This is a genomic window from Glacieibacterium frigidum (assembly GCF_007097155.1).
In the GTDB taxonomy this organism is placed as follows: domain Bacteria; phylum Pseudomonadota; class Alphaproteobacteria; order Sphingomonadales; family Sphingomonadaceae; genus Glacieibacterium; species Glacieibacterium frigidum.
Window position 1 is genome coordinate 557,278 of sequence record NZ_VJWA01000001.1, and the last position, 56,113, is coordinate 613,390.

At 69.2% G+C, this 56,113-nt stretch carries 52 protein-coding genes, 1 pseudogene and 1 riboswitch (2 of these 54 running past the window's edge); of the genes and pseudogenes, 32 read left to right on the plus strand and 21 right to left on the minus strand.

Going from position 1 to position 56,113, the window contains the following annotated elements:
- Nucleotides 1-1,115: the 5' portion of a DUF885 domain-containing protein gene (locus tag FMM06_RS02695; RefSeq protein ID WP_143554672.1), read on the minus strand. Its footprint begins 706 nt before the window's first position; only the first 1,115 of its 1,821 coding nucleotides appear in the window; the start codon lies at nucleotides 1,113-1,115; its stop codon lies off the left edge, out of view.
- 62 nt (nucleotides 1,116-1,177) lie between these two features.
- On the minus strand, nucleotides 1,178-2,449 hold the full coding sequence (locus FMM06_RS02700; protein WP_143554673.1) for a metal-dependent hydrolase family protein: 1,272 nt from the start codon (nucleotides 2,447-2,449) through the stop codon (nucleotides 1,178-1,180).
- A 116-nt stretch (nucleotides 2,450-2,565) separates the two neighbouring features.
- Here FMM06_RS02700 and FMM06_RS02705 point away from each other — a divergent pair, with 116 nt between their 5' ends.
- A complete protein-coding gene (locus FMM06_RS02705; protein ID WP_185965008.1) occupies nucleotides 2,566-3,882 on the plus strand; it encodes an MFS transporter in 1,317 nt (438 codons plus the stop codon).
- Here FMM06_RS02705 and FMM06_RS02710 read toward each other — a convergent pair.
- The 3 genes from FMM06_RS02710 to FMM06_RS02720 are packed head-to-tail and all read right to left on the minus strand — an operon-like array spanning nucleotide 3,879 to nucleotide 6,640.
- Nucleotides 3,879-4,634 (minus strand): hypothetical protein, encoded by a 756-nt coding sequence (locus tag FMM06_RS02710; protein WP_143554675.1) that lies wholly within the window; start codon nucleotides 4,632-4,634, stop codon nucleotides 3,879-3,881. The two genes, FMM06_RS02705 and FMM06_RS02710, sit on opposite strands and share 4 nt — an antisense overlap.
- The gene (locus tag FMM06_RS02715; RefSeq protein WP_143554676.1) at nucleotides 4,631-6,205 is read right to left on the minus strand and encodes a lysine--tRNA ligase; all 1,575 of its coding nucleotides are present in this window, start codon (nucleotides 6,203-6,205) and stop codon (nucleotides 4,631-4,633) included. The genes FMM06_RS02710 and FMM06_RS02715 overlap by 4 nt, the downstream gene beginning before the upstream one ends.
- Nucleotides 6,206-6,253: 48 nt before the next feature.
- Complete coding sequence (locus tag FMM06_RS02720; protein ID WP_235889036.1) at nucleotides 6,254-6,640, minus strand: nuclear transport factor 2 family protein; 387 nt, start codon at nucleotides 6,638-6,640, stop codon at nucleotides 6,254-6,256.
- Nucleotides 6,641-6,667: 27 nt separating this feature from the next.
- Here FMM06_RS02720 and FMM06_RS02725 point away from each other — a divergent pair, with 27 nt between their 5' ends.
- From FMM06_RS02725 to FMM06_RS02740, 4 genes are all read left to right on the plus strand, one after another.
- On the plus strand, nucleotides 6,668-9,406 hold the full coding sequence (locus FMM06_RS02725) for an ATP-dependent DNA helicase (RefSeq protein ID WP_235889038.1): 2,739 nt from the start codon (nucleotides 6,668-6,670) through the stop codon (nucleotides 9,404-9,406).
- Nucleotides 9,403-9,939 carry a SixA phosphatase family protein gene (locus tag FMM06_RS02730; RefSeq protein ID WP_143554678.1) on the plus strand — a complete coding sequence of 179 codons (537 nt, stop codon included), beginning with the start codon at nucleotides 9,403-9,405 and terminating at the stop codon, nucleotides 9,937-9,939. Before FMM06_RS02725 ends, FMM06_RS02730 begins: the two co-directional genes overlap by 4 nt.
- A 76-nt stretch (nucleotides 9,940-10,015) precedes the next feature.
- Nucleotides 10,016-10,336 (plus strand): hypothetical protein, encoded by a 321-nt coding sequence (locus FMM06_RS02735; RefSeq protein ID WP_143554679.1) that lies wholly within the window; start codon nucleotides 10,016-10,018, stop codon nucleotides 10,334-10,336.
- Nucleotides 10,329-10,757, plus strand: a complete 429-nt coding sequence (locus FMM06_RS02740) for a hypothetical protein (RefSeq protein ID WP_143554680.1) — start codon at nucleotides 10,329-10,331, stop codon at nucleotides 10,755-10,757. Before FMM06_RS02735 ends, FMM06_RS02740 begins: the two co-directional genes overlap by 8 nt.
- On the opposite strand, the gene rpoN is transcribed toward FMM06_RS02740, so the two are convergent.
- The 9 genes from rpoN to FMM06_RS02785 form a co-directional block, all read right to left on the minus strand.
- Nucleotides 10,754-12,226: an RNA polymerase factor sigma-54 gene (gene rpoN / locus FMM06_RS02745; RefSeq protein ID WP_143554681.1), complete on the minus strand. Its 1,473-nt coding sequence runs from the start codon at nucleotides 12,224-12,226 to the stop codon at nucleotides 10,754-10,756. The two genes, FMM06_RS02740 and rpoN, sit on opposite strands and share 4 nt — an antisense overlap.
- Before the next feature lie 7 nt (nucleotides 12,227-12,233).
- Nucleotides 12,234-13,046 (minus strand): LPS export ABC transporter ATP-binding protein, encoded by an 813-nt coding sequence (gene lptB, locus FMM06_RS02750; RefSeq protein ID WP_185965009.1) that lies wholly within the window; start codon nucleotides 13,044-13,046, stop codon nucleotides 12,234-12,236.
- Between the two features lie 60 nt (nucleotides 13,047-13,106).
- Nucleotides 13,107-13,634, minus strand: a complete 528-nt coding sequence (locus FMM06_RS02755) for an LptA/OstA family protein (protein ID WP_143554683.1) — start codon at nucleotides 13,632-13,634, stop codon at nucleotides 13,107-13,109.
- Nucleotides 13,631-14,269, minus strand: a complete 639-nt coding sequence (lptC, locus tag FMM06_RS02760) for an LPS export ABC transporter periplasmic protein LptC (RefSeq protein ID WP_185965010.1) — start codon at nucleotides 14,267-14,269, stop codon at nucleotides 13,631-13,633. The genes FMM06_RS02755 and lptC overlap by 4 nt, the downstream gene beginning before the upstream one ends.
- Complete coding sequence (locus FMM06_RS02765) at nucleotides 14,266-14,886, minus strand: ribonuclease D (protein ID WP_143554685.1); 621 nt, start codon at nucleotides 14,884-14,886, stop codon at nucleotides 14,266-14,268. The genes lptC and FMM06_RS02765 overlap by 4 nt, the downstream gene beginning before the upstream one ends.
- Before the next feature lie 32 nt (nucleotides 14,887-14,918).
- Nucleotides 14,919-15,830, minus strand: coding sequence for a retroviral-like aspartic protease family protein (locus FMM06_RS02770; protein WP_143554686.1), 912 nt, complete (start codon nucleotides 15,828-15,830; stop codon nucleotides 14,919-14,921).
- Between the two features lie 72 nt (nucleotides 15,831-15,902).
- Nucleotides 15,903-16,541: a PEPxxWA-CTERM sorting domain-containing protein gene (locus FMM06_RS02775; RefSeq protein ID WP_143554687.1), complete on the minus strand. Its 639-nt coding sequence runs from the start codon at nucleotides 16,539-16,541 to the stop codon at nucleotides 15,903-15,905.
- 148 nt (nucleotides 16,542-16,689) lie between these two features.
- Entirely contained in the window at nucleotides 16,690-17,865 is a 1,176-nt protein-coding gene (locus FMM06_RS02780) for an acetyl-CoA C-acyltransferase (protein ID WP_143554688.1), read from the minus strand.
- On the minus strand, nucleotides 17,862-19,388 hold the full coding sequence (locus tag FMM06_RS02785; RefSeq protein ID WP_143554689.1) for an ABC transporter substrate-binding protein: 1,527 nt from the start codon (nucleotides 19,386-19,388) through the stop codon (nucleotides 17,862-17,864). Before FMM06_RS02785 ends, FMM06_RS02780 begins: the two co-directional genes overlap by 4 nt.
- 90 nt (nucleotides 19,389-19,478) lie before the next feature.
- Here FMM06_RS02785 and FMM06_RS02790 point away from each other — a divergent pair, with 90 nt between their 5' ends.
- The 23 genes from FMM06_RS02790 (at nucleotide 19,479) to FMM06_RS02900 (ending at nucleotide 44,667) form a co-directional block, all read left to right on the plus strand.
- Nucleotides 19,479-20,468, plus strand: coding sequence for a cysteine synthase A (locus FMM06_RS02790; protein ID WP_143554690.1), 990 nt, complete (start codon nucleotides 19,479-19,481; stop codon nucleotides 20,466-20,468).
- A 151-nt stretch (nucleotides 20,469-20,619) separates the two neighbouring features.
- On the plus strand, nucleotides 20,620-20,802 hold the full coding sequence (locus FMM06_RS02795; protein ID WP_185965011.1) for a hypothetical protein: 183 nt from the start codon (nucleotides 20,620-20,622) through the stop codon (nucleotides 20,800-20,802).
- Nucleotides 20,803-21,041: 239 nt separating this feature from the next.
- Nucleotides 21,042-21,512, plus strand: coding sequence for a division/cell wall cluster transcriptional repressor MraZ (locus FMM06_RS02800; protein WP_143554692.1), 471 nt, complete (start codon nucleotides 21,042-21,044; stop codon nucleotides 21,510-21,512).
- Complete coding sequence (gene rsmH / locus FMM06_RS02805; RefSeq protein WP_143554693.1) at nucleotides 21,509-22,432, plus strand: 16S rRNA (cytosine(1402)-N(4))-methyltransferase RsmH; 924 nt, start codon at nucleotides 21,509-21,511, stop codon at nucleotides 22,430-22,432. Before FMM06_RS02800 ends, rsmH begins: the two co-directional genes overlap by 4 nt.
- A complete protein-coding gene (locus FMM06_RS02810; RefSeq protein ID WP_143554694.1) occupies nucleotides 22,429-22,932 on the plus strand; it encodes a hypothetical protein in 504 nt (167 codons plus the stop codon). The genes rsmH and FMM06_RS02810 overlap by 4 nt, the downstream gene beginning before the upstream one ends.
- A complete protein-coding gene (locus FMM06_RS02815) occupies nucleotides 22,929-24,695 on the plus strand; it encodes a peptidoglycan D,D-transpeptidase FtsI family protein (RefSeq protein ID WP_235889040.1) in 1,767 nt (588 codons plus the stop codon). The genes FMM06_RS02810 and FMM06_RS02815 overlap by 4 nt, the downstream gene beginning before the upstream one ends.
- Entirely contained in the window at nucleotides 24,692-26,107 is a 1,416-nt protein-coding gene (locus FMM06_RS02820; protein ID WP_143554695.1) for a UDP-N-acetylmuramoyl-L-alanyl-D-glutamate--2,6-diaminopimelate ligase, read from the plus strand. Before FMM06_RS02815 ends, FMM06_RS02820 begins: the two co-directional genes overlap by 4 nt.
- On the plus strand, nucleotides 26,104-27,465 hold the full coding sequence (locus FMM06_RS02825) for a UDP-N-acetylmuramoyl-tripeptide--D-alanyl-D-alanine ligase (protein WP_143554696.1): 1,362 nt from the start codon (nucleotides 26,104-26,106) through the stop codon (nucleotides 27,463-27,465). The genes FMM06_RS02820 and FMM06_RS02825 overlap by 4 nt, the downstream gene beginning before the upstream one ends.
- The gene (mraY, locus tag FMM06_RS02830) at nucleotides 27,462-28,538 is read left to right on the plus strand and encodes a phospho-N-acetylmuramoyl-pentapeptide-transferase (protein ID WP_143554697.1); all 1,077 of its coding nucleotides are present in this window, start codon (nucleotides 27,462-27,464) and stop codon (nucleotides 28,536-28,538) included. Before FMM06_RS02825 ends, mraY begins: the two co-directional genes overlap by 4 nt.
- Nucleotides 28,535-29,806, plus strand: a complete 1,272-nt coding sequence (murD, locus tag FMM06_RS02835; protein WP_143554698.1) for a UDP-N-acetylmuramoyl-L-alanine--D-glutamate ligase — start codon at nucleotides 28,535-28,537, stop codon at nucleotides 29,804-29,806. Before mraY ends, murD begins: the two co-directional genes overlap by 4 nt.
- Complete coding sequence (locus FMM06_RS02840) at nucleotides 29,803-30,960, plus strand: peptidoglycan glycosyltransferase FtsW (protein ID WP_143554699.1); 1,158 nt, start codon at nucleotides 29,803-29,805, stop codon at nucleotides 30,958-30,960. The genes murD and FMM06_RS02840 overlap by 4 nt, the downstream gene beginning before the upstream one ends.
- Complete coding sequence (locus tag FMM06_RS02845; protein WP_143554700.1) at nucleotides 30,957-32,015, plus strand: UDP-N-acetylglucosamine--N-acetylmuramyl-(pentapeptide) pyrophosphoryl-undecaprenol N-acetylglucosamine transferase; 1,059 nt, start codon at nucleotides 30,957-30,959, stop codon at nucleotides 32,013-32,015. Before FMM06_RS02840 ends, FMM06_RS02845 begins: the two co-directional genes overlap by 4 nt.
- On the plus strand, nucleotides 32,012-33,421 hold the full coding sequence (murC, locus tag FMM06_RS02850; RefSeq protein ID WP_143554701.1) for a UDP-N-acetylmuramate--L-alanine ligase: 1,410 nt from the start codon (nucleotides 32,012-32,014) through the stop codon (nucleotides 33,419-33,421). Before FMM06_RS02845 ends, murC begins: the two co-directional genes overlap by 4 nt.
- 17 nt (nucleotides 33,422-33,438) lie before the next feature.
- Nucleotides 33,439-34,314, plus strand: a complete 876-nt coding sequence (murB, locus tag FMM06_RS02855) for a UDP-N-acetylmuramate dehydrogenase (protein WP_144237045.1) — start codon at nucleotides 33,439-33,441, stop codon at nucleotides 34,312-34,314.
- Nucleotides 34,311-35,222, plus strand: a complete 912-nt coding sequence (locus FMM06_RS02860) for a D-alanine--D-alanine ligase (RefSeq protein WP_143554702.1) — start codon at nucleotides 34,311-34,313, stop codon at nucleotides 35,220-35,222. Before murB ends, FMM06_RS02860 begins: the two co-directional genes overlap by 4 nt.
- Nucleotides 35,219-36,106, plus strand: a complete 888-nt coding sequence (locus FMM06_RS02865; RefSeq protein WP_143554703.1) for a cell division protein FtsQ/DivIB — start codon at nucleotides 35,219-35,221, stop codon at nucleotides 36,104-36,106. The genes FMM06_RS02860 and FMM06_RS02865 overlap by 4 nt, the downstream gene beginning before the upstream one ends.
- A complete protein-coding gene (gene ftsA / locus FMM06_RS02870; protein ID WP_143554704.1) occupies nucleotides 36,103-37,389 on the plus strand; it encodes a cell division protein FtsA in 1,287 nt (428 codons plus the stop codon). Before FMM06_RS02865 ends, ftsA begins: the two co-directional genes overlap by 4 nt.
- A 46-nt stretch (nucleotides 37,390-37,435) precedes the next feature.
- Nucleotides 37,436-38,893, plus strand: coding sequence for a cell division protein FtsZ (gene ftsZ, locus FMM06_RS02875; protein WP_143554705.1), 1,458 nt, complete (start codon nucleotides 37,436-37,438; stop codon nucleotides 38,891-38,893).
- A 46-nt stretch (nucleotides 38,894-38,939) separates the two neighbouring features.
- Nucleotides 38,940-40,358: a DUF1800 domain-containing protein gene (locus FMM06_RS02880; RefSeq protein ID WP_143554706.1), complete on the plus strand. Its 1,419-nt coding sequence runs from the start codon at nucleotides 38,940-38,942 to the stop codon at nucleotides 40,356-40,358.
- Complete coding sequence (locus FMM06_RS02885; RefSeq protein ID WP_143554707.1) at nucleotides 40,355-41,497, plus strand: DUF1501 domain-containing protein; 1,143 nt, start codon at nucleotides 40,355-40,357, stop codon at nucleotides 41,495-41,497. Before FMM06_RS02880 ends, FMM06_RS02885 begins: the two co-directional genes overlap by 4 nt.
- A gap of 49 nt (nucleotides 41,498-41,546) precedes the next feature.
- Nucleotides 41,547-42,671: a CaiB/BaiF CoA transferase family protein gene (locus FMM06_RS02890; RefSeq protein ID WP_143554708.1), complete on the plus strand. Its 1,125-nt coding sequence runs from the start codon at nucleotides 41,547-41,549 to the stop codon at nucleotides 42,669-42,671.
- Nucleotides 42,668-43,513, plus strand: a complete 846-nt coding sequence (locus tag FMM06_RS02895; protein WP_143554709.1) for a retropepsin-like aspartic protease — start codon at nucleotides 42,668-42,670, stop codon at nucleotides 43,511-43,513. The genes FMM06_RS02890 and FMM06_RS02895 overlap by 4 nt, the downstream gene beginning before the upstream one ends.
- On the plus strand, nucleotides 43,510-44,667 hold the full coding sequence (locus FMM06_RS02900) for a deoxyguanosinetriphosphate triphosphohydrolase (RefSeq protein WP_143554710.1): 1,158 nt from the start codon (nucleotides 43,510-43,512) through the stop codon (nucleotides 44,665-44,667). Before FMM06_RS02895 ends, FMM06_RS02900 begins: the two co-directional genes overlap by 4 nt.
- Before the next feature lie 24 nt (nucleotides 44,668-44,691).
- On the opposite strand, the gene FMM06_RS02905 is transcribed toward FMM06_RS02900, so the two are convergent.
- The gene (locus FMM06_RS02905; RefSeq protein WP_143554711.1) at nucleotides 44,692-45,216 is read right to left on the minus strand and encodes a phage tail protein; all 525 of its coding nucleotides are present in this window, start codon (nucleotides 45,214-45,216) and stop codon (nucleotides 44,692-44,694) included.
- Between the two features lie 391 nt (nucleotides 45,217-45,607).
- Here FMM06_RS02905 and FMM06_RS02910 point away from each other — a divergent pair, with 391 nt between their 5' ends.
- Entirely contained in the window at nucleotides 45,608-47,311 is a 1,704-nt protein-coding gene (locus tag FMM06_RS02910) for a DUF262 domain-containing protein (protein WP_143554712.1), read from the plus strand.
- A 47-nt stretch (nucleotides 47,312-47,358) separates the two neighbouring features.
- Here FMM06_RS02910 and FMM06_RS02915 read toward each other — a convergent pair.
- The 4 genes and pseudogenes from FMM06_RS02915 to FMM06_RS02930 all read right to left on the minus strand — a co-directional run.
- Nucleotides 47,359-47,660 (minus strand): annotated as a pseudogene (locus FMM06_RS02915) (phosphomethylpyrimidine synthase ThiC); the annotation flags it as partial.
- Between the two features lie 147 nt (nucleotides 47,661-47,807).
- Nucleotides 47,808-48,485 (minus strand): hypothetical protein, encoded by a 678-nt coding sequence (locus tag FMM06_RS02920; protein ID WP_143554713.1) that lies wholly within the window; start codon nucleotides 48,483-48,485, stop codon nucleotides 47,808-47,810.
- Nucleotides 48,486-48,814: 329 nt separating this feature from the next.
- The gene (thiC, locus tag FMM06_RS02925) at nucleotides 48,815-50,659 is read right to left on the minus strand and encodes a phosphomethylpyrimidine synthase ThiC (RefSeq protein ID WP_143554714.1); all 1,845 of its coding nucleotides are present in this window, start codon (nucleotides 50,657-50,659) and stop codon (nucleotides 48,815-48,817) included.
- Between the two features lie 30 nt (nucleotides 50,660-50,689).
- Nucleotides 50,690-50,793, minus strand: a riboswitch (TPP riboswitch).
- A 20-nt stretch (nucleotides 50,794-50,813) separates the two neighbouring features.
- A complete protein-coding gene (locus tag FMM06_RS02930; protein ID WP_143554715.1) occupies nucleotides 50,814-51,470 on the minus strand; it encodes a TetR/AcrR family transcriptional regulator in 657 nt (218 codons plus the stop codon).
- A gap of 76 nt (nucleotides 51,471-51,546) precedes the next feature.
- On the opposite strand from FMM06_RS02930, the gene FMM06_RS02935 reads away from it, so the two are divergent.
- Nucleotides 51,547-52,479 (plus strand): sterol desaturase family protein, encoded by a 933-nt coding sequence (locus tag FMM06_RS02935; protein WP_143554716.1) that lies wholly within the window; start codon nucleotides 51,547-51,549, stop codon nucleotides 52,477-52,479.
- Here FMM06_RS02935 and FMM06_RS02940 read toward each other — a convergent pair.
- Both FMM06_RS02940 and FMM06_RS02945 read right to left on the minus strand, forming a co-directional pair.
- Entirely contained in the window at nucleotides 52,457-52,888 is a 432-nt protein-coding gene (locus tag FMM06_RS02940; protein WP_143554717.1) for a DUF2141 domain-containing protein, read from the minus strand. The genes FMM06_RS02935 and FMM06_RS02940 overlap by 23 nt on opposite strands.
- The gene (locus tag FMM06_RS02945; RefSeq protein WP_143554718.1) at nucleotides 52,827-53,621 is read right to left on the minus strand and encodes a sterol desaturase family protein; all 795 of its coding nucleotides are present in this window, start codon (nucleotides 53,619-53,621) and stop codon (nucleotides 52,827-52,829) included. Before FMM06_RS02945 ends, FMM06_RS02940 begins: the two co-directional genes overlap by 62 nt.
- A 122-nt stretch (nucleotides 53,622-53,743) precedes the next feature.
- Between FMM06_RS02945 and crtY the strand changes: the two genes are divergently transcribed.
- Nucleotides 53,744-54,904 (plus strand): lycopene beta-cyclase CrtY, encoded by a 1,161-nt coding sequence (gene crtY / locus FMM06_RS02950; protein WP_143554719.1) that lies wholly within the window; start codon nucleotides 53,744-53,746, stop codon nucleotides 54,902-54,904.
- Nucleotides 54,901-56,113, plus strand: the 5' portion of a protein-coding gene (locus tag FMM06_RS02955; protein ID WP_143554720.1) for a phytoene desaturase. The gene runs 278 nt beyond the window's last position; the window shows 1,213 of its 1,491 coding nt (coding positions 1-1,213); the start codon lies at nucleotides 54,901-54,903; the stop codon falls past the right edge of the window. The genes crtY and FMM06_RS02955 overlap by 4 nt, the downstream gene beginning before the upstream one ends.

Sequence of the window (56,113 nt, forward strand, 5' to 3'; positions counted from 1 at the left end):
AACAACTCGCCGATACGCAGGTCGACCGCCTTGCCGACGGCATAGTAGCGATCGGTCAGATCCTGCTTCGATTTCGGCTTGAACTGCGGGTCGGTGCGGATGAATTCGAAGAACTCCTTCAGCGTGCCCTTGAACCCGACCTTGTTCTTGACCGTCTCCATGCCCTTGGTGATGCGCGCCACCTCCGACAGGCCGAGCGCGTGGATCTGCTCGGGCGTCATGTCGGTCGTCGTCGTGTTCTGGACGAGGTAGCGGTACAGGACAGGCCCGCCCTTCATCTGGCCCAGCCCGACGCTGTCGCGCGCAACCGGCAGATACTCGTTCTTCAGGAAGTCACGCAGGCGGGTGAAGGCCGGATTGATCTTGTCGGCGACCGCGGCGCGGTACGCGGCCTTCAGGCGGACCTGTTCGGCCTCCGGGATGCCCGCGGGGAACTTGGTGACGGGCTTGTACATCACCGCACCCTCGACGCCCGCGGCAAGCAGCGTGTCGAGCTGGCCGATGACGTTGTTGACGACCAGCTTGGGCTGGACGACGCCCGACTTCATGCCCTGGCGGAAGCGCACGATCGAGTAGTCGAGCGCCTTGACGAAGCCGTCGATGCGGCTGAGCCCGTTGTCGTAGTCCTTGACCGTCTTGTACGGCGCCGCGCCTTCGCCGCTCGAGAAGTCGGGGAAGAAGGTGTGGAAGCCGAAGAAATGGTCGATCGGGCGGACGATCGTCGCGTCGAGGATCGCCGGGTCATAGCCCTTCAGGTCCTGCTGCGACTGATATTCGAAGACGTCGTAGCTGATCTTGTCGTTGTCGTTGAGGCTCGCGCGCGGGATGGCGCGCAGTGCCGCGAGTTCGCGCGTCGTGATCGCCTTGCCCTCGGCGATGAAGGCGTCGCTGCCATAGTCGCCGAACTGGTCGGCATAGCGCAGGTCGCCGCGGAAGATCGCCGAGATCGGGCTGCGCTTGAGCGCGGTCTCGTCCGAATCCTTGAACAGCTGCGACAGGCGCGCGGCCGGCGTCGTGGCGGTCGCCGCAGCGGCTGGAGCGGAGGTCGGCGCCTGCGCCAGCGCGGGCAGGGCGGTGGTCATCATCAGGCTGGCGAGAAACAGGCGCAGGGACATCGAGTACTCCGAAGATCGAGTGTATCGGTTGCGTAGGACAGTAATATTTGTTGCGCAAGGCGTCACTGCATCGGGACGATGCGCCCCGCCGTCATCACGAAGCGCACGCGCGTCAGGGCCGCGACATCGCTCAACGGATCGCCCTCGACCGCGATCATGTCGGCCGCCTTGCCCGGTGTCAGCGTCCCCGTCTCGGCCGTGATGCCGAGCAGTTCGGCCGCACCCGTGGTGCCCGCGATCAGCACCGCCTTGGGCGTCATCCCGCCGTACTTGACCATCTGGCCGCCCTCCTCGCCGTTGCGGCCGTGCGCGAAGACGCCCGCGTCGGTGCCCCAGGCGACGCGCACCCCGGCGCGGGTCGCCGCCGCCAGCGCCTTGCCGCGCACGGTCAGCGTCTCACGCACCTTCTTCTCGACGACGGGGGTGTAGACGTTCTTGCCGACGCGCTCGTCGATACCCTGCAGCGCCATCAGCGTCGGTACGTACCATGTCTTGTTCGCCACCATCGCGCGCAGCGCGTCGTCGTCGGCAAAGACGCCATGCTCGATCGAATCGACGCCCGCCTTCGCCGCCGCCTCGACGCCGCGCGCGCCGTGCGCATGCGCCGCGACCTTCAGGCCCAGGCCGTGCGCGGTATCGACGATCGACTTCATCTCGGCGTCGGTGAAATGCTGGCCGAGCCCGCGGCCCTGCTGGCTCAGCACGCCGCCGGTCGCGGTGATCTTGATGACGTCCGCCCCGCGCTGCGACGCCTCGCGGACGCGCTTGGCGCACTCTTCCGCGCCGGTGCAGGTGTTGCCCTGACCCAGCACCGCGTTGACGTCAGGGCGGAAGCCCGAGGTGTCGCCGTGGCCGCCGATGATCGACACCGCCGGTCCGCTGGCGATGACGCGCGGGCCGGGCAGCAACCCCTCGGCGATCGCGTCGCGGATCGCGAAGCCCGTCAGCTTGGCCGACCCCAGGTCGCGCACCGTCGTGAAGCCGGCGCGGGCGGTGATCAGCGCGTTGTGCAAGCCCATCGCCACCGAATGCTCGTCGGTCTCGCGCGCTTCGTTGACCAGCGGCGCGCCGGGCGTCGAGGTCAGATGGACGTGCGCGTCGATCAATCCGGGCATCAGCGTGACATTGCCCAGGTCGATGACCCGCGCCCCCGCCGGCACCGCCGCATCCGCCGCCCCGACCGACACGATGCGCCCGTCGGTGACGACGACGCTCGACGGCCCGCGGGGCTTGTCGGCAGCATCGACGATCACCCGCGCGGCGCGGATGACGACGGTGTCGGCGAGCGCAGGCGCAGCGATCAGCAAGGCGAGCGGCAACAGGCGGAGTGACATGCAGGCAGGTCCCTTTTGATTTTGCGCGAACCTTAGCCGTGCCGCCGCACGACGCAACGCTTGCTCCGCGCGCCGCGCGCCGCCATGCTGCGCCGGTCGTTCCTGGGGAGGACCGCTTGAAACTCAGCCGGGCGACGCTCGCCGCCTTCGCCGCGCCGTGCCTGCCGCTGTCGGCGGTCGGCCTGCCCGCAATCGTCTATCTGCCACCCTATTATTCGCGCGACCTGGGGCTCAGCCTGTCGGCGGTCGGGATCATCTTCCTCGTCGTGCGGCTGATCGACATCCCGCTCGATCCGCTGATCGGCCATCTGATCGACCGGACGCGGACGCGCTTCGGGCGTTTCCGTCCGTGGCTGGGGGCTGGTGCGGTGCTGCTCGTGCTCGGCGCGCTGCTGGTGTTCATGGCGAGCCCCGGCATCACGCCGCTGCAGGCGCTCGGCGGGCTGTTCGTCCTCTATGTCGGCTATTCCCTGTTCATGGTCGCGCACACGGCGTGGGGCGGCGTGCTGACCACCGATTATCACGAGCGCAGCCGCATTTTCGGTTGGTGGATGACCTTCACCCAGCTCGGCCTGTTGTCGGTGCTTATCCTGCCGCCGCTGCTCGCGCGGGTGCTGCCCGGCGAGGGCAATGCGCCCGGCATCCATGCGATGGGCTGGCTGTTGATCGCCGGCGCGCCGCTGACCGCCGCCTGGATTTTCTGGAAGGTCAGCGAGCGGCCGCTGCTCGCCGACCATGCGCCGCGACTGCGCGACCTGCTCAGCGTCTTCGCCAACCCGCTGATGCGGCGCATTCTGATCGTCGACCTGCTATCGAGCCTCGCGCCCGGGCTGACGGGCGCGCTCTTCCTGTTCTTCTTCGAAAGCGTCGGCGGCTACCCTCAGGCCGAGGCGTCGCTGCTGCTGCTCTTCTATTTCCTGGCGGGAATGCTGTCGGTGCCGCTGTGGACGCGGCTGGCGCGCGCCACGTCGAAGCATCACGCGATGATCGTCGCGCTGCTCGGGTTCGTCGCGACGCAGGGCGTCATCGTGCTGGTCCCGCCGGGCAATTTCTGGCTTGCGGCGCTGTCGATGACGCTGGCCGGGGCCCCCTATGCCGCGCCCGGTTTCCTGCTGCGCGCCATCCTCGCCGACGTCAGCGATGCCGAGACGTTACGGTCGGGGCAAGAGAAGACCGGGTTGTTCTACTCGGCGCTCGTCGCTGTTTCGAAGCTTGGCTACGCCATCCCCGTGGGGCTCAGCTATCCGATCCTCGCGGCGATCGAATTCGATGCGAAACTGGGCACGGCGAACAGCGTGCAGGCGCTCAACTGGCTGACCTTCCTGTTCATCGTCCCGCCGATCCTGCTCGCGATCTACGCCGCATGGGTGGTCCGGGGCTGGCCGATCGATGCGGCGGCACAGGCGGCAAACGCCGCCGCGCTCAAGAGCTAAAGGTTACCGAACGGCTGCAGCTTGCGGGCGAGCACGCGCGCACCCTTGGCGTCACCGGCGTTGAGCTTGGCGAGGACCTGAACCGCTGCCTTGCGGTTCTCGGCATCGAAGGCATCGCGCACCGGCAGCGTAACCGCGCTCCTCAGCAGCACCGTCGCCTTCGGGCCGTTGTTGGCGTCGATGTCGAGCAGCGTCACGGCATAGGTCACCGGGTGCACGATCGACTTGGGATCGCGCGCCATGGCGTTGTTGAAATACGTGTCCATCGCCTTGCGGTTCGCACCGAGCAAAGTCGAGGCCAGGAACGACCCGAGCGTCGCCACCGCGCCGCCATGCCAGCCGCCGAGCGCGGCATTGGCGAGCGGGTAGTTGGGGTCGCGCGACAGCACCGCCTCCATCTGCGCCTTGGCGTCCTTGCCCTCGCCCGGCGACTTGTCGAGCTTGGCGCGGTAGCCCATCGCGATCGCCTTCTGCGTGCGCGCCTCGAGGTTGTTCGGGGCCTTGGCGATGGCCGCTGCGAAGTCGCGTTCGGCGAGGTCGATGGTGGCTTTCGCCGACGCCTTGTCGGCCGATTGGTAGCCGGCGACCATCAGTGCGGCGCGGCCAGCGTAGACGAGTGCCGACGCAGTACCCTCGGCACGGCCCAGCTTGATCGCTTCGGCAAAGCGACCGTCCTTGAATGCGGTCGCGGCGTCGGCAAATGCCGGGGTGGCCGTCGTCATGGCGACGACGCAGATCAGGGTACGCATCATGACAAAGTCTCCGATATCAGCCTCCGCGTTTCCGCCAGGCCGTATAATTTGATGAACGATCCCATCCGCGGCCCTTGGGCGGTGCCGAGCAGGGTTTCGTAAAGCGCCTTGAACCAGTTACGCAGTGGCTCGAAGCCATGCGCCTTTCCGGTCTCGTAAACTTCGAACTGGAACGCCTCGGCGTCGGCATCGGGTCCAAGCGCCGCCAGGCGACGATCGAGGTCGGCCAGCGCTGCCGCCTCCTGCGCGTCGGGCTTGCGACGCTGCAGGCCGGGCAGCACGAAGTCGCGGGCGTAGGCGATGGCGTAGCGCACCAGCGCATCGACCTCGGGATGCGTCGCGGCACTCGTGCCCGGCACGTAGCGCGACACGAAGCCCCACAGCACGGCGGGATCGTCGGTCCCCGCCACCGTCACGAGGTTGAGCAGCAGCCCGAAGCTGAGCGGCAGGTCCGTCGCCGGCGGCCCACCGTGGTGGATGTGAAACACCGGATTGCCGAGCTGCTGCTCGATCGGCTGGCCCGGGTAGGCGCTGAGGAAGCTGTAATATTCCTCGACCGCCTTGGGAATCACATCGAAGTGCAGCCGCTTCGCCTTGCGCGGGTTCTGGTACATGTACAGCGCCAGGCTGTCGGGCGAGGCGTAGGTCAGCCACTCGTCGATGGTCAGGCCGTTGCCCTTGGACTTGGAGATCTTGGTGCCCTCGGCATCGAGGAACAGCTCGTAGTTGAACCCCTCGGGCGGCCGGCTGCCCAGCACGCGCGTCACCGCGCCCGACAGGGTCACCGAGTCGATCAGATCCTTGCCCGCCATCTCGTAATCGACGCCGAGCGCGACCCAGCGCATCGCCCAGTCGACCTTCCACTGCAGCTTCGCATGCCCGCCGGTGACGGGAACGGTGAAGGACTCGCCCTCGGCGTCGACGAAGCTGATCGTGCCCGCCGCGACGTCACGCCCGGTCAGCGGCACCTGCAGCACCTCGCCGGTCACCGGGTGCAGGGGCAGGAAGGGCGAGTAGGTGGCGCGCCGCTCGGGCCCCAGCGTCGGCAGGATGACACCGGTGACCGCATCGTAGTGCTCGAGCACACGCAACAGCGTCGCGTCGAAGCGGCCGGAGGCGTAGCAGTCGGTCGACGACAGGAATTCGTACTCGAAGCCGAACTGGTCGAGAAAGGTGCGCAGCCGGGCGTTGTTGTGCGCGCCGAAGCTGTCGTGCGTGCCGAACGGGTCGGGCACGCGGGTCAGCGGCTGGCCGAGATGGGCCCGCAGCATCTCCTGCTGCGGCAGGGCAGGCGGCACCTTGCGGAAGCCGTCCATGTCGTCGCTGAACGCGATCAAGCGGGTCTGCACCCCGGGCGCTATGACCTCGAACGCGCGCCGCACCATCGTCGTGCGCGCGACCTCGCCGAAGGTGCCGATATGCGGCAGGCCCGACGGGCCATAGCCGGTCTCGAACACCACGCCCGCCTCGGGGAAGCCCTGCGGGTAGCGCGCCACCAGCTTGCGCGCCTCCTCGAACGGCCAGGCCTTGGAAACGCGCGCGGCGTCGCGGAGTGTGTCGTCTGCGGTCATGATGGGCGCGGTTTGGGCGAAGCGGCGCGGTCGGGCAAGCCCGGGGTGTCAGCCAGCGGCCGCCGCCAGCATCGCGCCCATCTTGCGGTGGACCATCTCGACCGCCTTCAGCGGCCGCACCATGACCTTGAAATGGGTGATCAGCCCGTCTGCATCCCAAGTGATCATGTCGACCCCGTTGACCGTGATGCCGTCGACCACCGACGTGAACTCCAATACCGCGCTGTCCGCCGCCTGCCACTCGCCGCGATAGGCGAAGTCGGGGCCGCCGAGTACCTTGTCGGCGCTGCTGAGATATTTGAACACGATGTCGCGCCCGCGCTGCGGCGTGTGGACGACGGGGCTCTCGAACACCGCGTCGGGGTGCAGCATCGCCCAGAGCGCGGCGTCGTCATGGTCGCGGATATAGGCGTACCAGCGGTCGAGGTTGTTCACACTGTGTTCCCTTGCTAGGCTCGACCGGTGATCGTCAGTCTGCCCTATCCCGCGCTCGTAGCCAATCATGGCGGAGTGTGGATCGATGCCGGCGACGGGCCCGCGATGGTGTCGCCGCGCGATGCGGTGCGCCGCGCTGCCGATACGCCGATGCTGCTGCTCAACGCTGCCGTCACCGCGTCGCGGCTGGGCCTGCCCGAGATCGGCGGGCTCGACCTGCTCGAGCTGTTTGCCTTCGTGCATCCGGCGCGCTTCTGCGTGCCGACCGCTGGCGGACTTGCTGCGGCGCTGGGGCTCGACACGCCAGGGGCTCAGGGGGCGGAGGCCGCATTCCTGCGCGTCGCGGCGGCGCGGCTGCTCGACACCCTCGGCGATCCGGCCTGGCCCGAGCGGCACGGCGCTTGGGCGATCGCGCAGTCGCTGGCGCGGCAGCGCTGGGGCTGGGCGCAGGAGGTGACGCGGCGCCTGAAACAGCCGGCGAAACCCGAGCGCCTGTTGTTCACGACGCTGCCGAAGTGGGAGGACGCCGCCCCGCGGCCTCGCCCGAAGGATATCGCGGTCCCCGACGGACAGGTCGACGCGACGCTCGCGCGCCTGCTCGGCCCGGGATCGGAGCAGCGGCAGGGCCAGCGCGACTATGCCCGCGCCGCGGCGCACGCCTTCCGACCGCGCAGCATGGCGACCGCACCCAATGTCGCGCTGGCGGAGGCCGGGACGGGCATCGGCAAGACGCTCGGCTATCTCGCGCCTGCCGCGCTCTGGGCGGCGGAAGCTGGCGGCACGGTGTGGCTGTCGACCTACACCAAGGCGCTGCAGCGCCAGCTCGATGCCGAATCGACGCGTGCCTACCCCGACGCCGCGACGAAGCGCGCCAAGGTCGTCGTCCGCAAGGGGCGCGAGAATTACCTCTGCCTGCTCAACCTCGAGGACGCGATGCAGGGCGGCTTCGGCGGGCGGGCGGGCATCTTCGCGCAGCTGGCGGCGCGCTGGGCCGAATATTCGCGCGACGGCGACATGGTCGGCGGCGACCTGCCGGGGTGGCTCGCGACGCTGTTCGGGCGCGCCGCGGTGGCGGGCCTGAGCGACCGGCGCGGCGAGTGCATCTACGCCGGTTGCCCGCATTACCGGACGTGCTTCATCGAGCGCAGCACGCGCGCATCGGCACATGCCGACCTCGTGATCGCCAACCACGCGCTGGTGATGATCAACGCGGTGCGCGGCCGCGACGAGGCGGGGCGGATGACGCGCATCGTCTTCGACGAGGGACACCACCTGTTCGACGCCGCAGATTCGACCTTCGCGCTGCATTTGTCGGCGCGCGAGTGTGTCGAACTGCGCAGCTGGATCCTCGGGCCCGAAAAGGCGGCGCGCGGGCGGCGGCGGGACCTCGCGGCGCGCCTGTCCGACGTGATCGCGTATGACGACGCCGGCGCGCTGGCGCTGGAGGCCGCGGGGCAGGCGGCGCGCGCTTTGCCCGCCGACGGCTGGGGCCAGCGCCTGACCAGCGGCGCGCCGTACGGCCCGATCGAGACTTTGCTGTGCGCGGTGCGCACGCAGGTCCATGCGCGGGTTACGGGGCAGGAGACGGGCTACTCACTTGAGAGCGAGGTCGCCGAGGTGCTGCCCGCGGTCATCGAGGCGGCAGTCGGTGCGGCAGCGGCACTCGAAGCGCTCAGTGCGCCGCTGCTCGCGCTTGAGGCGCGGCTGGTCGCGGTACTCGACGAGGCGCCCGACTGGCTCGACGTGCCCTCGCGCGCACGGCTCGACAGCGCGGCGGCGGGGCTGCGCCAGCGCGGGCAGCTGCTCGCGGCGTGGGGCGTGCTGCTGGCGCGCCTCGGCGGCGCGGCGGACCCCGATTTCATCGACTGGTTCGCGGTCGACCGGGTCGAGGGGCGCGAGTACGACGTCGGCATCCACCGCCACTGGCTCGACCCCACGCGGCCGTTCGCGAAGGCCGTTCTGGAGCCCGCGCACGGCGTGCTGGTGACGTCGGCGACGCTGCGCTCGCGCGCACCGGGGCAGGATCATTGGCGCGATACCGAGCTTCGAACGGGCGCCACCCACCTCGCTTTGCCGCCCCAGCGTTTCGCGGTCGACAGTCCCTTCGACTATGCGCGCAACTCGCGCGTGCTGATCGTCACCGACGTCAAGCGCGGCGATATGGCCGGGCTGGCGTCGGCGTATCGCCAGCTGATTGAGGCGGCGGGCGGCGGCACGCTGGGCCTATTCACCGCGATCGCGCGGCTGAAGGCGGTGCACGCGCGCATCGCCGACCCGCTGACCCGCGCCGGCTGGCCGATTTTCGCGCAGCACGTCGACCCGATCGACACCGGCACCTTGGTCGATATCTTCCGCGCCGATCCGCGCGCGTCGCTGCTCGGCACCGATGCCCTGCGCGACGGCGTCGACGTGCCCGGCGCGTCGCTGCGGCTGGTGGTCATGGAGGGCATGCCCTGGCCGCGCCCCACGGTGCTCCACGCGGCGCGGCGCGCGGCGTTCGGCGGCGCGGCGTACGACGATCTGGTGACGATGGGACGGCTCGCGCAGGCCTTCGGGCGGCTGATCCGCCGCGCCGACGATTGCGGCACGTTCGTCCTGCTCGGCCCCGCAGTGCCGTCGCGGCTGCTGTGCGCCTTTCCCGCCGGGACGCCGGTCGAGCGCGTCGGCCTCGACGAAGCGGTGGCGCGCGTCGCGAACCTCCTTGCTTTCGTAGCCGCGCCCGGCAAGGTGAGCGCGGGGGACGATCGTGCGAGAGGCGGGCCGTGAAGACATTGACGCTGTTGCGCCATGCCAAATCCTCGTGGGACGATACCGTCGAGCGTGACTTCGACCGCCCCGTCAACGGCCGCGGCCGGCGCGCCGCGGCGCGCATCGGGCGCTGGATCGGCGACGAGAGACTGAGTTTCGATCACGTCGTCGCGTCGCCCGCGGTGCGCGTCCGCCAGACCATTGAGGGGGTTGAGGACGGGCTTGGGTCGATGCTCCAGCCGCTGTGGGACACGCGCATCTATCTGTCGTCGGCGGCGACACTGATGCTCCTCGCGCAGCAGTTCAGCGACGCGAAGGACGACGCGCTGCTCGTCGGCCACAACCCCGGCTGCGAGGACCTGCTGCTGATGCTCGTGCCGCCGGGGTCGGGGCCCCTGCGCGACGAGGCCGAGATCAAATACCCGACCGCGACGCTGGCGCGCATCGAGCTCGACATCGCGCGCTGGGCCGACCTCGACGACAACAAGGGCCGGCTTTCGCACTTCATCCGCCCGCGCGACCTCGACCCGACACTGGGGCCGGATGACTGACGCGCGGAGATCATCGACGCACGACCGCGTTGATCGGACGCGACGTGCTGAGTGGCTTTCATCTGTCGGATCGTCGATGCCCGGCGTCGCTGTTGCCGTCGCTATCATTGTCACAATCGCTGCATTTGCCGTGCCGATGAACACCGCTCGTCAACTGGATGGCCGCATCATCGCGCTTGCGACCTGGCAGGGGAGCAAGGGCAGCTCTCCCCGGGCGCAGATCGATCTGGGCATGCGCTCGCCGGTTTGGGTCAGCCTGCCACGGTCTTCGGTCTGCCGCATCGGCGAGCGGGTTGCCGTCGTCGAGACGACTGTCTGGGTCGGGTCGCAATACGCGCTTGTGCCAACCGCCTGTCTGCCTGTCCGCGCTCCCGGTCGCGCGGGTTCCCTTGACTGACGGCAGCCGCTGGCTCGTCGCCGGCGGCGTGCTCAGCGCCGTCGCGTCGCTGCTGCACATCGGCTGCATCATCGGCGGCCCCGACTGGTACCGCTTCTTCGGCGCTGGCGAGGGCATGGCGCGCGCCGCCGAGCGCGGTGAACTCCGACCCGCGCTGATCACCTTGTTCATCGCGGGCGTGCTCGCGGCCTGGGCGGCCTATGCGTTCTCGGGCGCCGGTCTGCTGCCGCGCCTGCCGCTGCTGCGCGCTGCGCTGGTCGCGATCACTGCGGTGTACCTGCTGCGTGGACTGGTCATCGTGCCGATGGCGGCGCTGCGGCCGGAACTGCTCAGCCCGTTCGCGCTGTGGAGCTCGGCGATCGTGCTGGTTTACGGGATCGTGCACGCGGTCGGAGTTTGGGCGAGCTGGAACAAGCTTTAAGCCGCAGCCTCCAGCAGCTTCGCCCGCCGCCGCGCGACGCTCGACCCGATGTTCATCGCCTCGCGATACTTGGCCACGGTGCGCCGCGCGATGTCGAACCCCTCGGCGCGGAGCAGGTCGACGAGGCGGTCGTCGCTCAACGTCTCATGCGGCGGTTCGGCGGCGATGAGCCGGGCGATGCGATCCCTGACCGCCGATGCCGACACCGCGTCACCGCCGGCCTCCATCGCCTGGATGGCGCTGGTGAAGAAATAGCGGAATTCGAACAGTCCGCGCTCGCACTGCAGATACTTGTTCGAGGTCACGCGGCTGACGGTCGATTCGTGCATGCCGATCGCTTCGGCGATGGCGCGCAGCGTCAGCGGCTTGAGGTGGTGTACGCCGGCCTCGAAGAACGCCTGCTGCTGCTTGACCAGTTCGGTCGCGACCTTGACGATCGTCGTCGCGCGGCTGTCGAGCGCCTTGACCAGCCAGTTGGCGCTGGTCAGGCAGTCGGTCAGGAAGGCCTTGGTCGCCTTGGTGCCGTTGCGCGCCAGCTCGGCGTGATAGTCGCGGTCGACCAGCACGCGCGGCAGCGTCGCGGAATTCAGCTCGACCCGCCAGCCGCCGCCGCGGCCGCGCGACACGAACACGTCGGCGATCACCGCCTGCGCCGTGCCGCCGCCGTAGCGCAAGCCTGGCTTCGGGTTGTAGCCGCGCAGCTCGCGGATCATGTCGGACATATCCTCCTGATCCACCCCGCACAGGCGGCGCAGGCCCGCCAGGTCGCCGCGCGCCAGCAGGTCGAGATGGTCGAGCAGGCACGCCATCGCGGGGTCGTAGCGGTCCGCCTCGCGCGCCTGGATCGCCAGGCATTCGCCCAGCGTCCGCGCGCCGACGCCCGACGGCTCGAAGGTCTGGATGACGCTCAGCACCTGCTCGACCTCGTCGAGTTCGGCGTCGAGCCGCTCGGCGACGTCGTCGAGGGTGCCGGTCAGGTAGCCGGCGTCGTCGATCAGATCGATCAGGTGGCGCGCGATCAGCAGGCGCGGGCCGTCGAACGCCGCGACCGCCTGTTCGACGAGAAGGTCGGTCAGCGACGCCTCGGCAGCGGCGAAGCTGTCGAAGTCGGGGGCCTCGCCCGACGACGCACCGCTGCCCGCGCCACCGCCGTCAGAGACGCTGTCGTGGTGGAAAGTCTCGGCGCCGTAGTCGACGTCGAGCGGGGCGTCGGCGGTCGCGTCGCCGGCTGCGATCAGCTGGTCGGTGCCGGCATCGTCACCCGCGGGGGGCGGCGCGACCTCGGGCTCGGCGCGCTCGGGCACGTCCTCGGGGGCGGTGTCGAGCAGTGGGTTGCGGTCGAGCTCCTCGCCGATATAGGCCTCGAGCTCGACATTGGTCAGCGCCAGCAGCTTGATCGCCTGCTGCAGCTGGGGGGTCATCACCAGCTGCTGCGACTGCCGCAGGTCGAGGCGGGGCCCGATGCTCATGCGAAACTCAGAGACTGAACCCTTCGCCGAGGTAGACGCGGCGCACCGTCTCGTCGGCGACGAGCGCCTCGGGCGTGCCCTCGAACAGCACGCGGCCGTCGTAGATGATGCACGCGCGGTCGACGATCTCCAGCGTCTCGCGGACGTTGTGGTCTGTGATCAGCACGCCGATGTCGCGGTCGCGCAGCTGGACGACGAGGTTGCGGATGTCGGCGATCGAGATCGGGTCGATGCCCGCGAACGGCTCGTCGAGCAGCATGATCGACGGATGCGCGGCGAGTGCACGCGCGATCTCGCAGCGCCGCCGCTCGCCACCCGACAGCGCCATCGCGGGCGCATCGCGAAGCCGCGTAATGTTGAACTCGTCGAGTAGCTCCTCCAGCCGCGCGGCGCGCACCGTCTTGTCGCTCTCCGACACTTCGAGGACGCTCATGATGTTCTGCGCGACCGTCATGCCGCGGAAGATGCTGGTTTCCTGCGGCAGATAGCCGAGGCCGAGTGCGGCGCGCCGGTACATCGGCAGTGCGGTGATATCGATCCCGTCGAGCAGGATGCGGCCTTGGTCGGGCATGGCGAGGCCCATCACCGAGTAGAAGCAGGTCGTCTTGCCCGCGCCGTTGGGGCCGAGCAAGCCGACGACCTCGCCGCGGTTGACCGTCAGCGACACGTCGCGCAGCACGACGCGCTTGTCGTATTTCTTGCCGATCGCGACGACGGCGAGACCCTGGCCGGTCGCCGCGGCGCTCGCTGCCGCCTCGCGTTCGATGACGTCGATATCGGCCACGCCCACCCCGTTCACAACTTGGCCCGATAAATGCATGGGCGCGTAATCACTGTACCGCGCGCCCGTGTCATTGCAAAGTCACCAGTGCGGCGGCGACTATTTGCTCGGATTGCGGGGCGGTACGACGAAGCGGCCGGAGACGCGTCCGCCGGCCGCGGGCTTGCCCGGCGTGGCGGTGCCCGAGGCGCCGTCGAGGGTCGAGCGGCCGCTGTCGAGGTCGATCGCGAGGCGCTGGCCGCGTAGCTGCGACTGGCCCTGGTTAAGCACGACATCGCCGATCAGCGTGATCTGCTTCTCGGTCACGTCGTACACGCCGTAGCGCCCGGTCGCGCGCTCGGATGGAGAGACCAGCCGGACATTGCCCTGCGCGTCGAGGCGGCGGACCGACGGATCGCCGCGGACGGGGCGGGAATAGAAGATCTTCACCGAATCGGCGTCGAGCGTCATGTTGCCCTGGCGGATCTTGACATCGCCCGACAGCAGCGCCTGGTTCTCCTTGTCGCGAACCTCGATCCGCGCCGCGTCGAAGTCGATCGGCGCATCGGTATCGTGGTTCTTCAGCGACGAAGTCTGCGCCGAGGCGGCACCTGCGACCAGCAGCACGAGGAGGAACGCGGACTTCATCGCGCGGCTTTCGCCGAACGCCGGTTGATGCGCAAGTGGACGCGGCCCTCCAGCACCAGCTGCTTGCCCGAAATATCGGCGCGCAGCCGGTCGGCGCGGAAGCTGCCGAGCGGGATCGTGCCCTTGACCGGCAGGTCGGTACGCACCGTGCGGTCAATCAGGCTGACCGTTACGTCCTGGCTGTCGAGCGAATAGCCCGCCTCGCCGTCGACGCGCACGGGCCCGGCGATGTTCAGCCGGTCGCGGTCCATGTCGTAGCGCCCGGTCGGCGCGGTGACGCGCGCGGGGCCGTCGTCCATCTGCAGGGTGGCCGCCAAATTCGACATCTCGACGATCGGCACCGCGCTCGACCGCTGCACGGCTCCCCCGGCGCGGATGACGAAGGGCTGACCCTTGGCGGTCGCGCCGCGATAGATGGCGTTGTCGAGGCGAAGCCGGTCCTTGGCCATCGCCACCTTGTCCTTCGACAGCAGAAAGCTGAACTCCCGCGCGCTGGTCAGCGGCCAGATCACGATCGTCGCGAGCAGGCCGAGCGCCAGCAGGGGCAGCGCGACCTTCAGCACCGCGACGACGACGTCGTGGCGCCCGCCGGGCAGCGCCGCACGCCGCCGCGTCTCGAGAGCGGCCGCGGTCATACGTGCGCGAAGATGTCCGAGCCCGTCTCGTCCCAGCCCATCAGGTCGAGATGCGCGCGCCATGGCAGGAAATCGAAGCACGCCTGCGCCAGCTCGGTCCGTCCCTCGCGCGCCAGCCGCGCGTCGAGGACCTCGCGCGCACGGTGCAGGAATCGCACGTCGGACGCGGCATAATCCTTCTGCGCCTCGTTCAATTCGTCGGCGCCCCAGTCCGACGACTGCTGCTGCTTCGAGATGTCGACCTGGATCGTGTCCTTCAGGACATCCTTCAGCCCGTGCCGGTCGGTGTAGGTACGGATCAGCTTCGACGCGATCTTGGTGCAATAGGCCGGCGTCGCGCGGACGCCGAGATAATGCTCGATCACCGCGAGGTCGAAGCGCGCGAAGTGAAACAGCTTGAGCCGCGCCGGATCGGCCAGCACGGACTTCAGCACGGGTGCATCGAAGTTGCCGCCGGAGAAGCGGACGAGATGCTCGTCGGGGCCGCCGTCGGACAGCTGGAGCAGGCACAGCCGGTCGCGGTGCGGCTTCAGGCCCAAGGTTTCGGAATCGACGGCGATCGGCCCGGGGGCGAAGACATCGGCGGGCAGGTCGCCCTCATGCAGGTAGACGGTCATCGCGGGCGTTTAGCAGGCGCAGGCGTGCCGGGCTACCTCCGCAGCACGAAGCGGATCTTGCGGTGGCGGAAGTCGAGGCTGACGCGGCGGAACGCCTGCAGCAGATCGGTGCCGAGCAGGATGGCGGGCTTCCGGTCGAGGCCGAACAGCGCGAACGGCGGCGCATCGACGAATGCCACCTGGACATCCTGCAGGATGACCCCGCCCAGCCTGATCTGCGGGAGCGTGACGAGGCTCGCCTCGATCGACGCGCCGGTGACGCTGACCAAGGTGATCGGCGTCGCCACCGGCGCGCTGCGGCCGGCGAAGACCCGCGCGCGCAACGCCATATTGCCCATCGTCAACTCGGCACCGGTATCGACGATTGCTGCGATCGGCACGCTGCCTGCCGAGGCCTGCGTCAGGATCAGCTGGCCCTTGCGGCGGCGCGCGGTGACGATGATCTCGTCGGGGTCGAAGCGCGTGCGGACGCGCGTGTCCTGGACGGTCACCGTCCGCGCATCGAAGTCGAACATCAGCCGCTGGTCGGCGAGTGCGTCGATGCCGACGATACCTTGTGCGCCCAGGTCGGCTTCGGCGAGCGCCGGTGCGACGATGCCGTCGATGCTGCTGCGGCCCAACGTCAGCGTGCCGACGGTGACGGTGTCGACGCGGCTGCTGCCCGCGACGCTTTGCAGCACGGCACTGCCGGCCGGTGCCAGGCCCAGGTCGCGCGCTAATCCCGACCCGACGACCGTGCGATCGGCGCCGCTGTCGACGAGGAAGCGGTACGGACCCTTGCCGTCGATGCCGACCGAAACGAGCATCCGGCTGCGGATCTGCCGCGCGGCGAGGCCCTCGCCGGTCACTTCGAGGCTGTCGTCGAGCGTCGCCGGCGGGATCGGCGCGACGACCGGCGGGGTCGCCAGCAGGGCCGCGGCGGCCGCGACGGCGAGACTGATCATTCCGCCATCAATGCGCCGCGGCGGCGCAGCGGGCAAGTCGCCCGCTACGCCGCCGCTAGCGTAGTCGTCGGATCAGGCGGCGAGGGCAGCCTTGCGGCGGCGCATCGCGACACCGGTCATCGCGAAGCCGGTGATCAGCAGACCCCAGGTCGCGGGCTCGGGCACATAGGCCGCGAAGGTCCCGGCGCCGTAGCGCGTCGTGCCGACATCGGCATTGGTCGCCAGCACGCCGGGCGCGTCGTTATTGCTGTAGCGCGTGCCGACGGCGGTCAGCGCGCCGAACAGGCTGTTGAAGGTGATCGGGCCGCCCGGGCCTTCGTTGTTGAAGTTGAGGTCGGCGCCGAGGTTATAGCCCCATGCCGCCAGCTGATAATTGCCGGCGGCCAGCACGATCGACGAGACGGCCTGCGACACGTACGCGGTGCCGCCAGCGTTGGCGGTGCCGTTGAAGTTGACCGCCGGGGCGACCAGCTGGCCGTTCGCCAGGTTGAAGATGCCGACAAAGATGTTGTTGGTGATGCCGTCCTTGCCACTGTCGAAGGTGCCGAGGCTCGTCACCGTGACCTGCGTGTTGACGGTGAAGTCGAGACCGAGCGTGCCGCCCCAGGCCTGAGTGCCCGGCGTCGTGGGGGCCGTGTCGTAAACCTGGGTCACGGCGGCGACGGGCGCGGCGGCGAGCAGGGCGGCAGCGAGAGCAACAGCACGGAACATGGCAATCTCCACTAAGCAACGTTTCGGAGTCGACGATGCAAGGAGTGTGCCGGAATCTTAACGATTGTGATTATGCGATAAATCTCAGCGGCCGATCTGGAGGTGTAAAATCGGCCGACAGTTTCGACGATATTGCGACGAACTCCCGTCAGTTCAGCCGCTCGATCGCCATCGCAGTGGCCTCGCCGCCGCCGATGCACAGCGACGCGACGCCCAGCCTTTTGTCGGTGCGCTGCAGTGCATGCAGCAGCGTGACGAGGATGCGCGCGCCGCTCGCGCCGATCGGGTGGCCCAGCGCGCACGCGCCGCCGTGGATGTTGACCCGCTCCTCATCGAGGCCGAGGTCGCGGACTGCCGCCATCGCGACGACGGCGAAGGCCTCGTTGATCTCCCACAGGTCGATCTCGGCAACGCTCAGCCCCGTCTTCTCGAGCAGCTTGCGGATCGCGGGGGCGGGGGCGGTGGCGAACGCCGAGGGTGCCTGGGCGTGGACGCTGTGTCCCAGGATGCGCGCCAGCGGGGTCAGTCCGTGCGCGGCGGCGACGCTGGCGCGGGTCAGGATCAGTGCTGCGGCACCGTCGCTGATCGACGAGGCGTTGGCGGCGGTGACCGTGCCGTCCTTGGCGAAGGCGGGCTTCAGCGTCGGGATCTTGTCGAGGCGCGCCTTGCCGGGCTGCTCGTCGACACGCGCCTCGCCGCCCTTGACGGTTACCGGCGTTACTTCGGCGTCGAACGCGCCGCTTGCGATCGCGGACTGTGCGCGCGTCGTCGAACGGATCGCCCATTCATCCTGCGCAGCGCGCGTGAACTGATAGTCGCGCGCCGTATCCTCGGCGAAACTGCCCATCAGGCGGCCGGTCTCGTACGCGTCCTCCAGCCCGTCGAGGAACATCGAATCCTTGATCTCGCCGTGGCCCATGCGGAAACCGCCGCGCGCCTTGGCGAGCAGGTAGGGCGCGTTGGTCATGCTCTCCATGCCGCCCGCGATCATGATGTCGGCCGACCCTGCGACCAGCGCATCGTGCGCGTCGATCGCCGCCTGCATGCCGCTGCCGCACATCTTGTTGACCGTCACCGCCGCGCACGACTGCGGCAGGCCGGCGCCGAGCAGCGCCTGGCGCGCCGGGGCCTGGCCCTGGCCCGCGCCTAGCACGCAGCCCATGACACCGCGCTCGACGCTCTCGCCCGGTACGCCCGCCTGCGCCAGCGCGGCGCGGATCGCGGCACTGCCCAGCTGCGCCGCGGTCAGCCCGGCGAGCTCGCCCTGGAAGCCGCCCATCGGGGTGCGGCGAGCGCCGACGATGACGATCGGATCATGGGTCATTTTCGTGTTTCCTCGATACTCAGTGCGCCGAGCGGGTGCTGTCCGCCCTGGTTGTCGGTCCAGCCGGTAACGCCCTTGCCGACCAGTGCCCAGCGTACCGGCACGAACAGCGGGATCATCGGCGTATCGGCGAGCATGGCGGCCTCGGCATGCGCCAGCGCTTCGCCGCGCGCCCCCTCGTCGGCCATGACGCGCGCGCCGTCGATCAACGCGTCGGCGCCCTTGTTGCAATAACTGCCCCCGCTGCCGGCGCAGGTGAAGGGGCGCAGGAAGAACAGCGGCTTCGGCGCTGGGGCACTGCGCTCGACCACCGCCAGGTCGTAGTCGCCGCGCGCGACGGCGGCGCGCTGGGCGGCGGGCGCGCGCTCGACCGCGGTCGCGACGATGCCCAGCATCTGCCAGTCGCGCAGCACCGCGTCGAAGATCTGCGCATGGTCACGCCCGGGCGGCAGACTGACGCGCAGGCGCAGCGGATTGTCGGGACCATAGCCCGCCGCCGCGATCAGCTGCGCCGCCAGCGCGCGCCGCGCCGCCGCATCGAGCGCCGCCCAGTCGGGGACAGCAGGCTCGCCTGCGCCGGCATCGGGCGGCACCAGCGAGACCAGCGGCACCAGCTGCGGCAGCGCGAACAGACCGCGCACCAGCGCGTCGCGGTCAACCGCCATCGCCAGCGCGCGGCGGACGCGCGCATCGCTCATCGGGCCGGCCTTTAGGTTCACCTGATAGCCGTACAGGCCCCAGGTCGGCTCGATGCGCAGCGTGCCGCGCGGGGCCAGCACGCGCGCTTCGCCGAGCCCCGCGATCCCGTCGCCGGTGACGAGGTCGGTCTCGCCGCGGCCGAAGCGCGCGATCGCCGCCGCGGGGTCGGGTGCCGCAGTCAGCGCGAGACCGCCCAGGTTGACGTCGGCAGCGTCGAAATAGCGCGGGTTACGGCGCAGCTGCAGTGGCCGCGCGGCGCCGTCGGTAACCGTGAATGCGCCGATCGACGGCGGCCGCGACCCCGACCGCACGATCGCCGCCTGCGGCAGCGCGAGCAGCTGCAGCAGCCCTGCGTCGGGCGACGACAGGCGAATCTCCACGACATTGTCGAGCGGCGCGGACACACCCAGCATCGACATGGGCGCCCGCCCCCCGACCACCGAAGCGGCGTTGTCGATGCCCGTCAGCAGCGGCTTCAACGGGTTGCGGCTGCCCGGCGCCATGATCCGGCGGAACACCGCGACGACGTCGCCCGCCTTCAGCGCGCGCCCGTCGGACCAGGTGGCGGGGCGCAGACGGAAGATCAGGCTGCGCCCGCCGTCGACGACGCGCCAGCTTGCCGCCAGACCGGGCACGACCTGACCGGCACCGTCGAACTGGACGAGGCCGAGCTGCGTCGACTGGGTCAGCGCGACGCGCGGCGGTGAGGCGGGATCGTCGAAGGTGCCGACGACATCGGCGCGCAGCACCGCCGCGGGGGCTTCGGGCTCACCGACGCACGCTGCGAGGAGCAGCGCGGGACCCAGAATCGCGATGGCTCGCATGCGGCCTCTCGATAGCCGCGCCCGCGCATCTGCGCGACCGCAAAGTTTCGCTTTGTTGATCGGTAGCGGCCACTTGCCTAGACGGTGGCGATGCAAACCGCTGCAAGCATCACCGACCTGATCGGCAACACTCCGCTCGTGCGCCTGAAGGGACCGTCGGAGGCTGCCGGCGCGACGATCCTCGGCAAGTGCGAATTCATGAACCCGGGCGGGTCGGTCAAGGACCGCGCCGCGCTCGCGATCATCGAGGATGCGGAGGCGCGCGGCGTGCTGCTGCCCGGCGGCACGATCGTCGAGGGGACGGCGGGCAACACCGGCATCGGACTGGCGATGGTCGGCAATGCGCGCGGCTACCGCACGATCATCGTGATGCCCGACACCCAGTCGATCGAGAAGCAGGACTCGCTGCGTGCGCTGGGCGCCGAGCTGGTGCTCGTGCCGGCCGCCAAATACTCGTCGCCGTGCCACTACGTCCACCAGTCGCGGCGCATCGCCGAGGAGACGCCGGGCGCGGTGTGGGCGAACCAGTTCGACAACAGCGCCAACCGGCTCGCGCACATCAAGGGCACCGCGCCCGAGATCTGGGAACAGACCGGCGGGCAGATCGACGGCTTCACCTGCGCGGTCGGCACCGGCGGCACGCTGGCGGGCGTCGGCATGGGGCTGAAGGCCGCGAAGCCCGACATCTGCATCGCGCTGACCGACCCGATGGGCGCCGCACTCTACGACTGGTTCGCGCACGGCGAGCTGCGGTCGGAGGGCTCATCGGTGTCCGAGGGGATCGGGCAGAGCCGCATCACCGGCAACCTCGACGGCTTCGTCCCCGACATGCAGTTCCAGGTGCCCGACCTGGAAGCGCTGCCCTGGGTCCACCGCCTGATGGCGGAGGAGGGGCTGTGCCTCGGCCTGTCGTCGGGGATCAACGTCGCAGGCGCGGTCCGGCTGGGCCGGGCGCTTGGCCCAGACAGCGTCGTCGTGACCATCCTGTGCGACAGCGGGATGCGCTACATGTCGACGCTGTTCAATCCGGCGTGGTGCGCCGCCAAGGGCTTGCCCGCGCCCCCCTGGTTGCAGGGTTAGTCCCCGGGGGTCGACATTTATCCCCTGCGTGACTATCCTGTCACACAGAAAGCCTGGTCGCACGCCATGGGGGTGTCGCGCGAACACGGGACGGCGAGGGTCTATGCAACGCGTTCGCGCCGGTCTGACCGGACTGGCCGCTATTTTCCTGATGGTACTGATTGCCGCGGCTGGGATGAAACCCAACCGCTCGGCCGCGCCGGCCGGTACGCACGGCGAGACTTTGGCTGTGCTGGGCGTCGCGCCGGGGCCGGGCGATGCCGATCGCCGCGCCGTCGCCGAGACCAAGGCGCCGCCGCGCAAGCCGCCGGTAAAGCGACCCACAACCATTTGACAACGTGCCGCGCACGCTTCGCGCACAGAGTTATCCACATGCAGAGACAAGAGGAATGAAAGTAGAACGACCGCCTTGGTATGAAGTTTACCCACGGAAACAGCCGATTTAGAAGCTCTTTCCCAACAATTCCCATTGTTGCCCATCGCTGCCCATGATAATCGCTTGTCCACAGATGGTGGCGAGCCCGATTCCCGATGTCGTTCGGAGAGGTCCCGCTACTGGGGTGAGGGATTTCGGTGGAAGCGGGGGCTTATCTTGGTAATGCGCTGAACGCCGTCGACGCCAAGTCGCGCGTTTCCGTGCCGCCCACCTTCCGCGAACTCGCCCTGAAGCGCGCCGGCGACAGCCGTGAAATGATGGTCGGCAAGTCGAGCTTCTACGACTGCCTGATCGCCTTCGACCCCACCTATCTCAACACCTTGCGCGCCGAGATCGAAGCGCAGTTCGGCCTCGTCGCATCGCGCGAGAAGGTCGCGGCGTCGCGCCGTGCCTTCGGCAGCGCCGTGCCGCTCAAGATCGACGAGGGCCACCGCCTGACGCTCACGATCGGGCTGAAGGAAGCGGGCGGCATCGACCGCCAGGCGTTCTTCGTCGGCGTCGACGCCTATTTCGAGATCTGGGATCCGGCGCGCTACCTCGCCGATCCCGACGCCGATCCGCTGACCGCCGCCGACCTGCGGCGCGCCTTGGCGAGGGCGGCGGCATGAGCCACGTTCCCGTCCTCCTCGACGAAGTGCTCGCCGCGCTCGCGCTGGCGGAAGGGCAGACCTACGTCGACGGCACCTTCGGTGCGGGCGGCTACACGCGCGCCGCGCTGGCGACCGGCATCGGCCATGCTTACGGCTTCGACCGCGACCCCAATGCCATCCGCGATGCCTTTGCCGACGACCGCCTGACGCTGATCGAGGCGCGTTTTGCCGTGATGGACCGCGAGCTCGCCGACCGGGGCGTGACCGCGGTCGATGCCATCGCGCTCGACATCGGCGTGTCGTCGATGCAGCTCGACCAGCCCGAGCGCGGCTTTTCGTTCATGACCGACGGTCCGCTCGACATGCGCATGGGCGGCGACGGGCCGACCGCGGCCGACTTCATCAATTCGGCCGACGAGGCCGAGATTGCCGACGTGCTGTTCAACCTGGGCGACGAGCCCAAGGCGCGGCGCATCGCGCGCGCCATCGTCGCCGACCGGCCGCTGACGCGCACCGCCGAGCTGGCGCGCCTCGTGCGCAGCGTGTGCGGGCCCCAGCCGGGCGGCAAGGACCCCAGCACGCGGACCTTCCAGGCGCTGCGCATCCACGTCAACGACGAGCTAGGCGAGCTCGACGCGGGGCTCGCTGCGGCCGAGCGCCTGCTGCGCCCCGGCGGGCGGCTCGCGGTGGTCAGCTTCCACAGCCTCGAGGACCGCGCGGTGAAGAACTTCCTGCGCGAACGCTCGGGCAGCGAACCCGCCGGATCGCGCCACCTGCCGCCCGCGCAGGCCGCCCGTGCCCCCAGCTTCGCGCGGCCCGCCAAGCCGGTGCGCGCTTCCGACGCCGAAACCCGCCGCAACCCCCGCGCGCGCTCCGCCACGCTGCGCGCCGCCGTCCGCACGTCCGCCCCCGCCTGGTCCCTGGAGTACGCCGCATGATCATCAATTTCGGATCGATGGCCTCGGGCGTCGTCGCACTGGCGATGGCGCTCGGCTGCTACACCGTGTCCTTGAAGGTCTCGGGCGAGCGCAAGGCGGTCGACGACCTGCGCGCCGCGATCGCGCGCGACCAGCGCGGCATCCGCGTGCTGCAGGCCGAGCTCGCGACGCGCGCACGCACGCCCGAACTGCAGCGCTGGAACGACGAGGTGCTGGCGCTCGCCGCGCCGACCGCCGGCCAGTTCGTGCGCGATCCCGTCCAGCTGGCGAGCTTCGCCGCGCCCACCGCCCCCGTCGCCGCCGCGGCGCCCAAGCCCGATGTCAGCTACGCGCTCGCCCGCGTCCCGACGGCGCCCGCGTCGCCGGTGGTCAAGGCCGCCTATGCGCCGAAGCCCGCCGCGGCGCCCGCCCCGCGGGTCGCGCCTGCGGTCACGGCGAACCTCGACCTCGACGACAGCGTCGTCACGACCGCGTCGCTCGACCGCGTCGCCTTCCGTTGACGGGTGCCGCCGCCTCGCTGGGCCAGCGCGCCGTGCCGCCGCGCGCCGCGCCGCTCGCACTCGCGGGTCGGCGTCAGGCGGCGTTCGCGCGCGCGCGCTATCGGCTGGTCATCGGCGGCATGGTGTTTACCGCGCTGACTGCGGCGCTGGCGTTGCGCCTCGGCGATCTCGCGCTGCTTCACGAGCCGCCTGCGACGGGCAGCGCGTCGGCGCTGTCGCCGAAGCGTGGCGACATCCTCGACCGCAACGGCGTCGTGCTGGCGCGCAGCTTCGAGGCGTTCGGCGTGTCGGTCTTCCCGCAGCAGCTGGTGTCGGAGCCCGACCGGCTGGCGCATCAGCTTGCCGCGATCCTGCCCGAGCGCAGCGAGGAGCGGCTCAAGTCCGAACTCCTCCACCACGCCACCTACCGCGTCCTGTCGCGCCGCGTGCTGCCGGCGCAGGCGCAGGCGATCAACAACCTCGGCGAGCCGGCGATCGTGCTGGAGCGCGAGCCCGACCGGCTTTACCCCAACCTGTCGCTCGGCGCGCACGTGATCGGCTATACCGAAGCGGGCAAAAGACGCGCATTCGGCCGTTCGGGGCTGGAGAAAGTCTTCGACGAGAAACTGTCGGGCGAGGCGACCCGCGGCACGCCGCTGGTGCTGGCGATGGACAGCCGCGTCCAGCAGGCGCTCGCCGCCGAGTTGCGCGCCTCGATGGTCAAGCACCACGCGGTCGGCGCCGCGGGCGTCGTTCTCGATGTCCAGACGGGCGAAGTCATCGCGATGGTGTCGCTGCCCGACTTCAATCCCAACGCGCCGGGCATGGACTATGTCACGCCTGCGGACGGATCGCCCGACAACCGCTTCAACCGCACGACGCAGGGCATGTACGAGCTCGGCTCGACCTTCAAGGCGCTGACCGTCGCGATGGCGATGGACGAGGGCATCATCAAGTCGATGAGCCAGACCTTCGATGCCACCGCGCCGATCCGCATCGGCAAATTCACGATCGACGACGACAAGAGCCATCGCCTGCGCAAGTACGTCAACACGCCCGAGATCATGGTGTTCTCGTCGAACATCGGCACCGCGCGCCTCGCCTCGGCGCTGGGCGGCGAGCGCCAGCGCGACTATCTCAAGCGGCTGGGCTTCTTCGATCCGGTGCGCGTCGAACTCGGCGAGCACAGCCGCCCCTTGTACCCGGCGATCAGCAACTGGGGCGAGAGCGCGACGATGACGGTCGGCTTCGGCCACGGCTTCGCGGTGTCGCCGCTGCACCTCGCGATCGCCTATGGTGCGGTCGTCAACGGCGGCATCCTGCGCCCCGCGACAATGCTCAAGGTCGCCCCCGGCAAGGCCGTTCCCGGCACGCGTATCTTCACCGCCGAAACCTCGGCGAAGATGAACGCGCTGCTGCGTCTCGTCGTGACCAGCGGCACGGGGCGCAAGGCGAACACGCCGGGCTACCGTGTCGGTGGGAAGACCGGAACTTCGGAAAAGGTTGTCAACGGGCGCTACGTCAAGAACGCGCGCGTTGCGAGCTTCGCCGGCGCCTTCCCGATGGACAAGCCGCGCTATGTCGTGGTCGCGATGGTCGACGAGCCGAAGGGCATTCCCGAGACCTACGGCTTTGCGACTGCCGGCTGGGTCGCCGCGCCGATCATGGGCAACGTCGTCGCGCGCATCGCGCCGGTGCTGGGCGTCGCCCCCGATGTGACGCACGACGTCGACATGCGGGGTATCCTGGGCCTCGTCGAGACTGCCGGGGCCGAGCACGAATGACCCTCGACGACCTGGTCGGCGGCGGCAGCGCCGTCGTGACGGGGTTTGCGCTCGACCATCGCAAGGTCGCGCCGGGAACGATCTTCGGCGCCTTCGCCGGCGCCCGCGTCAACGGTGAGGATTTCATCCCCGCAGCCGTCGCCAATGGCGCCGTTGCGGTCGTGGCGCGGCCCGAGGCGCCGGTCGAGGGTGCGCTGCACATCGCCGATGCCGAACCGCGGCGCCGCTTCGCGGGCCTCGCGGCGCGCTTCTTCGGGCCATTTCCGCGAGTCACGGTCGCGGTCACGGGCACCAACGGCAAGACCTCGACTGCGGAGCTGACGCGCCAGCTGTGGCGGCTCGCAGGCCACGCGGCGGCCAGCATCGGGACGCTGGGCGTCACCACCGCGCACGACCAGGTGTCGACCGGGCTGACCACCCCCGATGTCGTCACCTTCCTGGCGAACATGGGCGGGCTGGCGCGCGAGGGCATTACTCACGCCAGCTTCGAGGCATCGAGCCACGGCCTGTCGCAGTATCGCACAGAGGGGCTGCCCGTCGCGGCGGCAGCCTTCACCAACCTGAGCCGCGATCACCTCGACTATCATGAGACGATGGCGGCCTATTTCGACGCCAAGCTGCGGCTGTTCACTGAGGTCGTCGATGGCGACGGAGCAGTGGTGGTGTGGGCTGACGACGGCGACCACAGCGCGCGTGTTATCGAAGTGGCGCGGGCGCGCGGTCTGCGCGTGCTGACCGTCGGCGCGGGCGGCGAGACGCTGCGCCTCGTGACGCGCACCCCGACGCAGCTTGGACAGACCTTGGTCATCGAAGCCGAAGGGCGGACACACAAGGTCGAGCTGCCGCTAATCGGCGCGTACCAGGCGGCAAACGCGCTCGTCGCGGCAGGGCTCGTCATCGCGACCGGTGGCGACACCGCCGCGACGCTCGCGCATCTCGCGCGGCTGCTCCCCGTGCGCGGGCGGCTCGAGCGCGCGGTCATCACGTCTGCCAACGTGCCCGTCTATGTCGACTATGCCCACACCCCCGACGGTCTTGTCGCGGCGCTCGCGGCGCTCCGGCCGCACGCGACGGGCCGCCTGATCGCGGTGATCGGCGCAGGCGGCGACCGCGACGTCGGCAAGCGCGCCGAGATGGGCGCGATCGCGCAGGCGCAGGCCGACCTGGTCATCGTCACCGACGACAACCCGCGCTCCGAGGATCCGGCCGCGATCCGCGCCGCCATCCTGACCGGTGCGCCGGACGCGACCGAGATCGGCGACCGCCGCTCGGCCATTGCCGCGGCGATCGCGCAGGCGCAGGCCGGCGACATCGTGCTGATCGCCGGCAAGGGGCACGAGCAGGGCCAGATCGTCGGCGACCGCGTTTTGCCCTTCGACGATGTTCAGGTCGCGCGGAGCTGCGCGGCATGAGGGCGCTGTGGACCTCCGACGAAATCGCCGCCGCGACCGGCGGCGTCGCGAGTGCGCCGTTCGACGTCGATGCGGTCAGTTTCGACAGCCGCGAAGTCATCGGCGGCGAACTGTTCGTTGCGCTTACCGGCGAGGCCGACGACGGCCACCGCTTCGTGCCACAGGCGCTGCAGCGCGGCGCGAGGGGCTTGCTGGTCAGCCAGCCGGCCGACGCACCGCACGTGCTGGTGCCCGACACGACTGCGGCGCTGAACGCTCTCGGGGCAGCCGCCCGTGCGCGCACCGATGCGACGATCGTCGGCGTAACTGGCAGCGTCGGCAAGACCGGCGTCAAGGAGGCGCTGCGCCTGTCGCTCGAACGCTTCGCGCCGGGCCGCGTCCATGCCTCGGTCAAGAGCTACAACAATCATACCGGGGTGCCGCTCAGCCTGTCGCGCATGCCCGCCGACACCCGCTTCGGCGTGTTCGAGATGGGCATGAACCACGCCGGCGAGCTGAGCGGGCTGACCGCGCTGGTCCGCCCGCACGTCGCGCTGGTGACCTGGATCGCCAGCGCCCATGCCGAATTCTTCAAGGACGAGGCCGCGATCGCCGACGCCAAGGGCGAGATCTTCGAGGGGCTCCAGCCCGGCGGCACCGCGATCATCCCCTACGACAGCGAGCACCGCGACCGCCTGCGCGGCCACGCCGCAAACGCCGCGACGATCATCACCTTCGGCGTCGGTGGCGGCGACGTGCGCGCGCTCGACTATGCGCTGCTACCCGACTGCACGACGGTGACGGCCGACGTGATGGGCGAGCGGCTGGTGTTCAAGATCGGCATGGCGGGCCGCCACTGGCTGGGGAATGCGCTCGGCGTGCTCGCGGGCGTCAAGGCGTGCGGCGGCGACCTCGCGCTGGCGGGATTGGCGCTCGCCGAACTCAATGGCCTGCCGGGGCGCGGGCAGCGCTTCCGCACCGCCGGCCGCGCGGTGGTGATCGACGAAAGCTACAACGCCAACCCCGCGTCGATGGCTGCGGCACTCGGCGTGCTGGGCGGCGTGACGCCCGAGCGGCAGGGGCGGCGTCTGGCGCTGCTCGGCGAGATGCGCGAACTGGGCGACAAGTCGGCGGACTTCCACGCGGGCCTCGCCGATGCCGTGGTCGCCGCGGGCGTGACGCGCGTCGTGCTGGTCGGACGTGCGATGGCGCCGCTGGCGGACGCGCTGAAGCGCCGGATCGGCGTGCGCCATCTCGACAATGCGGGCGAGGTCGGCGATGCGCTCGATCTCGCTGCCGACGACGTGCTGCTGGTCAAGGGCTCCAACGGGGTCGGGCTGGGGGCGGTCGTCGCCGCCCTCCGCGAGGACGCCGCATGATCTACGCACTTGCCCAGTATTTCGAGTTCGAGGGCCTGTGGAACCTGTTCCGCTACATCACCTTCCGCTCGGCCGCCGCGGTGATTACCGCGCTCGCGATCGCGCTGCTGATCGGGCCGCGCTTCATTGCGCTGCTGCGGCAGAAGCAGGGTAAGGGCGGCCAGCCGATCCGCGCCGACGGCCCGGCGTCGCACCTGCTGACCAAGCGCGGCACGCCGACGATGGGCGGGCTGATGATCCTCATCGCGCTGACGCTGTCGACCCTGGTCTGGATGGACTTCTCGAACGGCTTCACCTGGGTTTGCCTGTTCGTGACGCTGGGCTTCGGCGCGATCGGGTTCATGGACGACTACGACAAGGTCACGAAGCAGAGCCACAAGGGCGTGTCGGGCAAGGTCCGCCTGCTGATCGAGTTCTTCGTCGCAGGGCTCGCGGTGACGTGGATCGCCAGCCGCACGGGCACCACGCTCTATCTGCCGCTGCTCAAGGACACGGGGCTGGCGCTCGGCTTCGCGTACATCGCCTTCGGGGCGTTCATCATCGCCGGCTTCGGCAATGCGGTGAACCTGACCGACGGCCTCGACGGGCTGGCGACGATGCCGGTGGTGATCGCCGCGCTGACCTTCGGGATCATCGCGTATCTCGTCGGCAACCTCCGCTTTTCGGACTATCTCGGTGTCCATCACGTGCCTGGGTCGGGCGAGCTGGCGGTGTTCACGGCGGCGACGATCGGCGCGTGCCTGGGCTTCCTCTGGTATAATGCCCCGCCGGCGGCGGTGTTCATGGGCGACACCGGCAGCCTCGCGCTGGGCGGCGCGCTCGGCACCGTCGCGGTGGTGACCAATCACGAGATCGTGCTGCTGCTCGTCGGTGGCCTGTTCGTGCTGGAAACGGTCAGCGTCATCGTCCAGGTCGTCAGCTTCAAGACCACCGGCAAGCGCGTCTTCAAGATGGCGCCGCTGCACCATCATTTCGAGCATCTCGGCTGGTCGGAATCGACCGTGGTGATCCGCTTCTGGATCGTCTCGATCGTCCTCGCGCTGGCCGGCCTCGCGACGTTGAAGCTGCGGTGATCGTCAGCGCGGCCTGGGCAGGGAAGACCTACGGCGTCTACGGCTTGGCGCGCACGGGGCGCTCGGTCGTCGATGCGCTGACCGCGAGCGGGGCGACGGTCCATGCCTGGGACGATGGCGAGGCCGCCCGCGCCGCCTGGGGCGGTGCGCTGACCGACCTGCACGCCTTCGACCTGGGTACGCTCGATGTATTGGTCGTCTCACCCGGCGTGCCGCATTCCGCCCCGCTGTTCGTCGCCGCAAGCGCGGCGGGCATACCGGTGATCGGCGATATCGAGCTGTTCGCGCAGGCCCGCGACGGGCTGCCCGCGCACAAGGTCGTTGGCATCACCGGGACCAATGGCAAATCGACGACTACGGCGCTTATCCACCACATCCTCGCGTCGGCGGGCGTCCCGGCGCGTATGGGCGGAAACATCGGCTTGCCGATCCTTTCGCAGGAGCCGCTGGCCGAGGGCGGCGTCTATGTCCTCGAACTGTCGAGCTTCCAGATCGAGATCACCCACAGCCTCGATTGCGAGGTTGCGGTGCTGCTCAACATCACCCCCGACCACCTCGACCGCCACGGCAGCGTCGCCGCCTATGCCGCCGCCAAAGCGGGGCTGTTCGAGATGCAGGGTCCGGGCCAGGTTGCGATCATCGACCGCGCCGCGGAGGAAGAGTTCGGCACGCTCGACGAGGCCGAGGCGCCCGTCGTCGAGTTCATCGACGATGTCGTGATCGGCGACCAGTCGGCCTGGCCCACGCTGCAGGGCCCGCACAACGCGCAGAACGCCGCTGCAGCGACCGCGGTGGCGCGCGCTCTCGGGCTCGACGACGCCGCGATCGAGACCGGCCTGCGCAGCTACCCCGGGCTTCCCCATCGCATGGAACGCGTCGCCGAGCGTGGCGGCGTGCTGTTCGTCAACGACAGCAAGGCGACCAACCCCACCAGCACCGCCCCGGCGCTCGCGGCCTACCCGAGCATCCACTGGATCGCCGGGGGCCTCGCCAAGACCGACGATCTCGATGCCTGCCTGCCGCACATCGCGCACGTCCGCGCCGCCTATCTGATCGGTGACGCGGCACCGCTGTTCGGACGGCTGCTGGAAGGCCACACGAACGTCACGCAGGCGGGCACGCTCGACCGCGCCGTCACGCTCGCCGCCGCCGCCGCGCACGCAGGCGACACCGTGCTGCTCAGCCCGGCGTGCGCGTCGTACGATCAGTTCAAGGACTATGAGGCACGCGGCGCCGCGTTTCGCGCTGCGGTGGGGGGGCTGGCATGAACGCGCTGTCACGCAACGACAAGACCGCGGTCGGCCGCTGGTTCTGGACGATCGACAAGCTGCTTCTCGGCCTCGTCCTGCTGCTCATCGGCATCGGCATCCTCGCGGTCGCCGCCGCGTCGCCCGCCGCCGCGCACCGCTATTCGGGGTCGGGCACCAGCATCGACGAGCTGCATTACCTCAAGCGCCAGATCATGTGGGTGCTGGCTGGCGTGCCGCTGATGCTCGGCGTGTCGATGCTGTCGATCGCCTGGGCGAAGCGCGTCGCCATCGGGCTGACGATCGCCTTCCTCTTCGCGCTGTTCCTCGTACCGTTCTTCGGGTTCGAAACGAATGGCGCCGTGCGCTGGATCCAGCTGCCGGGGTTCCAGTTCCAGCCGTCGGAGTTTCTGAAGCCCGTCTTCATCGTCACCTCGGCCTGGCTGCTCAGCGTACGCTTCGACGACAAGTCGATGCCGACGATGCAGCTGTCGTTCGGACTGCTCGTCATCGTCGCGTCGCTGCTGGTGAAGCAGCCCGACATTGGTCAGACCGCGCTGTTCGCCGCAGTCTGGCTGGTCCAGGCGAGCCTTGCCGGCATGAGCGTCGCGATCGTCGGTGGCGCCATCGCCGCGGGCGCGGCGGGCCTCGCGACCGCCTATGCCTTCGTGCCGCACGTCACCAGCCGCATCGACCGCTTCATCCAGGGCACGGGTGATACGTACCAGATCGACCGCGCGCTCGACTGCTTCAAGGCGGGCGGCCTGTTCGGCGCCGGGCCCGGCGAGGGCGTCATGAAGTTCAAGCTGCCCGAGGCGCAGACCGATTACATTTTCGCGGTGATCGGCGAGGAGTTCGGCGCGATCGCCTGCATCGCGCTCGCGGTCCTCTACCTCGGCATCGTGCTGCGCGTGCTGCTCCAGCTGCTCGATGAGGAGGAGCCATTCGTGTTCCTCGCCGCCGCCGGCCTTGCGACGCAGTTCGGGCTGCAGGCGGCGATCAACATGTCGGTCAACCTCAACCTGATGCCGTCGAAGGGCATGACGCTGCCGTTCGTCAGTCACGGCGGCTCGTCGTTCCTCGCCTTGTCGATGGGCATGGGGCTGCTGCTGGCGCTGACGCGGCGCAACCGCTTCCTGAAGTCGTCGCCCTATCTGGGGACGGCGCGCGCATGAGCCATTTCGTCGTCGCGGCGGGCGGGACGGGGGGCCATATGGTCCCGGCGTCCGTCGTCGCGCACGAACTGATCGGGCGCGGGCACCGGGTGACGCTGATGACCGACGCGCGCGGGCTGCGGTTCCCTGGCCTGTTCGACGGGGTGCCGAGCCGCATCGTCGACTCAGCGGTGCTCAGCCTCAAGCGCCCGTTGAGCGGTCTCGCTGCGATCTGGCGCGGGCGCAAGGCAGCGATCGCCTTCCTGCGTGCCGAAGGGGTGACCGGTGTCATCGGCTTCGGCGGCTACCCGTCATTGCCGCCGCTGCTCGCGGCGCGGGCGCTAGGCAAGCCGACGATCCTGCACGAACAGAACGCCGTCTTCGGGCGCACCAACCGCCTGCTGGCGCGCGGCGCGACGCTGATCGCGACGAGTTTCCAGAACACGCGGCGATTGAGCCGCACGCACGAACTGACGGGCCTGCCGGTGCGCGACGCGGTGCGCGCCATTGCCGGCACGCCGTACCCGCCGACTGACGGCGCGATCGAGCTCCTCATCGTCGGCGGAAGCCAGGGGGCGACGATCCTGTCGCGGGTGGTTCCGGCCGCCGTGGCCTTGCTGCCCGGCGAGGTCAGGACGCGGCTGCATGTCGTCCAGCAGGCGCGGACCGAGGATGTCGAAATTGTCCGGACAAGTTATGCCGAGGCCGGGGTTGCGGCGCACGTCGACAGCTATTTCGCCGACCTGCCCGCACGCCTCGCCGCCGCCCATCTGGTGATCTCGCGGTCGGGCGCCTCGACGATGGCCGAGCTGGCGGTCGCGGGACGACCGGCGATCCTCGTGCCCTTCGCCGCCGCGATGGACGACCACCAGACCGCGAATGCCGAGGAGTTTGCCCGTGCCGGCGGTGGCCCCGTGCTGAGCGAGGCCGCGTTCACTCCGCCTGCGCTCGCCGAAGCGATTATTTCGCTGCTGACCGTGCCGGGGGCGCTGCAAAACGCCGCGGCTGCCGCTAAGAGCGTCGGTCGCCCCGACGCCGGGGCCCGCCTCGCCACTCTCGCCATCGGACTGACATGACCGGCCTCGCGATCAATATCGGCACGATCCACTTCGTCGGCATCGGCGGCATCGGCATGTCGGGCATCGCCGAGGTGATGAAGAACCTCGGCTACACCGTGCAGGGCAGCGACGTGGCGGAAGGCTATGTCGTCCAGGGCCTGCGCGACAAGGGCATTGACGTGATGATCGGCCAGTCCGCCGACAATCTGAAGGACGCCGCCGTCGTCGTCACCTCGACCGCGATCAAGCGAACCAACCCCGAGGTCGTCGCGGCGCTCGAACGCCGCATCCCCGTCGTCCGCCGCGCCGAGATGCTGGCCGAGCTGATGCGCCTGAAGTCGACGGTCGCGGTCGCCGGCACGCACGGCAAGACGACCACCACCTCGATGATCGCAGCCCTCCTCGATGCCGGCGGGCTTGACCCCACGGTGATCAATGGCGGGATCATCAACACCTATGGGTCGAACGCGCGGCTCGGCGCGGGCGACTGGATGGTCGTCGAGGCGGACGAGAGCGACGGCTCCTTTCTGCGGCTCGGCGGCACGATCGGCGTCGTCACCAACATCGACCCCGAGCATCTCGACCATTGGAAGACCTTCGACGCGATCCGCGACGGGTTCGCCACCTTCATCGAGCACGTGCCCTTCTACGGCGCGGGCGTGCTGTGCATCGACCATCCCGAAGTCCAGGCGCTGCTGCCGCGTGTCCAGGACCGGCGGCTGGTGACCTACGGCTTCTCGGCCCAGGCCGACGTGCGCGGCGAGAATGTCGTGCCCGTGCCCGGCGGCAACCGCTTTGACGTCATGGTCCGCGACCGGCTGGGGGGCGAGCGCCGTATCGACGGCCTCGTGCTGCCGATGCCCGGCCGCCACAACGTCCAGAACGCGCTTGCCGCGGTCGCGGTAGCGCTCGAACTCGGCCTGAGCGACGAGGCGATCATGCGCGGCTTCGCCGGCTTCGGCGGGGTCAAGCGGCGCTTCACCAAGGTCGGCGAGGTCGACGGCGTGACCGTCATCGACGACTACGGCCACCACCCGGTCGAGATCCGCGCCGTCCTCGCCGCCGCCCGCGAAGGCGCGCAGGGCAGGGTGCTCGCGGTCGTCCAGCCGCACCGCTTCACGCGCCTGCGCGACCTGATGGCGGACTTCCAGACGGCGTTCAACGACGCCGACGGCGTGTGGGTCGCGCCGGTCTACACTGCGGGCGAAGCGCCGATAGACGGCGTCGATGCCGAGGCACTCGCGAGCGGATTGAAGCGCGCCGGCCACCGCCTCGTCGCGGTTACCGACAGCGCCGACATGCTCGCCGAGCAGCTCGCCGCCGAAGCGCGCCCGGGCGACATGGTCGTGTGCCTCGGCGCGGGCGATATCACGAAATGGGCGGCGGGCCTCGCCGACGGCATCCGGGCAGCGCGCGCGACGTGAGCGCTGCAGCCGCCTCGATGGACGCGCCGCAAGTGCGGGTGACGCACGATGCGCCGCTGGCGCCACTGGTGTGGTTCAAGACCGGCGGCGCGGCCGAGATGCTGTTCGAGCCGCGCGATCGTGACGAGCTGAGCGCGATGCTGCACGATCTCGACACCGCGACGCCCGTCTGGGCGCTGGGGCTGGGGTCGAACCTGATCGTCCGCGACGGCGGCGTGCCCGGCCTCGCGGTTCGCCTCGGCAAGGCGTTCGCACGCGTGGCCGTCGAGGGCGACCTCGTCCGCGCCGGTGGCGGCGCGCCGGGCATTTCGGTCGCCAGCGCGGCGCGTGACGCCTCGCTGGCGGGCCTCGAGTTCCTGCGCGGCATCCCCGGCACGGCTGGCGGCGCGGTGCGGATGAACGCGGGCGCTTATGGCCGCGACGTCGCCGACTGCCTGGTCGAGGCGACGGTGGTGCGCCGCTCGGGCGCCGTCGAGGTGCTGCCCGCCAGCGCCTTCGGGTTCAGCTACCGCCACTCGGCGCTGCCGCACGGCGACATCGTCGTCGAGGCACTGTTCCGCGGAGTTCCGGGCGACAAGGCGGCGATCGCTGCCGAGATGGACCGCATCGCCGCCGAGCGCGAGGCGTCGCAGCCGCTGCGCTCGCGCACCGGCGGATCGACCTTCAAGAACCCGCCGGGTCACAAAGCCTGGCAGCTCGTCGACGCCGCCGGTTGCCGTGGCTTCCGCCTCGGCGGCGCGCAGGTCAGCGAGAAACACACGAACTTCCTGATCAATACCGGCGACGCGACCAGCGCCGATATCGAGGCGCTCGGCGACGAAGTCCGCCGCCGCGTGCTCGCGCATTCGGGCGTCGCGCTCGAATGGGAAATCGAGCGGGTGGGGCACGCATGAAGGTCGCGGTCCTCATGGGCGGGTGGTCCGCCGAGCGGGAGGTGTCGCTGACCAGCGGCGCGGGGATCGCCGCCGCCTGCGCGCGCCTTGGTCACGAGGTAACCAGCATCGACATGGGCCATGACGTCGCCGCGCGACTGGCGGACGCTGCGCCCGACGTGGTCTTCAACGCCCTGCACGGTACGCCCGGCGAGGACGGCAGCGTGCAGGGGCTGCTCGACCTGATGGGGCTGAAATACACCCACTCGGGCCTGCGTGCCTCGGCGATCGCGATCGACAAGGTGCTGACCAAGTCGGTGCTGGTGCCGCTGGGGATTCGCATGCCGGGCGGGCGGATCGTCGAGAGCGCGAGCCTGCACGACGCCGACCCGCTGCCACGCCCCTATGTGCTCAAGCCCGTCAACGAGGGCTCGTCGGTCGGCGTCGCGATCGTCACCGACCAGTCGAACTACGGCAATCCGATCGCGCGCGACGCGACGGGGCCGTGGCAGAAGTTCGACCAGCTGCTCGCCGAACCCTTCGTCGCCGGGCGCGAGCTGACCGTCGCGGTCCTGGACGGGAAGGCCCTGGCGGTCACCGAGCTCGTCTCGACGCAGGGCTTCTACGATTACGACGCCAAGTACACCGACGGGCTGACCGAGCATCACTGCCCCGCCGACCTGCCGGCCGATGTCGAGGCGTCGGCGCTCGACATGGCAGCCCGCGCGCACGCCGCGCTCGGCTGCCGCGGCGCGTCGCGGTCGGACTTCCGCTATGACCCCGCGCAGGGCGAGGCCGGGCTGTACCTGCTCGAGGTCAACACCCAGCCCGGCATGACGCCGCTCAGCCTGGTGCCCGAGCAGGCGAAGTATCGCGGCATCTCGTACGACGATCTCGTCGCGCGCATTCTGGCGAGTGCGCTCGCATGACCCGCACCGTCCAGCGTCGTGGCGCAAAACGCCCGCCCGCCCGGAAAGCGGTCAAGGTCGCCGCGCCGCAGCCGCGGCTGGTGACGCTGCCGATCGCGCCGCGCCGCCTCTACACGCGCGTCGCCTCGGCGCTCGTTGTTCTGCTCGTCATCGCGGGCGGGGTGACCGCGACGTTGCTCGGCTATCCGCAGCGGTGGTGGCAGAACACCGCGATCGCCACCGCCGACGCCGGCTTCGAGGTGCGCCATGTCGAGATCGAGGGCATCCGGCACATGCCACGCCTGCCGGTCTATACCGCGGCACTTGCGGGCGGCACCAACGCGATGCTGCTCGTCGACCTGCCGGCGGTGCGCGACCGGCTGAAGGCGCTGCCATGGGTAGCGGACGCCAGCGTCGCGCGGCGGCTGCCCGATACACTGGTCGTCGAGGTCGTCGAGCGGCGCCCGGTCGCATTGTGGCAGTACCGCCAGCGCCTCGTCGCGATCGACGCCAGCGGCAAGGTCCTCGACAACCAGCGCCTCGAACGCTTCGGCGCGCTGCCCCTCGTCGTCGGGCGCGGCGCGAACCTGCAGGCACATGGACTGGTCAGGCATCTGTCCGACCAGCCCGCGCTGGCGCGGCGGATGACGGCGGCGCTGCTCGTCGGCGGGCGGCGCTGGGATATCCGCTTCGACACCGGCGAGACGCTGGCGCTGCCCGAGGGCGACCGCGCGACGCAGCTGGCGCTGACCCAGTTCGCGACGCTCGACCGGGCGTCGGGGCTGCTCGCCAAGGGCTTCACGCGCTTCGACATGCGCGCCGGCGGCAAGATGACGGTGCGCGGCCCGGGTGTGCGCGAGGCGCTGGCCAATTCGCCGAAGATGGCCGAGGCGATCAAGATATGACGGTGAAGGCTCCCAGCAAATCGAGCGTGCGCTCCATCCGCGGCGAACGCACCGTCGCGGTGCTCGACGTCGGCACGTCGAAGGTCGCCGCACTCATCGCACTCGTCCCGGCCGAAGGCAGCCCGCGCGTCATCGGGGTGGGCCAGCGCGTCTGCGTCGGGCTGCGCCGCGGGCTGGTCGCGGACATGGAGAAGACCGAGGCCGCGATCCGCGCCGCGATGGACCAGGCCGAGCGCAACGCCGGCATCCAAATCGAGGAGGTCTTCGTCAACCTGTCGGCGGGCGGGCTCGACAGCCATGTCGCGTCGGTCGAGATCGACATCGGCGGCCACCGCATCGCCGCCGAGGACATGGCCAACCTGATGGCCGCGGGCCGCGCGCGCATCGATCCGGGCGCGCGCTCGGTGCTGCACGCGTCGGCTGCGCTCTACACCGTCGACGGCACGCACGTCGCCGCCCCCATCGGCTTCCACGCCGACCGGCTGGGCATGGCGGTGCACGTCGTGACCGCCGAGACGCCACCGATCCGCAACCTCGACCTCGCGGTGCGCAGCGCGCATCTCGGCGTCCGCACGATGGTCGCCTCGCCCGTCGCCGCGAGCCTCGCGTGCCTGGCGCGTGAGGAGCGCGAACTGGGCGTCGCGCTCGTCGAGATCGGCGCGGGGGTCACCAACATCGCGGTGCATGCGGGCGGCCAGCTGGTCGGCGTCGCGACGGTACCGATGGGCGCGAACGACATCACCAACGACATCGCCGCCGCCTTTTCGACCAAGCGCGCGCATGCCGAGCGGCTGAAGGCGCGCCATGGTGCTGCGATCACCAGCCCCAAGGACAATCACGAGCCCATCGACGTGCCGCCAATCAGCGACGACGACGGCGCCGAGCCGCTGCGCGTGCCGGTCGCGCAGATGATCGGTGTCATCCGCCACCGCCTCGACGCGCTGTTCGGCGAGGTCGGGCGCGCCTTGACCGCGATGGGCTTCGTCGGCCCGCAGGCGCGCCAGGTCGTGCTGACCGGCGGTGGTGCGGAACTCAAGGCGATCGCCGATTTCGCGCAAGGGGTGCTGGGCCGCCAGGTGCGGATCGGGCGCCCGCGGGGGCTGACCGGTCTGCCCGAGGCGCAGTCGGGGTGCGCCTTCGCGACGCTGGGTGGCCTCGCGCTGTTCGCCGCGGCCGACGAGCCCGACCTGTATCACGTGCGCGGCGGCGGGAAGCCCGTGATCGAGCTTCCGGGGCAGAACGGGTGGGCAACAATGTTGTCCAAACTGAAGAAGAGTATTTGAAGCGCTGCCACATGTAATGGTATGTGATTTTGAAGGGAGACACGACATGCTGGAACTGCAGCGCGCACAGCTGACCGAGCTCAAGCCGCGGATCACCGTCATCGGGGTCGGTGGTGCAGGCGGCAACGCGGTCGCCAACATGATCGCCGCGCAGCTCCAGGGTGTCGACTTCGTCGTCGCCAATACCGACGCGCAGGCGCTGCAGGCATCGAAGGCCGAAACGCGCATCCAGCTCGGCCTGAAGATCACGCAGGGGCTCGGCGCCGGGTCGCGGCCCGAGATCGGCAAGGCCTCCGCCGAGGAGACGATCGACCAGCTCGAGGGCGCGCTCGAGGGCTGCCACATGTGCTTCATCACCGCCGGCATGGGCGGCGGCACGGGCACCGGCGCGGCGCCGGTTGTTGCTCGCGCTGCGCGCGAGAAGGGGATCCTGACCGTCGGCGTCGTCACCAAGCCGTTCGCCTTCGAGGGCCTGCGCCGTATGCGCGCCGCGGAGGAGGGCATCGTCGAGCTGCAGAAGCACGTCGATACGCTGATCATCATTCCGAACCAGAACCTGTTCCTGATCGCCAACGCCAACACGACCTTCAAGGAGGCGTTCGGCATGGCCGACCAGGTCCTTCACCAGGGCGTGCGCGGCATCACCGACCTGATGATCATGCCCGGCCTGATCAACCTCGACTTCGCCGACATCCGCACCGTCATGTCCGAGATGGGCAAGGCGATGATGGGCACCGGCGAGGCGAGCGGCGAGCGCCGCGCCATCGAGGCGGCGGAGAAGGCGATTGCCAACCCGCTGCTCGACGAAGTGTCGATGCGCGGTGCGAAGGGCGTCATCATCAACATCACCGGCGGCGACGACCTGCGCCTGCACGAGGTCGACGAGGCCGCGACGCACATCCGCGAGATGGTCGATCCGGAGGCCAACATCATCGTCGGGTCGGCGTTCAACCCCGACCTGAACGGCATGATGCGCGTCTCGGTGGTCGCCACCGGCATCGACGTCGTCGCACGCACCCCGTCGATCAGCACCGCGTCGCGCCCGCGCGATTTCGGCGGCACCGCGAGCGCCTTCAACGGCCCGACGGTCGCCGTCCCCGGCCGCACGCCGGCACCCGAGCCCGTCGTGCCGGAGCCCGTTGCGGTCGCGCCGATCGAGCCCGAGCCGGTCGCGGTCGAGCCCGAGATGGCCGAGGAACTCGACCTGTCGAGCGCCGAGATGATCGACGAGCCCGCACCCGCCATCGCCCGCTTCACCCCCGGCCCGGCGGTCGTGCCGATCCGCCCGCCGGTCGAGGCCGTGCGCCAGCCCGAGCCGGTCGAGGAGGAGGAGCCCGAGCCGCAGTCGCTGTTCCAGCGCATGCTCAACCTCAGCCGCGGTTCGAAGCCCGTGCCGCCGCGCGCGCCGACGACGCTCGCCCCCGACCGCGACCCCGACCACCAGCCCGAGGCCGCGACCGACGTCGAGATCCCGTCGTTTTTCAAGAAGCAGGTCAACGAATAGGCGCTTCTGACCGGGGGATCGCGGGCTTCTCCCGCGTAACCCCGGCATGACCGCGACCAGCATCGCCCGCGACCGCTTCGGCCTTGGCGCACGCGCGGGCGAGGCCATGCTCGCCGATCCGCGCGCCGCGCTGCGCGATGCCGCCGCGCGCTTCGACCCGCGCCCGCCGGCCATCGCGGCGGTGCCCGGCAGCGGGCCGATGGCGGCGCAGTTCCGCGAATATCTCGCCGAGCTGCGCGATACCCGGGCCGGCGACATGGGCGAGGGCCCGATGGTCATGGGCAAGGTCGCCGCGCAGTCGCTGCGCAAGGGCCTGCGCAAGCAGTACCGCGACAATTACGGCGCGCAGGTCCGCGCGCGCGTTACCGCCGCGCTGACCGGAGCGTCGCCCTTCGCCGAACGGCTGACGCATTTCTGGGCCAATCATTTCGCCGTCTCGGCCGACAAGCTGCAGACCATCGGGCTGGCGGGCACGCTCGAGTTCGAGGCGATCCGCCCCAATCTGTTCGGCACATTCGGCGCCCTGCTGCTCGCGGTCGAGACGCACCCGGCGATGCTGCTCTACCTTGACCAGGCGCAGTCGATCGGCCCCGGCTCGCTGGTCGGCATGCGCGCCGCGCTGCGTGAAAACGCGAAGCGCAAGGTCGGTCTTAACGAGAACCTCGCGCGCGAAATCCTCGAACTTCACACGCTCGGCGTCGGCGGCGGCTATGCCCAGGCCGACGTGCAGGAGCTGGCGCGCGCGATGACCGGGTGGAGCGTCGGCGGCTTCGTGCGCCGCCCGGTCGGCATCGAGGCCCCCGACGGCGCGTTCGTCTTCCAGCCCAACTGGCACGAGCCCGGCCCGCGCACCCTGCTCGGCAAGCCCTACCGCCAAGAGGGCGAGGCGCAGGCCCGCGCGATGCTTGCCGACCTCGCGGTGCATCCCGCCACCGCGCGTCATCTCGCAGCCAAGCTGGCGCGGCATTTCGCAGCCGACGTGCCGCCGCCCGCGCTCGTCGAGCGGCTGACTGCGGCGCACCTGCGCAGCGGCGGCGACCTGTCGTCGCTCTACGCCGTGCTGATCGACGCGCCCGAGATCTGGGCGACGCCAGCGTCGAAGTTCCGCACCCCCTGGGAATGGACGATCGCCGCATTGCGCGGCATCGGCGCGCAGAGCGCCCCCGACCTGCGGCTGGTCAACGCGCTGCAGGAACTGGGCCAGCCGGTGTGGCGCCCGGGCTCGCCCGCCGGCTGGGACGATACCGCGGCAAGCTGGGCGGCGCCCGATGCGCTGCTGCGCCGGGTCGAGGTCGCGCAGCGCTTCGCGACCGCGGTCGGCGACCGGATCGACGCCCGCGCGCTGGCGACGCAGCTGCTCGGCCCCTCGCTGACGCCCGCTACCGCATCGGCGATCGCGCGCGCCGATTCGAACGTGCAGGGCCTCGCGCTGCTGCTCGTCAGCCCGGAGTATATGCGGCGATGACCCAGTTGAACCGCCGTGCGCTGCTCGCCGCCGCCGGCCTCGCCGCGGTGCCCGGCATATCCTTCGCCGCCGCGGCCACCGAGCGGCGCTTCGTCTTCATCATTCTGCGCGGCGCGATGGACGGGCTGGGCACCGTCATGCCCGTCGGCGACCCCGCCTACGCCGCGCTGCGCGGTGCACTCGCTGAGCCGCAGCAGGGGCCGGCGACGAAGCTAAACGCCCAGTTCGCGCTCCACCCGGCGCTGGCCGAGACCGCAAGCATGTACGCGTCTGGTGAGGCGGCGTTCGTCCACGCCGTCGCGTCGCCGTACCGCGAGCGTTCGCACTTCGACGCGCAGAACGTCCTCGAGAGCGGCGGCACCGGGGCGTATGTCGTCAACGACGGCTGGCTCAACCGCCTCGTCGCAGCACTCCCGGGCGCGAAGGACGCGGCGATCGCCATCGCGCCGACGGTGCCGCTGCTGCTCCGCGGACCGGTCGCGGTGACCAGCTACGCGCCGTCGGTCCTGCCGCAGGCGAACGAGGACCTGCTCGCGCGCGTCGGCGCGCTGTACGCGGGCGACGCGCAGCTGCACCCGCTATGGAGCCAGGCGATCGACGCGCGCATGCTCGCCGGGGCCGACGCCGCGGGCCGCGCCAACCCCGTGGCACTCGGCAAGCTCGCCGCGACCTTCCTCGCCAAGCCGGGCGGCCCGCGCGTCGCGGCGTTCGAGATCGGCGGCTGGGACACGCATGCCGCACAGGCCGCGCGCCTCAACAACCAGCTGAAGCAGCTCGACGGCACGCTCGCGGCGCTCAGGACTGGCCTCGGCGCGCATTGGGCGAACACCGTCGTCGTCGCGGCAACCGAGTTCGGGCGGACGGCGGCGGTCAATGGCACCGGCGGCACCGACCACGGCACCGGCGGCGTCGCGATCCTGGCGGGCGGCGCGGTCAGGGGCGGGCGCGTGCTCGGCGACTGGCCCGGGCTGGGGCCGTCGCAGCTGTACGAGGGGCGTGACCTGCGCCCCACCACCGACCTGCGCGCACTGCTGCTGGGTGTCGCTGCCGACACCTTCGCGCTCGATCCCGCGCGCCTGTCGCCCGCGCTGTTCCCCGGCGGCGGGGTCAAGCCGATGGGCGGCCTGACCCGCGCTTGACCTCGCGCCCGCTTAATCGGATCACGCGCGCCTGACACATGGAGCGCGCATGCCCGGACCCTTGCACGGCCTGACGATCGTCGAGATGGCGGGCATCGGCCCCGGCCCCTTCGCGGGCATGATGCTCGCCGATCACGGTGCGCGGGTGATCCGCGTCGAGCGACCCGGCACGCGCGTCGATGCCCGCGACCCGCTGCTGCGCTCACGCGAAGTGGTCGCGGTCGACCTCAAATCCCCCGAGGGCATCGCGCTGGTCCGCGACCTGTGCCGCGCCGCCGACGGGGTGTTCGAGGGCTTCCGCCCCGGCGTCATGGAGCGCCTCGGCCTCGGCCCCGACGTGCTGACCGCCGACAATCCGCGGCTCGTCTACGGCCGCATGACCGGCTGGGGCCAGACCGGGCCGTACGCGCCGGCCGCTGGGCACGACATTAACTACATCGCGCTGGCGGGTGCGCTGCATGCCTATGGCCGCGCGGGCGAGAAGCCGACCCCGCCGATCAACATGGTCGGCGACTTCGGCGGCGGCGGCATGATGCTGGCGTTCGGCATGGTCGCCGCCCTCCTTCACGCCGCGAAGACGGGGCAGGGCCAGGTCATCGACGTCGCGATGACCGACGGTGCGGCGGTGCTGATGAGCATGATCTGGGGCTTCCGCGCCAACGGCATGTGGAGCGACGACCGCGGCACCAACCTGCTCGATACCGCCGCCCATTTCTACGACACCTACGAGACGAGCGACGGCAAGTGGCTGTCGATCGGCAGCATCGAGCCGCAATTCTATGCCGAACTGCGACGCCTCTGCGGCCTCGCCGAGGATCCCGACTTCGACGCCCAGATGGACCGCGCCGCGTGGGGGCCGCTGAAGGCGAAGCTGACCGCGCTGTTCCTGACCCGCACCCGCGACGCGTGGTGCGAACTCATGGAGATGACCGACGTCTGCTTCGCCCCCGTGCTCAGCATGGCCGAGGCGCCCGCGCACCCGCACAATGTCGCGCGCGGCACCTTCGTGGAGGCCGGCGGCGTCACCCAGCCCGCGCCCGCACCGCGCTATTCGGTCAGCACGACGGTGCCGCCGGTGATGGCGCGCGCCCCCGACAGCGCGGGCGTGCTGGGCAGCCTGGGCATCGCCGCCGACCGCATCGCGGCGCTGACCGCGGCGGGTACCATCCGTTGATCGACCGGCGCGGCGCGATCGCCGGGGGTGCTGCACTGCTGCTGCCCGCACGGGCCCTCGCGGCAGGCGTCACGCCGCTGCGCCTGGTGGCCGACCGCATCTATATCGACGCGGTGATCAACGGCGTCGCGACCGAGGCGCTGCTCGATTCGGGCGCCGAGATGACCGTCCTCGATCGCCGCTTCGCGCGCCGCCTGCGCCTCGGCGGCGGCACGGCAGCGACCGCGCGCGGCACGGGCGCCGCGACCGCGGAGGCGACGCTGGTCACCGGGGTCACGGTCGACGTCGCGGGGCTGACCTTGCGCTCGCCGACTGTCGCGATCATCGACCTGGGCGATATCGCGCGGCGCCTTGCGCATCGCCGCATCGACGCGATCGTCGGTCGCGACCTGTTCGACGCGTCGCGGCTCGCGATCGACCTCGCCGCCGGCACGCTCGCGGTGATCGAGCGGCGGCGCGAACCCGCGGGCGAGCGGCTGATCCTGACGCCGCGGCGCGGCATCGAGACGTTTCCCGTGCTTATCGAGGGGCAGCCGGTGGCCGCCGATTTCGACCTCGGGAACGGGGGGCGGGTGCTCGTCGGCGGCGAGACCGCGGCGCGCCTGTTGCGCGACGGGCGCGCGACCTCGACCGTCGGCGGCGGTGGCATCGGCGGCGAGACGCAGCAGCGCACCCTGACCCTGCGCGACCTCGTCGTGGCGGGGCGCCGCTTCACCAACGTCCCCGCCGCGGTCGACGCCAGCCCGACGGCGGCCCAGGCCAATATCGGGGTCCGCATCCTGCGCAACTTCGGCATCATCACCGACTTCGCCGAGCGGCTGGTCTGGCTGCGCGCCCGGTGAGCTGGGCCACCGACCCGGCCGCCTCGCGCGGCCGCCGCCACCCCGAAGCGCCCAGCGCGACCCGCGACGCCTTCCAGCGCGACCGCGACCGCATCGTCCATTGCAGCGCCTTCCGCCGGTTGCGGGACAAGACGCAGGTCTTCGTCGCCCCCGACGGCGACCATTTCCGCGTCCGCCTGACGCATAGCCTGGAGGTCGCGCAGATCGCGCGCACGCTGGCCCGCGCGCTCGGCCTCAACGAGGACCTGACCGAGGCCTGCGCGCTGGCGCACGATCTCGGCCACCCGCCGTTCGGGCACAGCGGCGAGGACGCGCTGCAGGCGGCGATGGCCCCCTTCGGCGGCTTCGATCACAATGCCCAGACGCTGCGCGTGCTGACGCGCCTCGAACACCGCTACCCGGGCTTCGACGGGCTGAACCTCAGCTGGGAGACACTCGAGGGGCTGGCGAAGCACAACGGACCCGTCACCGCCCCCGGCTGGGCGCTGGCGGAGATCGACGCCGACTGGCCGTTGGAGCTCGGCGCCTGGCCCAGCCTCGAGGCGCAAATCGCGGCCCTCGCCGATGACATCGCCTACGACAACCACGACCTCGACGACGGGCTGAGAGCGGGCCTGTTCGACCTCGACGCGCTGCTGGCCGAGGTGCCGTTCACCGCGGACGCTTGGGGCGCCGTGACGGCGCGCTGGCCCGGAGTGAGCGAAAAGCGCCGCCTCGTCCCCGAACTCGTCCGCGAACAGATCGGCCGGATGACGCACGACCTGCTGACCGAAACCCGCGCGCGCCTCGCCGCCGCCGGCCCCGCATCGCCGGCCACGGTCCGCGCCGCCGCCCGCCCGCTCGCCGGTTTCTCAGCGGCAATCGAGGACGCCACCGCCGCGCTAAAGGCCTTCCTGCGCGCCCGCATGTACAGCGCCCCGGAGGTGAAGGCGCTCCGCGACCCCTCGCAGTCCGTCGTCGCCGCGCTGTTCGCAGCCTTCCATGCCGACCCCGCACGATTGCCCGACCGCTGGCGCGCCACCCTGCCACAGACCGAACCCGGCCGCGCTCGCCACATCGCCGACTTCATCGCCGGCATGACCGACCGCTATGCGATCCGCGAGCACGAGCGCGTCGTCGGCCCGTCGCCGCTGCCGGCGGGGGTGGGATTCTGAAGGCCTCGGAGAAGCCGCGCCCGCTCAGGCCGGTTCGTTGAACTTCGGCTCGCTCGGCTCGACCACGTCGTAATCGCGCTCCCAGCCTTCGTTTTCCAGCACGAGCGTCTGGATCGCCACCGCATTGGCATTGGCGTCGAGGTCGGGAAGCGCCTGGAACTGCGACGGCCAGCAGCGGAACACCTTGTAGGCCATGACCAGCTGCCCGGCCTCGTTGTGCAGCTCGATGACGATATCCTTGCGGAAGTCGCCGAGCGAGGCCTGCGCGCCGCCGCCGCTGCCGAGGTTGAAGATCTTGTTGGCCCAACGCTCGAATTCCATGTCGTGGGTGACGCCGCGCTCGATGGTGATCGGCTCGAAGCGGGTCTGCCCGGGCGTCTGGCGCGACGCCGACGGCGCGCCGCCCTGGCGGTGGGTGACGACCTCCGTCGTCCGCTTCAGCGCACTGATCCGCGACACGCCGGCGATATATTTGCCGTCCCACTTCAGCCTGAACTTGAACGACTTGTAGGGGTCTAAGCGCGTCGGATTGACGGTGAACTCGGCCATGACTGTCTCCCTTCGGCGGGGATGAGAGGGCAGGGGGCGGGGTGATGTCAATTGGGGGGTGTCCAACGCGTCATGACGAGCCGCCTCATCCGCCGCCTGCGGAGCCGCCTCGACCTTAGCTAGGAGGCATCGGCGCGCTAAGGCATCCCCGTCGCCACCATCCGCCGGTACGGGTTCAGCCGCCAAAATGCCGCCGCCGGCGGCGCTGGCGTATCTGAAGATCATCAAAGCGGGGCCGGAGATCGTGGTGCGAGTGCTGTCGGTGGGACGATAGTCTCATATTAGCGCGTCGCGGCGGTTGCGATCTACGCCTGTATGCGCCGGTCAGTCTCAGCTATGGTCGACCTGAGTAGACGGGCATGGAAACGGCCACCCTTTTCAAGGCGCAACAATGAGCGGCAAGTTCGACTTTGACAGCATGGGGATCGGAGACCTGCTGAAGCGGGGACTACTAACCGTGCCTGCGAACCAACGCTCCTATGCGTGGGGCGAGAAGCAGGTCAGGGAGCTGCTCCAAGATCTGAACGAAGCCATCACCAACGACGACCCAGACTATTTTCTCGGTACCGTCGTGCTAGTAATGAAGGACGATGGTGTCCCCTCAATTGCTGATGGCCAGCAACGAATTGCAACAACTTCTATAATTCTTGCTAGAATGAGAGATTTGCAAACTAGGCTGAGGCGGGGTCCCCGTGCGCAGGCTATTGAGAATACTTATCTCCGAGAGATTGACGTCGATACTGAAGAGCATGTTCCGAAATTGCGGATGAACATAGAGGACAATGAATTCTATGCAAATGATATTTTGCAGCATCATGGCTTAGATCAGTATAATCCGAAAAGGACGCCGGAGAAGATTGCATCGAACGAAAAACTCAAGAAGGCTTCAAGCCTTATCGTGGAATTTTTAGACGACGTTATTAAGCCGTTGAAACCGGAGCAGCAATCCGACTACCTAAATCGATGGCTTAAATTCATTAAAGAACGAGCAAGTGTTGTCGTCGTTACGGCGCCAGATGAGGTCGGCGCTTATAGGATGTTCGAAACATTAAACGATCGGGGCCTGAAGGCATCGCAGGCTGATATTCTTAAAAACTTTCTTTTTAGTAAGGCGCCAAACCGTCTAAACGAAGCACAGAGCTTGTGGAGCGCTATAACTGGGGCCATTGAGTCGCTTGGCGATCCCGACGGTTCAAGGCTCGTCACCTACATCAGGCACTATTGGATCGTCATTAATGGACCGACTAAAGAGAGAGAGCTTGCGGCTTCTGTAAAAATTGAGATATCAAATGAATCGAAGGCTTTATCTTTCCTTAAGGCATGCGCAGATGGTGTAAACACATACGTCGCATTGTGGTCGTCCAATCATCCTTACTGGAGTACCCATAGGCCAAAAACTCGGAATGCCGTGGATACGATCGCTCATCATTTACAGATCGAACAGATCAGACCATTGATGTTTGCCGTTGCGCTAAAATTTAGCGTCAATGAGGCAGAGAAAGCTTTTCGACTGTTTGTAAGTTGGTCTGTCCGATTTCTAGTTTTCGGCGGCCGTGGGGGCATGCTGGACAGTCAGTATTCTCTGCGGGCAGCTGAGATCGGTGATGAAAAGATTAAGACGGCTGCTGCCTTGCGAACGGCTATGTCTCGCTATGTCCCCACCGACCCTGAGTTTGAAACAGCATTTGCGACTGCTCGCGTCTCACGCGCTCGGTTAGCACGCTATTATCTCCGGGCCATTGAAAATGAAATGGCCGGAACAGAGCAACCGGAGATGGTTCCGAATGAAGACGTTGAGTCCGTTAATCTCGAACACGTCGTCCCGTTGACACCCGGGGATTCGTGGGGCCTTTCCGACGACGAAGCCGAGGCTGTTCAGAAACTTATTGGTAATCTCGCGCTGATGCAAGCTGGTCCGAATAGTCAAGAAGGCAACGGGTCGTTTGCAGATAAGAAAAAAGCCTATGGCGCGTCGCAATTTAAAACTACTTCAATGATCGCGTCTTTCGAGAAGTGGGATGCTTCGTCAATACGGGCGCGGCAATCCGAGCTTGCAAAGCTTGCGGTAGGCGCATGGCCGCTCGCTTTTAAGTAAGTTCTTTTTAACCTGAGAGCGCTCTCAATTGCTTATGCGACTTCCGGCTAGTTCTTCGCCACATAAATCTCCCCGCCCGTCTCCCGAAAATTCTCGCTCATCTCCGCCATCCCCCGTTCCGCCTCGAGCATCCCGTCCGCGTTCTGCTTCGCCGCATACTCGCGGACCTCCTGCGTGATCTTCATGCTGCAGAGCTCGGGCCGCACATTGAGCAGAAGTGAGCGGTTTTGGCGCCTTTGGCAGGCAGGGTCTTGTCGGGGAATTTGAGGGCGGTTTCGGGGTCAAGCGACAGGTTGAACTGATTGCGACGTCGCGGGCGCGGCTGACGGCGTCGCGGCCCTGCGTCGTCCGCGCCGCCGCAGTCCGCGTTGTGCCCCAAACGCTCGTCGCTTGAAGGTTCGGTCGTCGATGGCCAGGCCGAACTAGCGAGACCGATCGCCGTCAGGCCTTTCCGATTGGTTGATCTTGATCGTCTCGGACTAGGTGGTGCCTGCCCTTACCTCCCGACGACCCGCTCCTTGACGAGCGGCAGCAGCGTGTCGACGATCCGTCGTGCCGAGGCTGCGTCCCGGGCGATCGCCCGTATTGTAAGCAGGTCGCCGTCTCGGATCACGATCGCCGTCGCGCCTGCGGTATCACCGACCCTGTAACTGCTTACCCACCCGACCGCCGGCGCGACGTCGAGCGCCGATATACGGCATTCGGGACTGCGCGCCCGGCAGATGCGTTCCAGGTCGTCGATCTTGGTCTGACCCGCGCGCACGCGCTGCTCGGTCCCGTCGTTCTGAACACCGATCTGCACGCCGACGATCGGCTCCCCCGCGCAGCTCGCGCACATCAGGTCGATGCGGGCGGGCGCGGCGCGTCCGATGAAGCCGGGGCCGAGCGCCTCGGTCACTGCCCGCTCGATGGTCGTCAGATCCTTGACCGCCAGGCCTTTCGAAAACGCACCTGCAGGGGCCAGCATCGCAACCGAGGCAAGAAACGCGCGCAACATCAGCTTTAGCCTCTTCGTCACGAGATCCAGCACGCCCTCGTCATCGACATCGCTGCCTTGTGCGCGCGCCAATCCAGCTGACGTGCGTAGAGCAGCCGCTCGGCGGGCACCAGCCAGACGGACCACCCCCGGCGCGCGATCGAGCTTGCTGCGCAGGCCAAATCCGCTTCTTACCATGACTTACGTACGCCTATCTGGTACAAAAGCCGGGTATCGTTTAGCGTCGGTTGCGTTCGCAATTCGGCCGGCCAAGCAATCCTCGAAATCGGAGTCAAAAGCGTGAACATCGTGACCTTGCCAGCCCCGCGCCCGATCCGGAGATCTGCAAAATCATCGTCGAATCGTGAACTTCGGGACCTTCGCAGCCGGCCCGGGGCGGCTGCCTCCCCAGACCGGGCACCGGCCTCCCGCCCGCCGCATGCGCGACGGCTGGGCGGGTGGTCAGGAACGGTTTTCGAAACCGCTCCCCGGTGTCAAATTCGCTTACTTGTTCATCTTCGCCGGGCTCACCGCCCGACCGGCAGGTAGATTTCGGCACCCTTCTCGAGGAACTCGGCGCTCTTCGCCGCCATGCCTGCGTCGGCATCCACGAAGCCGCCGCCGTTCTGCTTCGCGGCGTACTCCCGCACCTCCTGCGTGATCTTCATGCTGCAGAACTTCGGGCCGCACATCGAGCAGAAGTGGGCGGTCTTGGCGCCTTCGGCGGGGAGGGTCTCGTCGTGGTATTTGAGGGCGGTTTCGGGGTCGAGCGACAGGTTGAACTGGTCGCGCCAGCGGAAGTCGAACCTCGCGCGTGACACGGCGTCGTCGCGGCCCTGTGCGCTCGGGTGGCCCTTCGCCAGGTCGGCGGCGTGGGCGGCCAGCTTGTAGGTGATGACGCCGACCTTGACGTCGTCGCGGTCGGGCAGGCCGAGGTGCTCCTTGGGGGTCACGTAGCAGAGCATCGCGCAGCCGAACCAGCCGATCATCGCGGCACCGATGCCGCTGGTGATATGATCGTAGCCGGGCGCGATGTCGGTGGTGAGCGGCCCCAACGTGTAGAACGGTGCCTCGCCGCACACCGCGAGCTGCTTCTCCATGTTAACCTTGATCTTGTGCATCGGGACGTGGCCCGGCCCCTCGATCATCACCTGGCAGTCGCGCTCCCACGCGATCTTGGTCAGCTCGCCCAGCGTGTCGAGCTCGGCGAACTGCGCGGCGTCGTTGGCATCGGCGATGCTGCCGGGGCGCAGGCCGTCACCGAGCGAGAAGGAGATGTCGTAGGCACGCATGATCTCGCAGATCTCGGCGAAGTGGGTGTAGGTGAAGTTCTCCTTGTGGTGCGCGAGGCACCACTTGGCGTGGATCGAGCCGCCGCGGCTGACGATGCCGGTCACGCGCTTCGCGGTCAGGTGGATGTACGCCAGGCGGACGCCCGCGTGGATGGTGAAATAGTCGACGCCCTGCTCGGCCTGCTCGATCAGCGTGTCGCGGTAGATCGCCCAGCTCAGGTCCTCGGCGACGCCGCCGACCTTTTCGAGCGCCTGGTAGATCGGCACGGTGCCGATGGGGACGGGCGAGTTGCGGACGATCCATTCGCGGGTGTTGTGGATGTTGCGGCCGGTCGACAGGTCCATGACGGTGTCGGCGCCCCAGCGGGTGCTCCACACCATCTTGTCGACTTCCTCGGCGACCGAACTGGCGACCGCGGAATTGCCGATGTTGGCGTTGATCTTGACCAGGAAATTGCGGCCGATCGCCATCGGCTCGCACTCGGGGTGGTTGATGTTCGACGGGATGATGGCGCGGCCGCGGGCGATCTCGTCGCGGACGAACTCGCCGGTGACATGGTCGGGGATCGACGCGCCGAAGTCCTCGCCGTCGCGGACATGGCCGGCGAGTGCCGCGCGGCCGAGGTTCTCGCGGACGGCGACATACTCCATCTCGGGCGTGACGATGCCGCGGCGGGCATAGGCGAGCTGGGTGACCGCGGCGCCGCCACGCGCGCGCAGCGGCATCAGGTTGACGTTGGGGAAGGCCGCGACCTCGGGCTGCTGGCGGCCCGACATGCCGTTGTCCTCGGGCTGCACGTCGCGGCCGGGGTATTCCTCGACATCGCCGCGCGCCAGCGTCCAGGCGCGGCGCAGGGGGGGCAGGCCGCGGGCGATGTCGATGTCGGCGAGCGGGTCGGTGTAGGGGCCGCTGGGGTCGTAGATGCGCACCGGCGGCTCGCTGGCGGACGGGTCGAGCGCGACCTCGCGCATCGCGACCTTCACGTCGGGAAAGCGGTCGGATGGCACGTAGATCTTGGCGGAGCCGGGCAGGGGGCCGGTGGTGACCGGGATTTCGATACGCGACTGGATATCGGCCATGCTCTTGCGCTCCATTGCCGGACGGAGTGCGGGCGGGTGCCGCTCCCTCCCTCCGCCGGTTCTAACCGGATCAGGTTCGACGGGTCGTGGCACTGCCACTCTCAGCCGCGACTGCGGCCCCCCGGGGAAGCGGCGACGATACGCGCGGCGGGGCCTAGTGGCCAGTGCTATTCAAACCGGGCAGGATCAGCGCGATCGTGGTGTCGACATGCCGCTCGATGAAGGCGTCGGACAGTGCGTCGGTGCCGTCGATCAGCGTGTATTCGGCGGCGAGCACAATGGGCAGCGCGAAGGCCCCCGACAGTACGAACTTGGCGTGGGTCGCGTCCATCGCGGGCAGGTAGCCGGCCGCCTGCGCCGCATCGACGATGCCGACGATGTGCGCGGTGATGCGGCCCTGGTGCCCCGCAACGAGCCATTCGAGGCGCGGCGACGCCTCCATGCCCTCGTGGAAGACGATCCGCATATACTCGGGGTGCGCGGCGAGTGCGGTGACGAAGGCGCGGATCTGCAGGCGGAACCACGCCGGGCCTTCCGCTTCCGCCAGCGCAGGGGCGAAGCCCGCAAGGTGCCCGGCGATGCGCGCATAGACGGCCTCGACGCAGGCGCGCCACAGGCCGTCCTTCGACTGGAAGTGATAAACGATCAGCGGCACCGCGACGCCGCAGCGCTGGGCGACTGCGGGCAGGGTCGTGCCCTCGAAGCCACGCCGCGAGAACAGCGCGAGCGCGCCAGTCAGGATCGCGGCGCGCGTCGCATCGCGCTGGCGGTCGCGCCGGCCGGGTGCGTCGATCTGCGCAATTTCGGACACGTGCGGACTCTCGTTGACAACCTAGTCAGTCAATTGCATCGTAGCAGGGTCAGTGACGTCACCCAAGGTGAAAGCGATGGACCTGCTCGACTCGGCCCGCACGATCCTCGCCGATGTCGCGTGGAAGATGGGGCACGGGCAGGGCTTCTGGATCACCTTCGGCACCTACATGACGATGCTGGCGATCGAGCGCATCGCCTATCTGTTCGAGGGCGCGCCGCGCTGGGACGAGCGCGACGCCTGGGCCAATGTCGGCAATGCGCTGGTCACACTGGCGTTCGACGCGCTGGTCTTCGGCGCGATCGTCGTCGGCGTCTATCTGTGGGTCTACGAGCACCGCATCGCGAGCGTGCCGTTCGTCTGGTGGGGCTGGGTGCTGGCGTTCGTGCTCAACGACCTCGCCTATTACATCGACCACCGCATCGCCCACCGCACGGGGTTCCTGTGGGCGATCCACACGTCGCACCACAGCAGCCGCGAGATGAACCTGCTCGTCGCCAACCGCGGCACCATCCTCGGCAGCGGAGGACTGATCTCGCCGACCTATTTCGTGCTGGCGCTGGTCGGCGTGCACCCGGCGATGTGGCTCGCGGTCAAGTTCTTCGGCAATCTGTGGGGCATCTTCAACCACACGCGGCTCGTCGGGCGGATGGGCGTGCTCGAGAATTGGCTGTGCACGCCGGCCAACCACCGTGTGCATCACGGCGTCGACACACCCTATCTCGATCGCAACTACGGCCAGACGCTGCTGATCTGGGACCGGCTGTTCGGCACGTGGCAGCGCGAGACGGTGCCGCCGACCTTCGGCCTCGTCGAGCAGATGGACAGCCACCGTATCTGGGATATCCAGACTTGGGGGGTGCAGCGGCTGGCGGCCCGCATGCGCGCCGCGCCGACCTGGGGCGACCGGCTGCGCTATCTGTGGAAGCCGCCGGGATGGAGCCACGACGGGCGCCACTCGACGACCGAAGCGATCCGCGGCGAACCTACAGGAAGTACTTCAGCTTGATCGTCTCGACCGTGTCGCCGGTCACGTCGAAGCGCGTCGCGGCATAACTCGGCGGGCCGAACGCCAGCTTGGGGTTCTGCGAGAAGCCGACGCCTTCCTTCGGGATGCCGAGCAGGTTCTTGTCGAGCTTGCCGTTGCCGTTCTCGTCATGGAGCAGCGACACCGCATAGTCGCCCGGCGCCAGCGGTACCGACACCGCGACCTGGGCAGCGGCGCGCACGATGATCTGCTGACCCTCGCCCTCGCACTTGCCGTCGGGGAAGCGCTTGGGGCTGTGCCAGATGCACAGGCGGACATCACCGTTGGTCGAGCGAAGTCCGGCGAGTGCGATTTCTAGCCGCGCCGGGTCAGGCGCCGGCGCGCTGCCCAGCAGGGGCAGGAGAAGCAGCGGCAGCAGGGCGCGGTTCATCGATGAACTCCGGTGCCAGGCCAGCGTCGGTACGGCACAATCGATCCCATACACGAAAATATAGCCCGTAGTTGGTCAGGTAGCGGCGGTGATGCAGTTCATGGTGCGCTGCGGTAATCATGCCACTACCGAATCGACCCTTAACCCAGGATTTCGGAAAAATCTCCCACCCCATGTGGTTCGTCACCCCGAAGAAGCTGGCGACGAGCAGCACCACCAGCAGCGCCCCCCAGTGGATCGGCACGAGAAAGACCAGCGCGGGGAACAGCCACGCGCCCGAAATCGCCTCGTAAGGATGGAACGCCATAGCGGCCCAGGCAGTCGGCGGGCGGCTGGCGTGGTGGACGGCATGGACGCGCGCGAACCACCACGGCCGGTGCATCAGGCGGTGCGTCCAGTAGAACCAGGTATCGTGCGCGAACAAGTAGATGGCGATGCTGAGCGGCAGCCACCACCAGCCGTACGCCAGCGGGTCGTCGTAGATGCGCGTCCAGCCGAGCTCGTGCCAGCCGACCGCGACGATCCCGGCAGGCAGGCCGTAGATCGCCGCCGACAGCAAAGACCAGCCGATCTCGCTGCGGATCTGGCGCCGCCGCCGGACCTCGTTGGCCGGACCCGCGACAATACCGCGCCGGGCGGTCAGCCACGCGAAGCCCCCCGACACGCCAAGGTAGCGCACCGCGACGATCGCGATCATCGCGAGCGTGCCGATCAGGAAGGGCAGGGCCGTCATCGCGCCTGCCTAACGCCGCGTGAGGCCCCCGTCACCTGCCGCACCGTCGCACGGCCCTGCGGCACCATGCGCGGGGTACCGGGGTCGCGCTGCGGCGTGCGCCCTGCTAACCCGGCGCGACCATGGACTTCGACGTGATCCTTGCCGGCGGGGGCCTGCACAACGGGCTGATCGCGCTGCGCCTGTCGCAGTTGCGCCCGGACCTGCGCGTCGCGATTGTCGAGGCGGGCGAAACGATCGGCGGCAACCACACCTGGTCGTCGTTTGCGAAGGACATCAGCCCCGAACAGGCAGTGTGGACGGCGCCGTTGTTCGAACATCGCTGGGACCGCTACACGATCCGCTTTCCGGCGCATCGCCGCGAACTCGACGCCGGCTACGGCAGCGCCACCTCCGCGCGTCTCGACGCCGCAGTCCGCGCCGCGCTGCCCGCCGACCGCATCCTGACCGACGCGCCCATCGTCGCACTCGACGCGACGAGCGTGACTCTCGCCGATCAGCGCGTGCTGACCGGTGCGTGCGTGATCGACGGGCGCGGGCAGGGGCCGACCAAGGCGCTCGACCTGCGCTGGCAGAAATTCCTGGGCGTCGAGGTCGAGCTGGCGGAGCCGCACGGCCTGACCGGCCCGATCATCATGGACGCGACCGTGCCGCAGCACGACGGCTACCGCTTCGTCTACACGCTGCCCTTCGGGCCGCGCCACGTGCTGATCGAAGACACGTATTTCAGCGACGGCAACGACCTGTCGCCCGCATTGCTGCGTGGCCACATCGCCGATTACGCCGCCGCGCAGGGCTGGACGATCGTCAGCAGGGGGCGCGAGGAGCAGGGCATCCTGCCGCTCGCTCTCGGCGGCGATATCGAGGCGTTCTGGGACGAGGGCGAGGCCGGCGTGCCGCGCGTCGGGCTCAGGGCCGGCCTGTTCAATCCGGTCACCGGCTACAGCTTCCCCGACGCCGTCCGCACCGCCGACCTCGTCGCCAGCCTCCCAGCCTTCGACGCCCCGGCGGTCTACGCCGCCCTCCGCGCCGACAGCTCCGCCGCGTGGAAGGCTCGCCGCCTGTATCGCATGCTCAACCGCATGCTCTTCCTCGCCGCGCACGACGAGGAGCGGCGGCACATACTGCAGCGCTTCTACCGCCTCAACGCGGGGCTCGTGTCGCGCTTCTACGCCGCGCGCTCGACGCTCGCCGACTGGGCGCGCATCCTCACCGGCAAGCCGCCGATCCCGATCTCGCGCGCCGTGCGCACCCTTATCGCCTACGAAATGGAACACAGATGAAGACAGCCTGCGTCATCGGCAGCGGCTTCGGCGGCCTCGCGCTTGCGATCCGCCTGCAATCGGCGGGCGTTCAGACGACGCTGATCGAAAGCCGCGACAAGCCCGGCGGCCGTGCGTACGTCTGGGAAGACGAGGGCTTCACCTTCGACGCCGGCCCGACGGTGATCACCGACCCGTCGTGCCTCGAGGAATTGTGGGAGCTGTCGGGCCGCAAGCTCAGCGACTACGTCGAGCTGCTCCCCGTCACGCCCTTCTACCGCCTCCTCTGGGAAGACGGCAGCGTCTTCGACTATTCGAACGACGACGCCGAGCTGTTCCGCCAGATCGGCGAGTTCAACCCCGCGGACGTTGCGGGCTACAAGAAATTCCTCGAGTTTTCCGAAGGCGTCTTCCGCGAAGGCTATCAGAAGCTCGGGCACGAGGCGTTCCTCGACTTCCGCTCGATGCTCAAGGCCGCGCCGAGCCTGATGAAGTACGAGGCGTTCCGCTCGGTTCACGCCATCGTCGCGCGCCACATCAAGGACGAGCGGCTGCGCCAGGCGTTCAGCTTTCACTCGCTGCTGGTCGGCGGTAATCCGTTCAAGACGAGCAGCGTCTATGCGCTGATCCACGCGCTCGAGAAGAAGTGGGGCGTCTGGTTCCCGCGCGGCGGCACCCACGCGCTGGTGCGCGGCATGGTGAAATTGTTCGAGGACCTCGGCGGCACCTTCAAGTGCGGCAGCGGCGTCGAGCAGATCACCGCGACCGGCGCCCGCGTCACCGGCGTGCGGACCAAGGACGGCTGGAGTGGCAGCTTCGACACCGTCGCGTCGAACGCCGACGTGGTGCACACCTATCGCGACCTGCTGAGCGGCCACCCGCGGGGTCCTGCGATGTCGAAGTCGATGCAGCGCCGCAGCTTCTCGCCGTCGCTGTTCGTCACCTACTTCGGCCTCAAGCGCGAATGCCCTGAGGTCAAGCACCACACGATCCTGTTCGGCCACCGCTACAAGGAGCTGCTCGGCGAAATCTACGCCGGCGGAACGCTGGCCGAGGACTTCAGCCTCTACCTCCACCACCCGACCGCCACCGACCCCGCGATGGCCCCCCCGGGGTGCAGCGCCTTCTACGTCCTGTCGCCGGTTCCCCACCAGGGCAAGCTCGACATCGACTGGCAGGCGGAGGCGCCGAAATACGCCGACTCGATCCTCGACGCCCTCGAGCGCCGCA

What these genes read in the sequence shown, in the direction of transcription:
- murC (WP_143554701.1), top strand. Translation starts at nt 32,012, where the DNA reads ATGACCGGCCTCGCGATCAATATCGGCACGATCCACTTCGTCGGCATC.
- FMM06_RS02755 (WP_143554683.1), bottom strand. Translation starts at nt 13,634, where the DNA reads ATGAAGTCCGCGTTCCTCCTCGTGCTGCTGGTCGCAGGTGCCGCCTCG.
- mraY (WP_143554697.1), top strand. Translation starts at nt 27,462, where the DNA reads ATGATCTACGCACTTGCCCAGTATTTCGAGTTCGAGGGCCTGTGGAAC.
- FMM06_RS02840 (WP_143554699.1), top strand. Translation starts at nt 29,803, where the DNA reads ATGAACGCGCTGTCACGCAACGACAAGACCGCGGTCGGCCGCTGGTTC.
- FMM06_RS02795 (WP_185965011.1), top strand. Translation starts at nt 20,620, where the DNA reads ATGGTACTGATTGCCGCGGCTGGGATGAAACCCAACCGCTCGGCCGCG.
- FMM06_RS02865 (WP_143554703.1), top strand. Translation starts at nt 35,219, where the DNA reads ATGACCCGCACCGTCCAGCGTCGTGGCGCAAAACGCCCGCCCGCCCGG.
- FMM06_RS02905 (WP_143554711.1), bottom strand. Translation starts at nt 45,216, where the DNA reads ATGGCCGAGTTCACCGTCAATCCGACGCGCTTAGACCCCTACAAGTCG.
- FMM06_RS02920 (WP_143554713.1), bottom strand. Translation starts at nt 48,485, where the DNA reads ATGGTAAGAAGCGGATTTGGCCTGCGCAGCAAGCTCGATCGCGCGCCG.
- FMM06_RS02885 (WP_143554707.1), top strand. Translation starts at nt 40,355, where the DNA reads ATGACCCAGTTGAACCGCCGTGCGCTGCTCGCCGCCGCCGGCCTCGCC.
- FMM06_RS02860 (WP_143554702.1), top strand. Translation starts at nt 34,311, where the DNA reads ATGAAGGTCGCGGTCCTCATGGGCGGGTGGTCCGCCGAGCGGGAGGTG.
- FMM06_RS02780 (WP_143554688.1), bottom strand. Translation starts at nt 17,865, where the DNA reads ATGACCCATGATCCGATCGTCATCGTCGGCGCTCGCCGCACCCCGATG.
- FMM06_RS02790 (WP_143554690.1), top strand. Translation starts at nt 19,479, where the DNA reads ATGCAAACCGCTGCAAGCATCACCGACCTGATCGGCAACACTCCGCTC.
- rpoN (WP_143554681.1), bottom strand. Translation starts at nt 12,226, where the DNA reads ATGAGCATCGGGCCCCGCCTCGACCTGCGGCAGTCGCAGCAGCTGGTG.
- rsmH (WP_143554693.1), top strand. Translation starts at nt 21,509, where the DNA reads ATGAGCCACGTTCCCGTCCTCCTCGACGAAGTGCTCGCCGCGCTCGCG.
- FMM06_RS02825 (WP_143554696.1), top strand. Translation starts at nt 26,104, where the DNA reads ATGAGGGCGCTGTGGACCTCCGACGAAATCGCCGCCGCGACCGGCGGC.
- FMM06_RS02935 (WP_143554716.1), top strand. Translation starts at nt 51,547, where the DNA reads ATGGACCTGCTCGACTCGGCCCGCACGATCCTCGCCGATGTCGCGTGG.
- lptB (WP_185965009.1), bottom strand. Translation starts at nt 13,046, where the DNA reads ATGCATTTATCGGGCCAAGTTGTGAACGGGGTGGGCGTGGCCGATATC.
- FMM06_RS02820 (WP_143554695.1), top strand. Translation starts at nt 24,692, where the DNA reads ATGACCCTCGACGACCTGGTCGGCGGCGGCAGCGCCGTCGTGACGGGG.
- FMM06_RS02940 (WP_143554717.1), bottom strand. Translation starts at nt 52,888, where the DNA reads ATGAACCGCGCCCTGCTGCCGCTGCTTCTCCTGCCCCTGCTGGGCAGC.
- FMM06_RS02810 (WP_143554694.1), top strand. Translation starts at nt 22,429, where the DNA reads ATGATCATCAATTTCGGATCGATGGCCTCGGGCGTCGTCGCACTGGCG.
- FMM06_RS02945 (WP_143554718.1), bottom strand. Translation starts at nt 53,621, where the DNA reads ATGACGGCCCTGCCCTTCCTGATCGGCACGCTCGCGATGATCGCGATC.
- FMM06_RS02910 (WP_143554712.1), top strand. Translation starts at nt 45,608, where the DNA reads ATGAGCGGCAAGTTCGACTTTGACAGCATGGGGATCGGAGACCTGCTG.
- FMM06_RS02735 (WP_143554679.1), top strand. Translation starts at nt 10,016, where the DNA reads ATGCCCGGCGTCGCTGTTGCCGTCGCTATCATTGTCACAATCGCTGCA.
- FMM06_RS02770 (WP_143554686.1), bottom strand. Translation starts at nt 15,830, where the DNA reads ATGATCAGTCTCGCCGTCGCGGCCGCCGCGGCCCTGCTGGCGACCCCG.
- murB (WP_144237045.1), top strand. Translation starts at nt 33,439, where the DNA reads ATGGACGCGCCGCAAGTGCGGGTGACGCACGATGCGCCGCTGGCGCCA.
- FMM06_RS02890 (WP_143554708.1), top strand. Translation starts at nt 41,547, where the DNA reads ATGCCCGGACCCTTGCACGGCCTGACGATCGTCGAGATGGCGGGCATC.
- ftsA (WP_143554704.1), top strand. Translation starts at nt 36,103, where the DNA reads ATGACGGTGAAGGCTCCCAGCAAATCGAGCGTGCGCTCCATCCGCGGC.
- FMM06_RS02710 (WP_143554675.1), bottom strand. Translation starts at nt 4,634, where the DNA reads ATGATGCGTACCCTGATCTGCGTCGTCGCCATGACGACGGCCACCCCG.
- thiC (WP_143554714.1), bottom strand. Translation starts at nt 50,659, where the DNA reads ATGGCCGATATCCAGTCGCGTATCGAAATCCCGGTCACCACCGGCCCC.
- lptC (WP_185965010.1), bottom strand. Translation starts at nt 14,269, where the DNA reads ATGACCGCGGCCGCTCTCGAGACGCGGCGGCGTGCGGCGCTGCCCGGC.
- ftsZ (WP_143554705.1), top strand. Translation starts at nt 37,436, where the DNA reads ATGCTGGAACTGCAGCGCGCACAGCTGACCGAGCTCAAGCCGCGGATC.
- FMM06_RS02880 (WP_143554706.1), top strand. Translation starts at nt 38,940, where the DNA reads ATGACCGCGACCAGCATCGCCCGCGACCGCTTCGGCCTTGGCGCACGC.
- crtY (WP_143554719.1), top strand. Translation starts at nt 53,744, where the DNA reads ATGGACTTCGACGTGATCCTTGCCGGCGGGGGCCTGCACAACGGGCTG.
- FMM06_RS02700 (WP_143554673.1), bottom strand. Translation starts at nt 2,449, where the DNA reads ATGTCACTCCGCCTGTTGCCGCTCGCCTTGCTGATCGCTGCGCCTGCG.
- FMM06_RS02845 (WP_143554700.1), top strand. Translation starts at nt 30,957, where the DNA reads ATGAGCCATTTCGTCGTCGCGGCGGGCGGGACGGGGGGCCATATGGTC.
- FMM06_RS02785 (WP_143554689.1), bottom strand. Translation starts at nt 19,388, where the DNA reads ATGCGAGCCATCGCGATTCTGGGTCCCGCGCTGCTCCTCGCAGCGTGC.
- FMM06_RS02715 (WP_143554676.1), bottom strand. Translation starts at nt 6,205, where the DNA reads ATGACCGCAGACGACACACTCCGCGACGCCGCGCGCGTTTCCAAGGCC.
- FMM06_RS02775 (WP_143554687.1), bottom strand. Translation starts at nt 16,541, where the DNA reads ATGTTCCGTGCTGTTGCTCTCGCTGCCGCCCTGCTCGCCGCCGCGCCC.
- FMM06_RS02765 (WP_143554685.1), bottom strand. Translation starts at nt 14,886, where the DNA reads ATGACCGTCTACCTGCATGAGGGCGACCTGCCCGCCGATGTCTTCGCC.